General features: G+C 72.9%; 39 protein-coding genes (2 of these 39 cut by a window edge). 20 read left to right on the top strand and 19 right to left on the bottom strand.

Annotation, left to right across the window (positions count from 1 at the left end; genetic code table 11):
- The 3 genes from ACIQ6Y_RS05735 to ACIQ6Y_RS05725 form a co-directional block, all read right to left on the bottom strand.
- Nucleotides 1-1,477 carry the 5' portion of an FAD-binding and (Fe-S)-binding domain-containing protein gene (locus ACIQ6Y_RS05735; RefSeq protein ID WP_404033372.1) on the bottom strand. The gene continues 1,475 nt to the left of window position 1, outside the view, so only the first 1,477 of its 2,952 coding nucleotides appear in the window; its start codon is at nt 1,475-1,477; its stop codon lies beyond the left edge, outside the window.
- Nucleotides 1,478-1,540: 63 nt separating this feature from the next.
- Complete coding sequence (locus ACIQ6Y_RS05730; RefSeq protein WP_404033370.1) at nt 1,541-4,285, bottom strand: hypothetical protein; 2,745 nt, start codon at nt 4,283-4,285, stop codon at nt 1,541-1,543.
- A gap of 139 nt (nt 4,286-4,424) precedes the next feature.
- On the bottom strand, nt 4,425-5,924 hold the full coding sequence (locus ACIQ6Y_RS05725) for a hypothetical protein (protein ID WP_404033367.1): 1,500 nt from the start codon (nt 5,922-5,924) through the stop codon (nt 4,425-4,427).
- Nucleotides 5,925-6,121: 197 nt separating this feature from the next.
- On the opposite strand from ACIQ6Y_RS05725, the gene ACIQ6Y_RS05720 reads away from it, so the two are divergent.
- The 4 genes from ACIQ6Y_RS05720 (at nt 6,122) to ACIQ6Y_RS05705 (ending at nt 9,203) form a co-directional block, all read left to right on the top strand.
- Entirely contained in the window at nt 6,122-6,511 is a 390-nt protein-coding gene (locus ACIQ6Y_RS05720) for a cell division protein SepF (protein ID WP_404033364.1), read from the top strand.
- Nucleotides 6,512-6,955: 444 nt separating this feature from the next.
- The gene (locus ACIQ6Y_RS05715) at nt 6,956-8,224 is read left to right on the top strand and encodes an ATP-binding protein (RefSeq protein ID WP_404033361.1); all 1,269 of its coding nucleotides are present in this window, start codon (nt 6,956-6,958) and stop codon (nt 8,222-8,224) included.
- Nucleotides 8,221-8,556 (top strand): nucleotide pyrophosphohydrolase, encoded by a 336-nt coding sequence (locus tag ACIQ6Y_RS05710; protein WP_404033359.1) that lies wholly within the window; start codon nt 8,221-8,223, stop codon nt 8,554-8,556. Before ACIQ6Y_RS05715 ends, ACIQ6Y_RS05710 begins: the two co-directional genes overlap by 4 nt.
- A gap of 182 nt (nt 8,557-8,738) precedes the next feature.
- Nucleotides 8,739-9,203 (top strand): DUF6099 family protein, encoded by a 465-nt coding sequence (locus ACIQ6Y_RS05705; protein WP_404033357.1) that lies wholly within the window; start codon nt 8,739-8,741, stop codon nt 9,201-9,203.
- Here ACIQ6Y_RS05705 and ACIQ6Y_RS05700 read toward each other — a convergent pair.
- A complete protein-coding gene (locus tag ACIQ6Y_RS05700) occupies nt 9,186-9,347 on the bottom strand; it encodes a hypothetical protein (protein WP_404033355.1) in 162 nt (53 codons plus the stop codon). The two genes, ACIQ6Y_RS05705 and ACIQ6Y_RS05700, sit on opposite strands and share 18 nt — an antisense overlap.
- A gap of 86 nt (nt 9,348-9,433) precedes the next feature.
- Between ACIQ6Y_RS05700 and ACIQ6Y_RS05695 the strand changes: the two genes are divergently transcribed.
- Complete coding sequence (locus ACIQ6Y_RS05695; protein ID WP_404033353.1) at nt 9,434-10,357, top strand: LLM class F420-dependent oxidoreductase; 924 nt, start codon at nt 9,434-9,436, stop codon at nt 10,355-10,357.
- Between the two features lie 62 nt (nt 10,358-10,419).
- Here the strand turns inward: ACIQ6Y_RS05695 and ACIQ6Y_RS05690 are convergent, their stop codons facing one another.
- A complete protein-coding gene (locus ACIQ6Y_RS05690) occupies nt 10,420-11,160 on the bottom strand; it encodes an SDR family NAD(P)-dependent oxidoreductase (RefSeq protein ID WP_404033350.1) in 741 nt (246 codons plus the stop codon).
- Nucleotides 11,161-11,334: 174 nt separating this feature from the next.
- Here ACIQ6Y_RS05690 and ACIQ6Y_RS05685 point away from each other — a divergent pair, with 174 nt between their 5' ends.
- Nucleotides 11,335-12,807: a 3' terminal RNA ribose 2'-O-methyltransferase Hen1 gene (locus ACIQ6Y_RS05685; protein ID WP_404033348.1), complete on the top strand. Its 1,473-nt coding sequence runs from the start codon at nt 11,335-11,337 to the stop codon at nt 12,805-12,807.
- Entirely contained in the window at nt 12,804-15,347 is a 2,544-nt protein-coding gene (locus ACIQ6Y_RS05680; protein ID WP_404033345.1) for a polynucleotide kinase-phosphatase, read from the top strand. The genes ACIQ6Y_RS05685 and ACIQ6Y_RS05680 overlap by 4 nt, the downstream gene beginning before the upstream one ends.
- On the opposite strand, the gene ACIQ6Y_RS05675 is transcribed toward ACIQ6Y_RS05680, so the two are convergent.
- Nucleotides 15,344-16,237 carry a hypothetical protein gene (locus ACIQ6Y_RS05675; RefSeq protein ID WP_404033343.1) on the bottom strand — a complete coding sequence of 298 codons (894 nt, stop codon included), beginning with the start codon at nt 16,235-16,237 and terminating at the stop codon, nt 15,344-15,346. The two genes, ACIQ6Y_RS05680 and ACIQ6Y_RS05675, sit on opposite strands and share 4 nt — an antisense overlap.
- A complete protein-coding gene (locus ACIQ6Y_RS05670; RefSeq protein ID WP_404033340.1) occupies nt 16,234-17,379 on the bottom strand; it encodes an SPFH domain-containing protein in 1,146 nt (381 codons plus the stop codon). Before ACIQ6Y_RS05670 ends, ACIQ6Y_RS05675 begins: the two co-directional genes overlap by 4 nt.
- A 137-nt stretch (nt 17,380-17,516) precedes the next feature.
- Between ACIQ6Y_RS05670 and ACIQ6Y_RS05665 the strand changes: the two genes are divergently transcribed.
- The 3 genes from ACIQ6Y_RS05665 (at nt 17,517) to ACIQ6Y_RS05655 (ending at nt 21,377) form a co-directional block, all read left to right on the top strand.
- Entirely contained in the window at nt 17,517-18,740 is a 1,224-nt protein-coding gene (locus ACIQ6Y_RS05665; protein WP_404033338.1) for an arginine deiminase, read from the top strand.
- A gap of 61 nt (nt 18,741-18,801) precedes the next feature.
- Nucleotides 18,802-19,809: an ornithine carbamoyltransferase gene (gene argF, locus ACIQ6Y_RS05660; protein WP_404033336.1), complete on the top strand. Its 1,008-nt coding sequence runs from the start codon at nt 18,802-18,804 to the stop codon at nt 19,807-19,809.
- A gap of 128 nt (nt 19,810-19,937) precedes the next feature.
- A complete protein-coding gene (locus tag ACIQ6Y_RS05655) occupies nt 19,938-21,377 on the top strand; it encodes an amino acid permease (RefSeq protein ID WP_404033334.1) in 1,440 nt (479 codons plus the stop codon).
- Here ACIQ6Y_RS05655 and ACIQ6Y_RS05650 read toward each other — a convergent pair.
- Nucleotides 21,328-21,789, bottom strand: a complete 462-nt coding sequence (locus tag ACIQ6Y_RS05650; RefSeq protein WP_404033331.1) for an ATP-binding protein — start codon at nt 21,787-21,789, stop codon at nt 21,328-21,330. The two genes, ACIQ6Y_RS05655 and ACIQ6Y_RS05650, sit on opposite strands and share 50 nt — an antisense overlap.
- 323 nt (nt 21,790-22,112) lie before the next feature.
- Here ACIQ6Y_RS05650 and ACIQ6Y_RS05645 point away from each other — a divergent pair, with 323 nt between their 5' ends.
- Both ACIQ6Y_RS05645 and ACIQ6Y_RS05640 read left to right on the top strand, forming a co-directional pair.
- Entirely contained in the window at nt 22,113-22,940 is an 828-nt protein-coding gene (locus tag ACIQ6Y_RS05645; protein ID WP_404033328.1) for an enoyl-CoA hydratase family protein, read from the top strand.
- Nucleotide 22,941: 1 nt separating this feature from the next.
- Complete coding sequence (locus tag ACIQ6Y_RS05640) at nt 22,942-25,275, top strand: bifunctional salicylyl-CoA 5-hydroxylase/oxidoreductase (RefSeq protein WP_404033325.1); 2,334 nt, start codon at nt 22,942-22,944, stop codon at nt 25,273-25,275.
- Here ACIQ6Y_RS05640 and ACIQ6Y_RS05635 read toward each other — a convergent pair.
- Nucleotides 25,265-26,083 carry a PaaX family transcriptional regulator C-terminal domain-containing protein gene (locus ACIQ6Y_RS05635; protein WP_404033322.1) on the bottom strand — a complete coding sequence of 273 codons (819 nt, stop codon included), beginning with the start codon at nt 26,081-26,083 and terminating at the stop codon, nt 25,265-25,267. The genes ACIQ6Y_RS05640 and ACIQ6Y_RS05635 overlap by 11 nt on opposite strands.
- A gap of 15 nt (nt 26,084-26,098) precedes the next feature.
- Nucleotides 26,099-27,688, bottom strand: a complete 1,590-nt coding sequence (locus ACIQ6Y_RS05630) for an AMP-binding protein (protein ID WP_404033319.1) — start codon at nt 27,686-27,688, stop codon at nt 26,099-26,101.
- A gap of 106 nt (nt 27,689-27,794) precedes the next feature.
- Here ACIQ6Y_RS05630 and ACIQ6Y_RS05625 point away from each other — a divergent pair, with 106 nt between their 5' ends.
- The 3 genes from ACIQ6Y_RS05625 to ACIQ6Y_RS05615 all read left to right on the top strand — a co-directional run bounded on the left by ACIQ6Y_RS05625 (nt 27,795) and on the right by ACIQ6Y_RS05615 (nt 29,882).
- Nucleotides 27,795-28,925: an acyl-CoA dehydrogenase family protein gene (locus ACIQ6Y_RS05625; protein ID WP_404033316.1), complete on the top strand. Its 1,131-nt coding sequence runs from the start codon at nt 27,795-27,797 to the stop codon at nt 28,923-28,925.
- On the top strand, nt 28,922-29,320 hold the full coding sequence (locus tag ACIQ6Y_RS05620) for a RidA family protein (protein ID WP_404033314.1): 399 nt from the start codon (nt 28,922-28,924) through the stop codon (nt 29,318-29,320). Before ACIQ6Y_RS05625 ends, ACIQ6Y_RS05620 begins: the two co-directional genes overlap by 4 nt.
- Before the next feature lie 106 nt (nt 29,321-29,426).
- On the top strand, nt 29,427-29,882 hold the full coding sequence (locus tag ACIQ6Y_RS05615; RefSeq protein ID WP_404033311.1) for a DUF6299 family protein: 456 nt from the start codon (nt 29,427-29,429) through the stop codon (nt 29,880-29,882).
- Between the two features lie 23 nt (nt 29,883-29,905).
- Here ACIQ6Y_RS05615 and ACIQ6Y_RS05610 read toward each other — a convergent pair whose 3' ends face one another.
- The 5 genes from ACIQ6Y_RS05610 to ACIQ6Y_RS05590 are packed head-to-tail and all read right to left on the bottom strand — an operon-like array spanning nt 29,906 to nt 35,691.
- Nucleotides 29,906-31,294 (bottom strand): MATE family efflux transporter, encoded by a 1,389-nt coding sequence (locus ACIQ6Y_RS05610; protein WP_404033309.1) that lies wholly within the window; start codon nt 31,292-31,294, stop codon nt 29,906-29,908.
- Nucleotides 31,294-32,349 (bottom strand): cysteine synthase family protein, encoded by a 1,056-nt coding sequence (locus ACIQ6Y_RS05605; RefSeq protein ID WP_404033306.1) that lies wholly within the window; start codon nt 32,347-32,349, stop codon nt 31,294-31,296. The genes ACIQ6Y_RS05610 and ACIQ6Y_RS05605 overlap by 1 nt, the downstream gene beginning before the upstream one ends.
- A gap of 11 nt (nt 32,350-32,360) precedes the next feature.
- The gene (locus ACIQ6Y_RS05600) at nt 32,361-33,716 is read right to left on the bottom strand and encodes an alanine racemase (protein ID WP_404033304.1); all 1,356 of its coding nucleotides are present in this window, start codon (nt 33,714-33,716) and stop codon (nt 32,361-32,363) included.
- Complete coding sequence (locus ACIQ6Y_RS05595; RefSeq protein WP_404033301.1) at nt 33,707-34,705, bottom strand: ornithine cyclodeaminase family protein; 999 nt, start codon at nt 34,703-34,705, stop codon at nt 33,707-33,709. The genes ACIQ6Y_RS05600 and ACIQ6Y_RS05595 overlap by 10 nt, the downstream gene beginning before the upstream one ends.
- Entirely contained in the window at nt 34,702-35,691 is a 990-nt protein-coding gene (locus tag ACIQ6Y_RS05590) for a TauD/TfdA family dioxygenase (RefSeq protein ID WP_404033298.1), read from the bottom strand. The genes ACIQ6Y_RS05595 and ACIQ6Y_RS05590 overlap by 4 nt, the downstream gene beginning before the upstream one ends.
- A 220-nt stretch (nt 35,692-35,911) precedes the next feature.
- Between ACIQ6Y_RS05590 and ACIQ6Y_RS05585 the strand changes: the two genes are divergently transcribed.
- The 4 genes from ACIQ6Y_RS05585 to ACIQ6Y_RS05570 are packed head-to-tail and all read left to right on the top strand — an operon-like array spanning nt 35,912 to nt 40,870.
- Entirely contained in the window at nt 35,912-37,468 is a 1,557-nt protein-coding gene (locus tag ACIQ6Y_RS05585; RefSeq protein ID WP_404033295.1) for an ABC transporter substrate-binding protein, read from the top strand.
- Nucleotides 37,453-38,490, top strand: coding sequence for an ABC transporter permease (locus ACIQ6Y_RS05580; RefSeq protein WP_404033292.1), 1,038 nt, complete (start codon nt 37,453-37,455; stop codon nt 38,488-38,490). Before ACIQ6Y_RS05585 ends, ACIQ6Y_RS05580 begins: the two co-directional genes overlap by 16 nt.
- Nucleotides 38,487-39,350: an ABC transporter permease gene (locus ACIQ6Y_RS05575; RefSeq protein ID WP_404033289.1), complete on the top strand. Its 864-nt coding sequence runs from the start codon at nt 38,487-38,489 to the stop codon at nt 39,348-39,350. Before ACIQ6Y_RS05580 ends, ACIQ6Y_RS05575 begins: the two co-directional genes overlap by 4 nt.
- Entirely contained in the window at nt 39,347-40,870 is a 1,524-nt protein-coding gene (locus ACIQ6Y_RS05570; RefSeq protein ID WP_404033287.1) for an ABC transporter ATP-binding protein, read from the top strand. Before ACIQ6Y_RS05575 ends, ACIQ6Y_RS05570 begins: the two co-directional genes overlap by 4 nt.
- Nucleotides 40,871-40,917: 47 nt before the next feature.
- On the opposite strand, the gene ACIQ6Y_RS05565 is transcribed toward ACIQ6Y_RS05570, so the two are convergent.
- From ACIQ6Y_RS05565 to ACIQ6Y_RS05550, 4 genes are all read right to left on the bottom strand, one after another.
- A complete protein-coding gene (locus ACIQ6Y_RS05565) occupies nt 40,918-43,548 on the bottom strand; it encodes a LuxR C-terminal-related transcriptional regulator (RefSeq protein ID WP_404033285.1) in 2,631 nt (876 codons plus the stop codon).
- A gap of 327 nt (nt 43,549-43,875) precedes the next feature.
- On the bottom strand, nt 43,876-44,853 hold the full coding sequence (locus ACIQ6Y_RS05560) for an NAD-dependent epimerase/dehydratase family protein (RefSeq protein ID WP_404033282.1): 978 nt from the start codon (nt 44,851-44,853) through the stop codon (nt 43,876-43,878).
- A gap of 32 nt (nt 44,854-44,885) precedes the next feature.
- Complete coding sequence (locus ACIQ6Y_RS05555) at nt 44,886-46,184, bottom strand: nucleotide sugar dehydrogenase (RefSeq protein ID WP_404033280.1); 1,299 nt, start codon at nt 46,182-46,184, stop codon at nt 44,886-44,888.
- A 90-nt stretch (nt 46,185-46,274) separates the two neighbouring features.
- Nucleotides 46,275-46,946, bottom strand: coding sequence for a PIG-L deacetylase family protein (locus tag ACIQ6Y_RS05550; RefSeq protein ID WP_404033277.1), 672 nt, complete (start codon nt 46,944-46,946; stop codon nt 46,275-46,277).
- Between the two features lie 541 nt (nt 46,947-47,487).
- Between ACIQ6Y_RS05550 and ACIQ6Y_RS05545 the strand changes: the two genes are divergently transcribed.
- Nucleotides 47,488-57,671, top strand: partial view of an SDR family NAD(P)-dependent oxidoreductase gene (locus ACIQ6Y_RS05545; protein ID WP_404033274.1) — the 5' portion only. The gene runs 1,414 nt beyond the window's last position; 10,184 of the gene's 11,598 nt are visible here — the first part of the coding sequence; it begins with the start codon at nt 47,488-47,490; its stop codon lies beyond the right edge, outside the window.

Below are 57,671 nucleotides of genomic sequence, written 5' to 3'. Positions count from 1 at the left end.
CCCCGGAGAAGGACCCGCCGAACTCCACCACCAGGTCCGCCGCCCGCTCCATGAACCGCCGGTACTCTGCGACCCCTTCGGCGGAGTACAGGTCGAAGGGGATGCGGGTGTGCACACAGCCCTGCCCGAAGTGGCCGTACAGACTGGGACCGGTGTCGCTTTCGTAGCCGAACTCCTGGAACAATGCGCGCAGTCGGCGCAGATAGTCGCCGAGCCGCTCGGGCGCGACCGCGGAGTCCTCCCAACCCTCGAAGGTGTCGGGCCGGTGCGGCACATGCGCCGTGGCGCCGAGCCCCGCCTCACGGACCTGCCACAACTGCTCCTCGCCCGCCGGGTCGTCGAGGAACGCCACCTGGGGGTCGTGGTCCGTCTCCCCGAGCGCGTCCAGCATGCGGTGCGCCCGCTCGTCGGACTCCGCGACGCTCTCGCCGCCGAACTCCACCATCAAGAAGGCGTTGCCTTCAGGGAGTTGCTCCAGGGCCCGCCGGTTGAGGTGCTTGAGCCGCTCGTCGTGGACGAGGTGCGCGTCCACGCCCTCCAGCGCCATCGGCTCGTACGGCAGGATGTCCGGCACCGCGTCCGCCGCCCGGGCCACGTCGTCGAACCCCAGCACCACCAGGGTCCGTTCCGGCACGACCGGCACCAGCTCCAGCTCCGCGCGCAGTACGGTCACCAGGGTCGACTCGCTGCCCACCAGCAGGCCCGCGACGTCGAAGCCGTGCTCCGGGAGCAGGGAGTCGAGGTTGTAGCCGGAGACCCGGCGCGGGATGTCCGGGAAGCGGCGGCGGATCTCGTCGGCGTAGGTGTCCCGCAGGGCGCGCAGCGAGCGGTACACCGCCGCGCACGGGTCGCCGCGCCGCTCGATGCGGGCGTACTCCTCGTCGTCGGTCTCCCCGCACCAGAAGCGGGTGCCGTCGTGGAGCAGCACCTCCAGGCGGGCGATGTTGTCGACGACCTTGCCGGTGGCCTGGGCGGTCGCGCCGCAGGAGTTGTTGCCGATCATGCCGCCGATCGTGCAGTTCATATGGGTGGCGGGCTCCGGCCCGAACCGCAGCCCGTGGGGAGCCAGCCGCCGGTTCAGCTCGTCCGGGACGATGCCGGGCTGCACCACGCAGGTGCGCGCCTCGGTGTCGACGGACTCCAGCTGGTGGCAGTACTTGGACCAGTCCAGGACGACCGCGGTGTTGGTGCACTGCCCGGCCAGGCTGGTCCCGCCGCCCCGCGACAGCACGGGCGCGCCGTGCTCCCGGGCCACGGCCACCGCCTCTACGGCGGCTTCCGGGGTGTGCGGCACGACCACGCCGATCGGGGTCTGCCGGAAGTTCGAGGCGTCCGTGGAGTAGGCCGCCCTGCTCCCCGCGTCGAACCGCACCTCCCCGTCCACCCGGGCCCGCAGCGCGGCTTCCAGCGCGGCACGGTCCACCTGCGCGACGGCGGGCGGTCGGACGACGGGGTCGGGCAGCTCCGACGCGGGCATGGACGGCCTCCCTCCGGGACGGCTGCCGGGTACCCGGCTCGCCCCGCGGGCAACCCGCTGACGTCAGCCCGCGGGCGTGTGCCGCGGGCAGGAGGCGCTGCGCGGCGCGGGCAGGCCCGGCAGCGCACCCTCCGGCGGCGTGGCGCTCAGCCCCCAGGCCGACCTGACCGCGGTGATGAGGGGACGCGCGCTGTAGGGGGAGATCTCCAGCTCCTGACGCGCCTGGGCGAGCAGGTCGGGGTCACCGTCCGGACTGCCCCCGGCCGCCGCCCGGCGGCGGGTGAGGTCCGGTCTGCCGAAGATGTCCAGCAGCGTCAGCGAGAACAGCACGTACGCCGATGCCTCGTCGACCAGCAGCCGGGTCGGTTCGGGAAGGGTCGCCGCCGCGGCCCCCAGCTGGCCGTCCAGATCCTGGAAGGCGACCTGGTGCAGCGCCCGGTGCAGGTCCGCCGACGGGCAGGGGCACAGATGCCGCAGCTGAGCCATCAGCGCGCGGAAGGAGAGCAGGACCGCGCTCGTCTCAGGGGTCCACTGCTGCTTGGCCAGCAGCGTACGGAAACCCGCCAGGGTCTCGGCGAGTTCCTCAAGGACCATCTGCCGCGAGATGTCGGTCAGCTCGAAGAACCGCGTCTTGTCCTCGATCTCCATGATGCGCAGCCCGTAGCGGATCAGATCGCGCGGCAGCCCGCCCGACAGGGCGTGGGCGAGCAGGCTGTACGGCTCCGACAGACCGGGCGCCCGCCGCTGAAGGATGTCCTTGGACTCGGCGAGCGTGCAGGGCTGGACGTGCAGGATGTCGTCGAGGGAGCTGTCGGTCACGCCCCGGTGCGGCAGGCCGCGCCGGACGAACGAGGCGCCCACGTCCTCGGCCACCGAGATCAGACAGTGCACATGGGGCACGCCCAGGATCGCTTTGATCTCGCCGAGGAACTCCAGTGCCTGCGCGTCCGAGCCGAGCCGGTCCACCTCGTCGATGGCGATCACCACGCGGCCCCGGCGCAGGAACCGCTCCCGGGCGATGTCCGTCAGCAGCTCGCGGAAGTCCGACACCAGCTCCGGCATGGTGGGCGGCACGGTCGACAGCGAGGTCGTGTGTGCGGCCAGAAGCTGCGGCGGCCCGCTCGTCACGGCGGTGGCCGAGGTCTGCACGGTCTGCAGCCGGTAGAGCTGGTTGCGGCACCGGGTGACCAGGGGCGGTTCCGGAGTGGGCGGGCGCCACGCCCCCGCTCTGATCAGCAGCAGCCCGAGCAGCAGCCCGGCGGCGCGCAGCGGATTGCCGGTGTCGGTCGCGATGCTGCCCAGGGAGGGGGTCCGGCTGAGCAGATAGGCGACGCAGACGAGCACGACGCAGGCCAGGGCCCGGCGGAGCCGGTGATCGACCAGGGCGATCGCCCCGAGGCTCGCGTCGAGATCCCTCGGGTACAGCAGCGTCAGGCCCAGGCCCGCGCCCAGTACCAGCAGCACCACGGGCGAGTGCCCGGCCATGTCCCGGGCGTGGCGGCGGACGTCGTCGTCGAAGAGCAGCGAGACGGGCGCCGCGAGGACGAGCGCGTAGCCGGTCAGCAGGCAGAGCGCCTGCCGTGCGGTGCCCAGCAGCGGGCCCAGCCGGGGCCAGCGCCGCAGCCGCCACAGCAGGACCCCGGCCAGGGTCGCGGTCAGGGCCAGGCCCACCCGCTCTCCGCGCCACACAGCGACCGTGGTGTCGGTCAGCCCGTCCCACAGGTCCTGGACGGTGCCGAGCACCGGGTCGTCGTAGCGCACACCCGCCGAGCGCGTCGCCGCGCCCAGGCCGAGCACCACCAGCGCACCGGCGGGCAGCGCGAACAACAGGAACCGCGTCACCCGGCGCAGTGCGGGACCGGCCCGGCGGGCCGCCCGGCGGAACGCGGACAGCCGCGCGAACTCCGGGACGTCCTGGCCCTGTTCGGTGAGATACCGCTCGCACACCGTGATGTACAGCGACAGCAGGAACTCGTACGGCGAGTAGCTCGCCGGCGCCTGCACGACGACCGCGAAGTCCGCCTCCTCGGCGCAGCTCTCCAGCAGGGTCGTCTTGCCCGCGCCGCGCGGACCGCTGACCGCGATGGTGCCGCCCTCGCGCTGGGCGACCTTCCGCGCCAGCTGCCGGGCCGCCTCGTTGCCGATCACGTACTGCCGGTTGCGCGGGGAGCGCAGCCCGTCGTAACTGTCCGGCAGCAGCAGCGAGTCCACGTCGTCGCCGAGGAGGGCCTCGACCACGCGCTCCATCAGCGGGCCCACGCCGTGGAGTTGGAGGTCGCGCCGCCAGCGCCGCTCGGCGGAGCCCGCCCGTTCACCGCGTATCCACAGCACGGCCGCCAGGGCCGCTTCGCTCAGGTTGTGCCGTACCCGCATGCGCCACAGCGGGTTCCGGTGGACCACGAGCGCCGCCAGGGCGGGCGGCAGCGCGGCGAGGCCGACGACCGTCCAGGACGCCACGGCGAGGGCGCCGAGGAAGAACACGCCGAGCAGACACAGCACGACGGTCGCCGGGGCGACCGGGTCATGCACGTACTCGCCGCGCAGCCGCGTCGCCTCGAACCGCCCGAGCAGCCCCTGGAAGCGCCGCCGGCTCTCCTCGCACGGCTGGAGGGCCCGCCGGACGTTGGCCTCGGTCAGCATCGCCGCGCGGACGTTCTCCGCGGTCGCCTGGGGGCGTTTGCCCAGCCGCCGCGCGACGGCCGGTTCGGCCAGACAGATGTCGACGACGGCGGCGTAGGCGATCGCCTCCCGCTCGTGGGCGAAGAGATCGGCGATCTGCCACGGTGCGCTGCGGTGGGGGCGTGGCATGGGCGGGGCGGGCCTTTCGGGTGGCGTAGGTGGCGTGCGTGGCGTGGGTGGGTGGCGGTGGGGCTGTTGGGCGCCGTGCCGGTGGTGGCGGAGCAGGTGCGTCCGGGGCGCCGCGCCCTCATGGGCAGGTCGGCCGGGGTCAGGAGGTCCCTGCGCGGGCGCGTTCCAGTTCCGCCCTCGATATGCGGGTGCCCTTCTTGTGCTTGACCTGGAAGAGGGCCTCCAGGCCGGGCTCGAACGGCGGGCGCATGCCGTAGGTGACGGCGTGGGCGGAGGCGTCGTCCAGGAGACGGCCGACGCACTGGGCGAGGGTCGAGGGGCCGGAGCCGGAGTAGCCCCAGGAGAGGCCGGGGGCGTCCATGCTGGGGGCGGGGTAGAGCACGCCGTCGCGGGTGCGGACCCAGATCGGTTCGTCGAGGACGACCTCCTTCAGGACCGAGCCGGCGGGCAGCCGTTTGGGGGCGTGGCCCAGATAGCTGATCGCGCGCGCGTCGTTGAACATGAACCGGCCTTTGAACGCCACGACGGGGCTGCCGGTGACCGGGTCGACGAAGGTCCCGACCAGTTTGGCGTCGTCGTAGGCCAGCAGACGGTGGATGGCCGTCGGCCGCACCGGCCGCAGCCGGTTGATCCACTCCGCGCCCTGGCGTGTGACACCGTTGCGGTCGAGGCTGAAGGCACCGCCGAAGGGCAGGTCCTCCCCGCTCCACATGCTGATCTGCTCCAGGCACTCCACCGCGTGGTCGTCGGTGCGCGCGCACAGCTCGGCGAGCCCACGGGCGACGACGTCGGACGGGACGGTCTCCGTACGGCCGGGGTCGTCGGTGCCGGGCACGGCGGGCAGCACCATCGCCGCGCGTTCCTTGCGGGCCTTGGCGGAGCCGTCCTTGCCGCCTCTTGTGTCGAGGATCTCCTCCACCTCGTGCACCGCCGACTCGGCGGCGCGGGTGCGCATCTCGTGCCCGATGGTGAAGCACGCCCCGCGCACGGGGGAGTCGGGCGCCTCGGTCGCGGCCAGTTCGTACAGGGGCTCCCACGACGGCCAGGTGACCGGCTCGACGGGCACGGGCGCGTCCCCCGGCCGCCAGGCCGTCAGATGCTCGGGCCGCCGCAACTCGGAGGGCCACCAGGGCACTTGGGTACCGATGTGCGCCGCGATCTCCGACCACCAAGGCTCGTACGGCAGGTCGGGGCGGGCCCGGTCGACCGCCGTGAGGTCGGGGCCGTACAGGCCGTAGTCGTGCCGGACGACGACCACCGTCGTCGCCTTCTCGTGGAAGTCGAGCAGAGTGCGCGGGCCGCTGGGGCGGTGCCGCGGATAGACGATCAGCAGCAGCCCCGAGTCCGTCTGCCACGACCCGGCGAAGTGCTCGCCGACGTCTGCCTCGTCGGACGGGATGTACCGGCCGCCCAGGTAGCGGGGTTCCGCGGTGCCGGCCGGCCGCAGCAGCAGTGGGACGTGCTCGGCGAGGCCGGGACGGGAGCGGGCGAGCCAGCGGGCGAAGGCCTGGCCGTACCACTGGGTGACCCCGTCCGTGTACTTCGGATCGACCGGGGGGATCATGCCGGGGTCCGTGAGGAGATTCTCCCAGGCGCTCTCCGACAGGCCGAAGGCCTTCCGCAGCTCGGCAGCTGTCATGCTCTCCAACATGTCCCCCCGCAGGCGCTGTTCGTCCCGTCCGCCTCCCATGATGCGGGGTGCCACTGACAACGCCGCGGGACGCCGGTCGACGTCCGAGGCTGTCGCGCACCGTGTCGCTGTTGGGCTGAACGGGTGACTTGGCGTAAGAATTGGCTGGTGCAGGCGATGAGTGCGAGTCAGATCGGGGGGAGCCGGTGAACAGCCACGACGTCACCGATGAACAGTGGGAGGGGCTCGCCCAGGTCGTGCCGTTGCGGGGGCGCGACGCCTGGCCGTCGTCGGTGGGGCACCGCGCACTGCCGGAAGCGGCGACCGAGACGCGGCGCCGTTTCGTGGTGCTGCGGGTCAATGTGTTCGCCGACGCCCGCGAGGTCGCCGAGACGCTGATGGCCGGCATCCCCGTGCTGCTCGACCTCACCGGCGCGGAGTCCGAGGTCGCCAAGCGTGTCCTCGACTTCAGCACCGGCGTCGTCTTCGGCCTGGCCAGCGGGATGCACCGGGTGGACCGCAACGTCTTCCTGCTGACCCCGGCCGGCACGGAGGTCCAGGGCCTCATGGCGAGCGCGGGCGTGCCCGGCGTGTGAGGGCGGATCCGCAGGCCCGGCGCCCGCGGGGTGCCACGGTGGGCCGGGGCCGGTCGGCCGGGCGGTCGCGGGCCCTGGGCGGCCGATCGGCCGACGGCCCGCGGTCGCCGGTCCCTCGCGGGCCCGTAGGCGCCCGTCGGTCACGGACCCGGGCGCCGAGCGGCCCCGACCCGGGACGCGCCTCGGTGCTGCGGGCCGTCGGCCCGGTCGGTCGCGGGCCCGGTGTCGATCGGTCGGTCGCGGGCCCAGCATCGGCCGGTCGGTCGCGGGCCCGGCGTTGATCGGTCGCGGGCCCGCCGTCGGCCGGTCGGTCGCGGGCCCAGGAGTCGCCGTGCGGCCGTGACCCGGGGCGCGCGTCGTTGCTGCGGCCCGTGGGTCGCCCGATCGTAGGAAACGCGCCGAGGTGGAACGGTTCGCCTGGGAACGGAGCCCTACGGTCCGCATATGGCCGTACGCCCCGGGGCCTCCGCCCCGTCCTCCCGCAGTGCACGTCCCGAGTCCGTCCCGGCGCCGCGTGAGGCGTCGGGAGAGCCGGCCCTGTTGTCGCGGGAGCCGTCGGCCGAGGCCGGCCCGGAGGGGCCGCCGGGTCCGGAGCGGGGTATTGGGCGGCCCCGGATCACCGAGCTGCGGCTGTCCGCGTTCGCCGGGCATCGCGGGGTCGGCTTTCCGCTCGGGGCGGTCACGCTGCTGACCGGGCCCAGTGGCTGCGGGAAGAGCACGGCGCTGCGCGCGTACGAGGCGCTGGCGCGGCTCGGCGGCGGTGCCGGGCTGTACGACGTGTTCACCGAGCCGGAGGCCTACGTGCCCGAGTGGGCCAGGCCCGACGCCCAGCGGCGCCGCGGGTTCCGTATCGGGTGCACGGCCGACGGACCCGAGGGACCCGTCCGGCTCGACGTCGCCGTGCAGGCCGAGCCGGAGCTGCGGATCGTCGGGGAGCGGCTGTCCGCCGACGGGGTCGTCCTCCTCCAGACCGCCCTGCGCGACCCGAGCCGTCCTGTCGTGCAGGCCGCCTGGCACACCGCGGGCAGCGCACCCGTCACCCGCGCCCCGCTGCCCGACGACCGGCTGGGCACGGCCCTGCTGCCGCTGCGCGTGGCCGGCAAGACGGACGGACAGCGGCGGGTGCTCGCCGCCGCCGAGCAGATGGTCGTCGCGCTGCGCTCGGTCTTCGCCTGCGACCCCGACCCCGGCCGGATGCGCGGGCCCGTGCCCGTCGGCTCGGGTCGGCTGCTGCCCGGCTGCGACAACCTCGCCGGCGTGCTGTGGCGCACCCGCGCCGAGTGCGGCCAGCGGCACGCCCGGTACGTCGCGGCCGTCCGCGCCGCGTTCGCCGGCCCCGTCCTGGACGTCGTCGCCGAACCCGAGGGCCGCGGCATGGTCCGCGGGCTGCTCGAACGCGGCGACGGGCTGCGCACCGGCTTCGCCCGCCTCGGCGACGGCGAGCTGCGCCATCTCGCCCTCGCCCTGGTGCTGCTCACCGGCCCCGGGGTCCTCGACCTCGACACACCGGGCGAGGTGCCTTCGGCCCTGCAGGCGCTCACCGTGCTCGCCGACGGCTTCGACCGGGCGCTCGACCCCCGCCAGCGCGCGGAACTGGCCCGGCTGGCCGTACGGATGACCGAGCACGGCCACATCCGGTGCGTCGGCACGGTCAGCGACGCCTCGTGGGCCGCGGGGACCCCCGGCGTGACAGTGGTACACCTGGACAGGTGACAGAAGATCCGCGGCCGCTGGACGTGGCCGGACTCCAGCGCAGGCTCGCCGAGTTCGCCGCCGCGCGCAACTGGCAGCCGTACCACACCCCCAAGAACCTCGCCGCCGCCCTCAGTGTCGAGGCGTCCGAACTGGTCGAGATCTTCCAGTGGTTGACGCCCGAGGAGTCCGCGCGGGTGATGGACGACCCCGGCACCGCGCACCGCGTCACCGACGAGGTGGCCGACGTGCTGGCCTACCTCCTGCAGCTGTGCGAGGTGCTCGGCATCGACGCGCTGGCCGCGCTGGATGCGAAGATCGACCGCAACGAGCGCCGTTTCCCGGCGCCTTGAGGAGTAGAACCACATCGTCCGCTTTCACTCTCCGCAGTCGTAATCGAGTCCGAATCCGAATTGTTGTCCACAGATTTCCGTCTTCCTCTGGCTTTTCGCCGCATGGAGCTTCACTCTGGGTAGTGGACAAGGGAGTTCGGGCGGACGTGCGGAAAGCGCGTCGGGACAGACGGGGGCAGCGCATGGACGCGGTGCGGCTCATCCTGACGAGCAGGCGTGCCCTGGCGGGAAGCGGCGAGGTGCCGCAGATCATGGCGGAGGTGTGGCAGGCGCAGTCGCTCGCCCAGGCGATCGGCAGCAGACTCGCGGTCTTCGGCCCACCCCAGCTGCGCGGCGAGGCGTTGGGCCTCACCGAGCTGGCGGGCCGCGGCTGCGGCGTCCTCGACGAACCGGAACTGGGCCCCGGCGAACTGCGCGCGGCCCAGCTGACCGAACTGGGCGACGCCCGCCAGGCCCTCCTCAGCCTCGGCGGGCTCCTCGGAGAGGTCGGCATAGCCCTGGTCGGCGTGGCGAGCGCCGCCGCCGACGAGGGCACGTACTGGCAGTGCATGGAGGCCATCGACGCGGCCGACGAATCGCGGGACCGCGTGCTGGAGATGCTCAGACGCCTCGCGGACGGCGAGGAAGCCTTAGCCGCGGTTCCTTAGGGACGCCGACGCCGCTTCCTCTTCGGCGGGGCCCCGCCCGGAGGCCTGAAGGTCGGCATCCAGCGCGGAAAGGTCGGCATTCAGCGCCGCCATCAGCTCCTCCATCTGCTGGAGCAGCCCCTTCGGCGCGGTTTCCTCGGACATCCAACGGCCTCCTAGCCTTGAGCTTCCTAGCCCTGCGCACGAGCAACGATCATCGCCGGAGCGGGTCACGGTGCAGGATGGAAGGCATGGATCTCCGCATCTTCACCGAACCACAGCAAGGCGCCACCTACGACACCCTCCTCACCGTGGCCAAGGCCACGGAAGACCTCGGCTTCGACGCCTTCTTCCGCTCCGACCACTACCTCAAGATGGGGGACGTCGACGGCCTGCCCGGCCCCACCGACGCCTGGATCACCCTCGCGGGCCTCGCCCGCGAGACCAAGCGCATTCGGCTCGGCACCCTGATGACCGCGGCCACCTTCCGGCTGCCCGGCGTGCTCGCCATCCAGGTCGCCCAGGTCGACCAGATGTCCGGCGGCCGTGTCGAACTGGGCCTGGGCGCGGGCTGGTTCGCCGAGGAGCACGCGGCGTACGGCATCCCCTTCCCGAAGGAGAAGTTCGCGCGTCTGGAGGAGCAGCTGGAGATCGTCACCGGACTGTGGGCCACCCCGCCCGGCAAGACGTACGACTTCCGCGGCACGCACTACGAGCTCACCGACTCGCCGGCCCTGCCCAAGCCCGCGCAGGAGAAGATCCCGGTCCTCGTCGGCGGCCACGGCCCGGCCCGCACCCCGCGGCTGGCCGCCCGGTACGCGGACGAGTTCAACATGCCGTTCTCCTCGGTGGCGGACAGCGAGCGCCAGTTCGGCCGGGTGCGCGCCGCCGCGGAGGCCGCCGGCCGCGACGGCGACGACCTCGTCTACTCCAACGCCCTCGTCGTCTGCGTCGGCAGGGACGACCAGGAGGTGGCCCGCCGCGCCGCCGCGATCGGCCGTGAGGTCGAGGAGCTCAAGGTCAACGGCCTGGCCGGCTCCCCGGCCGAGGTCGTCGACAAGATCGGCCGCTACGCCGAGATCGGCGCCGGCCGCATCTACCTCCAACTGCTCGACCTGCACGACCTGGACCACCTGGAGCTGATCTCCTCCCAGGTGCAGTCCCAGCTGGGCTGAGGTGCCCTCACGGCGGACGGCGGTCGCTCAGGCGGTCCCCCAGAAGGTGCCGGCGTGCGGTCTCACACGATGTGCCGGCCGCCGTCCACCGTGAGCACATCGCCGGTCGTGTACCGCGCCCGGGTCAGATGCAGTACGGCCTCGGCCACGTCCTCGGGCGTGCCCACCCGGCGCAGCGGGGTGTGCTCGCTGACCCAGTCGCGCGAGCTCGTCCAGACCTCCTCGGCCTCGTCGTACCAGGAGGTGTCGATCAGCCCCGGCGCGACAGCGTTGACCCGGATCTGCGGGCCGAGCTGGGAGGCGAGCAGCCGCGTCATGTGGTCGAGGGCCGCCTTGCTCACCGCGTAGGGCACGGAGCTGCCCAGGGCGCGGGTGGCGGAGACGGACGAGACGTTGACCACCGAGGCCGAGTCGGACCGGCGCAGATGGGGCACCGCGGCGATGGTCACCTGCCAGGCGCCGATCACATTGACGTCGAAGATCTCCCGCCAGACCGAGGCGTCCACCGCGTCCAGGTCGCTGAGCGGGATGAAGCGGGTGATGCCCGCGTTGTTCACCAGGGTGTCGAGGCGCCCGTAGGCGTCGATCGCGGCCTGGACGATCCGCCGGGCGTCCGCGGGGTCGGCCACGTCGCCCCGGACGTAGACCGCGTCCGGCAGCTCCGCCGCGAGTTCCCGGCCCGCCTTCTCGCTCCGGGCGGAGTTGACCACGACGCGCATTCCCTCCGCGGCCAGCCGCCGCGCGACCGCGGCGCCGATCCCGGACGACGAGCCGGTGACGAGTGCGACACGACTCTCGCTCATGCATGCCCCCTGTTGTCGGTCTGCAGACAGATGCCGCGACCATAGAATACCGAGTTGTGGAATGTATATTCCGCATCTCGGAACAGTGGAGGTCGTGAAAACGGAAGGCGCAGGTCACAGGCCCTGTGCGACAGTGGGCGTCGACCATCACCGAACGGCCTGAGAGGCCCGCCCATGTTCCTGACGATCACGACCACCGGCACCGCCGAACGCCCCGCCACCGACCTCGGCTACCTGCTGCACAAGCATCCGGACAAGGCGCAGGCGTTCTCCACCTCCTACGGCACGGCGCACGTCCTCTACCCCGAGGCGCAGCCCGAGCGCTGCACGGCGGCGCTGCTCCTGGAGGTCGACGCGGTGGCCCTGGTCCGCAGGGGCAAGGGACGCGGCGGCGCACCCGACGCGGCACTCGCGCAGTACGTCAACGACCGCCCCTACGCGGCCTCCTCCCTGCTCGCGGTCGCGCTGAGCAGCGTCTTCTCCAGCGCCATGCGGGGCGTGTGCCACGCCCGGCCGGAACTGCCGGAGCAGCCGCGCCCGCTCAGGATCGAGGTGCCCGCACTGCCCGCCCGAGGCGGCGCCGAGCTCGTACGGCGGCTGTTCGAGCCGCTGGGCTGGGCCGTCACCGCCGAACCCATAGCCCTCGACAGCGAGTTCCCGGAGTGGGGTGACTCGCGGTACGTACGCCTCACCCTGGAAGCGGACACCCTCACCCTCGCCGAGGCCCTGCGGCATCTGTACGTCCTGCTGCCGGTCCTGGACGACGCCAAGCACTACTGGGTCGCGCCCGACGAGGTCGACAAGCTGCTGCGCGTCGGTGAGGGCTGGCTGCCCGGCCACCCCGAGCAGAAGCTGATCACCAGCCGCTACCTCTCCCGCCGCTGGTCGCTGACCCGGCAGGCGCTGGAGCGACTCGAACTGGTCCGGCTCGCGGAGGCCGACGACAGCGAGGTCGAGGACATCGACAACGCCGTCGAGGCGGAGACGGAGGACGAGGAGAAGCCGACCCCGCTGGCCGTGCAGCGGCGCGAGGCGATCCTCACCGCGCTGCGGGCCTCCGGTGCCGCCCGCGTGCTCGACCTCGGCTGCGGTCAGGGCCAGTTGGTGCAGGCCCTGCTGAAGGACGTGCGGTTCACCGAGATCGTCGGCCTGGACGTGTCCGTGCGGGCGCTGACCATCGCCGCGCGCCGGCTGAAGCTGGACCGCATGGGCGAGCGGCAGGCCTCGCGCGTCAGACTCCTGCAGGGCTCGCTCGCCTACACCGACAGCCGGCTCAAGGGCTACGACGCCGCCGTGCTCAGCGAGGTGATCGAGCACCTCGACCTGCCGCGGCTGCCCGCCCTGGAATACGCGGTGTTCGGTGCGGCCCGCCCCAGGACCGTGCTGGTGACCACCCCCAACGTCGAGTACAACGTCCGCTGGGAGTCCCTCCCGGCCGGACACGTCCGGCACGGCGACCACCGCTTCGAGTGGACCCGTGAGGAGTTCCGCACATGGGCGGACGCGGTGGCCGGACGGCACGGCTACGGCGTGGAGTTCGTGCCCGTGGGCCCGGACGACCCGGAGGTCGGCCCGCCGACCCAGATGGCCGTGTTCACCATGACAGACAAGACCGAGAAGACCGAGAAGGAGGCGAAGGCCGCATGACACAGGCAACAACGACCGGGCGTACGCTCCCCGTCACCGACCTCTCCCTCGTCGTCCTGGTCGGCGCCTCCGGCTCGGGCAAGTCGACGTTCGCCCGGCGGCACTTCAAGCCGACCGAGGTGATCTCCTCGGACTTCTGCCGCGGCCTGGTCTCCGACGACGAGAACGACCAGAGCGCCACCAAGGACGCCTTCGACGTCCTGCACTACATCGCGGGCAAGCGCCTCGCGGCCGGCCGCCGTACGGTCGTCGACGCCACCAGCGTGCAGTCCGACGCACGCAAGCAGCTGATAGCCCTGGCCAAGCAGTACGACGTGCTGCCCATCGCCATCGTGCTCGACGTGCCCGAGGACGTGTGCGCCGAGCGCAACGCGGCCCGCACCGACCGCGCCGACATGCCGCGCCGGGTCATCCAGCGGCACACCCGCGAACTCCGCCGCTCCCTGCGGCACCTGGAGCGCGAGGGCTTCCGCAAGGTGCACGTCCTGCGGGGCGTGGCGGAGATCGAGCGCGCCACCGTCGTCACCGAGAAGCGGTTCAACGACCTGACCCACCTCACCGGCCCCTTCGACATCGTCGGCGACATCCACGGCTGCTCCGCCGAACTGGAGTCGCTGCTCGCCAAGCTGGGCTACGTCGACGGCGCGCACCCCGAGGGCCGTACGGCCGTCTTCGTCGGCGACCTCGTCGACCGCGGCCCGGACAGCCCGGGTGTGCTGCGCCGGGTGATGGCGATGGTGAAGTCGGGCAACGCCCTGTGCGTGCCCGGCAACCACGAGAACAAGTACGGCCGTCACCTGGGGGGTCGCAAGGTCCAGCACACCCACGGCCTCGCCGAGACCATCGAGCAGATGGAGGGCGAGAGCGAGGAGTTCAGGGCCGAGGTACGGCAGTTCATCGACGGGCTCGTCAGCCACTACGTCCTGGACGGCGGACGCCTGGTCGTCTGCCACGCCGGCCTGCCGGAGAAGTACCACGGCCGCACCTCGGGCCGGGTGCGCTCGCACGCGCTGTACGGCGAGACCACCGGAGAGACCGACGAGTTCGGGCTGCCGGTGCGCTATCCGTGGGCGGAGGACTACCGGGGCCGCGCGGCCGTGGTCTACGGCCACACCCCGGTCCCGGAGGCCACCTGGCTGAACAACACCATCTGCCTGGACACCGGTGCCGTCTTCGGCGGCAAGCTGACCGCGCTGCGCTGGCCGGAGCGGCAGCTGGTCGACGTACCGGCCGAGAGGGTCTGGTACGAGCCGGCGAAGCCGCTGCGGTCGGACGCGCCCGGCGGGCACGACGGGCGGCCGCTGGACCTGGCGGACGTGCACGGGCGGCGGGTCGTCGAGACCCGGCACCAGGGGCGGATCACGATCCGCGAGGAGAACGCGGCCGCGGCCCTGGAGGTCATGAGCCGGTTCGCGGTCGACCCGCGGCTGCTGCCGTACCTGCCGCCGACGATGGCGCCGACGGCGACCTCGAAGGTGGACGGCTATCTGGAGCACCCGGCGGAGGCCTTCGCGAGTTACGCCGCCGACGGTGTCGAGCGGGTCGTGTGCGAGGAGAAGCACATGGGCTCGCGGGCGGTGGTGCTGGTGTGCCGGGACGCGGAGGCGGCCCGGAAGCGGTTCGGTGTCGACGGTCCCACGGGCTCGGTCCACACCCGTACCGGACGGCCGTTCTTCGACGACGCCGCGGTGACCGAGGAGATCCTCGGCCGGATTCGGACCGCGGTCGACGAGGCCGGGCTCTGGGCCGAACTCGACACCACCTGGCTGCTGTTGGACGCCGAGCTGATGCCGTGGTCGCTGAAGGCCTCCTCGCTGCTGCGCTCGCAGTACGCGGCCGTCGGCGCCGCGTCCGGGGCCGTGTTCCCGGACGCGCTGGCCGCGCTGGAGGGCGCGGCGGCCCGCGGGGTCGAGGTGGCCGGCCTGCTGGACCGGCAGCGCGAACGCGCCTCCGGCGCGGCCGCGTTCACCTCGGCGTACCGCCGCTACTGCTGGACCACGGACGGCCTGGACGGTGTCCGCCTGGCGCCGTTCCAGATCCTGGCCGTGCAGGGCCGCAGCCTCGCCGGGCTGCCGCACGACGAGCAGCTCGCCCTGCTGGACCGGCTGGTGGAGCACGACAACACCGGCCTGCTCCAGACGACTCGGCGGCTCCACGTCGACACCGGCGACCCCGAGTCGGTGCGGGCCGGCATCGACTGGTGGCTGGAGATGACCGGGCGCGGCGGCGAGGGGATGGTCGTCAAGCCGGTCGGCGCGATCGTCCGCGACGGACAGGGCCGGCTGGTGCAGCCCGGCATCAAGTGCCGGGGCCGTGAGTACCTGCGGATCATCTACGGCCCGGAGTACACGCGCCCCGACAACCTGGCCCGGCTGCGCCAGCGGTTCCTCAACCACAAGCGCTCCCTCGCGATCCGCGAGTACGCGCTCGGCCTGGAGGCCCTCGACCGCCTCGCCGAGGGTGAGCCGCTGTGGCGGGTGCACGAGGCGGTCTTCGGGGTACTGGCCCTGGAGTCGGAGCCGGTGGACCCGCGGCTCTAACCGACGAGCCGCAGCTTCTGGGCGCAGACCTGGAGGCTGACCGACTGGCCCCAGGTCAGCTCCAGGGCGTCGGACTCCATGCCGTCGCCGAAGGCGATGAGGCGCTCGGACTCGACCGTGACGTGGAGCCGGTGGGCCGCGGGGAGTTCCCCCGCCACCAGGGAGGTCCCGGTGGCGGGGGAGGGCCAGGCCTCGCGGACGAACCACACCAGGCGGTCCTCGCTGGGCGCGGGCAGGCGCATCCGCGCACCCCGCTCCTGCCAGACCGACCGCAGCCAGCCGGTCGCGCCCGTGCCCGTCCCGACGAGCACCCCGGACGATGCCTGGGCCTCGACGACACCCCCGTCGTCCCCCAGGCCCAGGCGGTAGCGGGCGGTCTGGTGACCGGCGGCTCCGAGGTAGATCTCGTTCAGGGCGACCAGCCGCTGGGTGTCGTCCGACACCGCCTCGACCATGGTCAGTTCCTCCACCGAAGCCGACGCGGTCGCGGTCAGCAGGGCCGCCGTGTGCTCGGGGCGGTGGCGGACCAGGACGCCCGGGTTGCGGCCGGGGTCGGTGTCGACGCCGATGACCGGCTGGCCGGTGAGGTACTTGGCGACGTTCGCCACCAGTCCGTCCTGGCCGACGACGACCACCGTGTCCTCCGGCGCGAACAGGAACCGGTCCAGGTCGGCCCGCTCCACCCGCGCCTGCCGCCAGGCGAGCGGGATCGCGGCGGTCACCTGCGCCAGGGCTTGTTGCGTACGGCGGTGACGTGCGGCGACCTCCTCGATGTCCCGGCCTCGGGAGGCGAGGAAGAAGGCGGCCTGGCCGTGGGTGCCGTGCCGGGCGACGAGTTCCTCGTACTCGGTGGTGCGGTGGACCAGGACGGCCCGGGGCGCGAGGCTCATGTCCGCTCCTGGACGCCCAGCCTGGCCAGCAGTCCGGTGAGCACGTCGGGGGTGATGGTGACGCTCTCGATGTGCGGCAGGTTCTCGGCGAGCCGGCTGCCGGTGAGGGCGTGCAGGGTCGTCGTGCCGTCCACTCCGGCGTCCGCGTGCACCCGCAGCCAGGCCGCCTGCGCCTGGGCCCGGGCCTCGCCGACCTCGCGGGCCGCCTCGGCCTCGGCGCGGGCGAGTCGTACCGCGCGCTCCGCCTCGGCCGCGGCCAGCTTCCCGGACCGGGCGGCCTCCGCCTCGGCGAGCTTCACCGACCGCGCCGCTTCCGCGTCGGCCAGCTTCAGCGAGCGTTCCGCCTCCGCCTCGGCGAGTTTCACGGTGCGGGCCGCCTCCGCCCGGGCGCGTACGGCGTCCGCGGCCGCGTTCTCCTCGGCCTCGCGGCGGGCGTTGGTGCCGCGCTGGTCGACCAGCTGCTCCTCGCGGCGGGCCAGCTCGATCTTGCTGGCCAGCTCGTTCTCGGCGATGGTGCGCTCGCGTTCGACGGCCACGGCCCGGCGTTCGTAGGTCGCGCGGTCGGCCTCCTGCTGGATCTGCTCGCGGGCCGGGGTGCGCAGCGCCCGCTCGACCTCCGGTTCCGGGCGGACGGCCATGACGCGGACGGCCACGATCTCGATGCCGGTGGCCGGCAGGCGGGGCTCGGCGGCGAGACCGGCCGCGACCCGTTCGCGGACCGCGGCCACTCCGTCGACCAGGGCCGACGACAGCGGTGTACGGGCCAGGACGTCCAGCGCGTGCTGCTGGGCCGTCTCCGTCAGCAGGGTGCCGAGCTGCTCCAGCGGGGTGCCCCGCCAGACCCCGGTCTCCGGGTCGATGGAGAAGTCCAGGCGCGCGGCGGCCAGCGCCGGGTCGGCGATCCGGAAGGTGACGGTCGCCTGGACGGCGACGTCCTGGAAGTCGGAGGTGCGGGCGTGGAAGGTCATCGCCAGTTCACGGTCGTCGACCGGCACCTCGGACAGGGCCGCGGTCAGCGGCCGGAACCAGAAGCTCAGCCCCGGCCCGTCGTGCACCAGGCGCCCCGAACGGTGGTGGCGGATGTGCGCAGTCGGCGCGCCCCGCAGATGGCGCATGCCGAGGCGCCGGGTGATGTCGGCCATGGAAGAGCCCCCTCGTTTGTTCTCGTCATCAAGACGATAAGCGGAGGGCCTCCTTATCGTCAAGAGGACGAAAACAAGCGTGAGCGGAAACGAGCGAGAAGGGGGTGAAGCCGGTCGCCGATGGTCAGGATGGAGGCATGGGATTCCAAGTCGACTCCGAGGCCGGGCGGCTGCGCCGCGTCATCCTGCACCGGCCGGATCTCGAGCTCAAAAGGCTCACCCCCAGCAACAAGGACGCCCTGCTCTTCGACGACGTGCTCTGGGTGCGCCGGGCGCGCGCCGAGCACGACGGGTTCGCCGACGTGCTGCGCGACCGCGGGGTCGCCGTGCACCTCTTCGGCGACCTGCTCACCGAGGCCCTGGAGATCCCGGCGGCCCGAGCGCTCGTCCTGGACCAGGTCTTCGACGAGAAGGAGTACGGGCCACTGGCCACCGGCCATCTGCGCGCCGCCTTCGAGGCCATGCCCGCCCGGGACCTGGCCGAGGCGCTGGTCGGCGGCATGACCAAGCGCGAGTTCCTGGAAGGGCACACCGAGCCCACCTCGGTCCGCTTCCATGTGATGGACCTCGACGACTTCCTGCTGCGCCCGCTGCCCAACCACCTCTTCACCCGCGACACCTCCGCCTGGATCTACGACGGCGTCTCCATCAACGCCATGCGCTGGCCCGCCCGGCAGCGCGAGACCGTGCACTTCGAGGCCATCTACCGGCACCACCCGCTCTTCCGTGACGAGCCGTTCCACATCTGGTCGGAGGGCCAGGCCGACTACCCGTCCACCATCGAGGGCGGTGACGTGCTGGTGATCGGCAACGGCGCCGTCCTGATCGGCATGAGCGAGCGCACCACCCCGCAGGCCGTCGAGATGCTCGCGCACAAGCTGTTCGCGGCCGGGTCCGCGCAGACGATCGTGGCGCTCGACATGCCCAAGCGGCGCGCCCTGATGCATCTCGACACCGTGATGACCATGGTCGACGGCGATGTCTTCACCCAGTACGCCGGCCTCGGCATGCTCCGCTCCTACACCATCGAACCGGGCGCCGGCGAGAAGGAGCTGAAGGTCACCGACCATCCGCCCGAGCACATGCACCGCGCGATCGCCGCCGCGCTCGGGCTGAGCGAGATCAGGGTCCTGACCGCCACCCAGGACGTGCACGCGGCCGAGCGTGAGCAGTGGGACGACGGCTGCAATGTCCTCGCCGTCGAGCCGGGCGTGGTCGTCGCCTACGAGCGCAACTCCACCACCAACACGCATCTGCGCAAGCAGGGCATCGAGGTCATCGAGATCCCGGGCAGCGAGCTGGGGCGGGGGAGGGGCGGACCGCGCTGTATGAGCTGTCCCGTGGAGCGAGACGCCGTATAGAAATTCTGAGCTTCGTATAGAGTTACATCGTCCTTGTTCTCGTCCCTACTGGAGCGCCCCCATGGCGACTGTCCCGACCGCCCTCGCCGGCCGCCACTTCCTCAAGGAGCTGGACCTCACCGCTCAGGAGTTCCGCGGTCTCGTCGAGCTGGCCGCGGAGCTGAAGGCGGCCAAGCGGGCCGGGACGGAACAGCGGCACCTCACCGGCAAGAACATCGCGCTGATCTTCGAGAAGACCTCGACGCGCACCCGCTGCGCGTTCGAGGTCGCCGCCGCCGACCAGGGCGCCTCCACCACCTACCTCGACCCGTCCGGCTCGCAGATCGGGCACAAGGAGTCGGTGAAGGACACCGCCCGGGTCCTCGGCCGGATGTTCGACGGCATCGAGTACCGCGGCGACAGCCAGGCCAAGGTCGAGGAACTGGCCGCCTACGCGGGCGTGCCCGTCTACAACGGCCTCACCGACGACTGGCACCCCACCCAGATGCTCGCCGACGTGCTCACCATGACCGAGCACAGCAGCAAGCCGCTCGACCGGATCGCCTTCGCCTACCTCGGCGACGCCCGCTTCAACATGGGCAACTCCTACCTGATCACCGGCGCCCTGCTCGGCATGGACGTACGGATCGTCGCGCCGAAGTCGTACTGGCCGGCCCAGGAGATCGTCGACCGGGCGCACGAGCTGGCCGCGTCCAGCGGCGCTCGGGTCACCCTCACCGAGTCCCTGGAGGAGGGCGTGCGCGGCGCGGACTTCGTCGCCACCGACGTCTGGGTGTCCATGGGCGAGCCCAAGGGTGTCTGGGAGGAGCGCATCGCCGCCCTCGCCCCGTACGCCGTGACGATGGACGTGCTGCGCGCCACCGGCAACCCCGACGTGAAGTTCCTGCACTGCCTGCCGGCCTTCCACGACCTGGGCACCAAGGTGGGCCAGGAGATCTTCGAGACCTACGGCCTGGAATCGCTGGAGGTCACCGACGAGGTCTTCGAGTCCGCCCACTCGATCGTCTTCGACGAGGCCGAGAACCGGCTGCACACCATCAAGGCCGTGCTCGTAGCCACGCTCGCCTGAGGCAACCTTCACGCGTCCAGGGCCTGATCAGGCCTTATGCTGTCCGGCGGCCCGGAGCCACCCCTTCCGCGGCCGTCGCGCGCCCCCACCCGGGCGCACCCCGTCCCCAGAAACGAGCACCACCCGCAATGCCCCGCATCAAATCCCCCGCCCTTCTGGTCGCCGAATCCGGTGCCGACCGCGAGGGCCACGGCCTGCGTCGCACGATGGGCCTGTTCCAGCTGATCTGCTTCGGCGTCGGCGCGATCGTCGGCACCGGCATCTTCGTCGGCCTGTCCGACTCGGTCGCCCAGGCCGGCCCCGCGGTCGTCGTCTCCTTCGTCCTGGCCGCGATCACCTGCGTGTTCACCGCGTTCGCGTTCGCCGAGCTGGCCGGCGCGATCCCGGTCTCCGGCTCCTCGTACTCCTTCGCCTACGCCAGCCTCGGCGAGACCACCGCCTTCCTCATCGGCTGGTGCCTGCTGCTGGAGTACGGCATCTCCATCTCGGCCGTCGCGGTCGGCTGGAGCCAGTACGTCAACGAACTGCTCGACAGCGTCCTCGGCGTCCAGCTCCCCGCCGCGCTGTCCGCCGGACCCGGCGAGGGCGGCATCGCGAACCTCCCCGCCGTGCTGGTCATCGCCATGGCCTGCGTGCTGCTGGTGCGCGGTGTGCGCGAGAGCGCCCGGGCGACGGCCGCCATGGCCGTGCTGAAGCTCGCCATCCTGCTCGCGTTCTGCGCGATCGGCTACAGCGCCTTCAAGGACGGCAACCTCAGCCCCTTCACCCCGGCCGGCCTCGGCGGCATCGGCGCGGGCACCACCGCCGCCTTCTTCTCCTACATCGGCTTCGACGCGATCACCACCACCGGCGAGGAGGCCAAGAACCCGCGCCGGGACGTGCCCATCGCGATCCTCGTCTGCATGGGCGTCGTCACCCTGCTCTACTGCGCCGTCGCGCTCGCCGCGATCGGGGCCGTCGGCGCCGACGAGGTCGGCGGCCGCCCCGCCGCGCTGTCGTACGTCGTCAACCAGGTCACCGGCTCCACGATCGGCGGCGCCATCGTCGCCTTCGGCGCGGTCGTCGCCATCGCCTCGGTGGTGCTCGCCGTGATGTACGGCCAGACCCGCATCCTGCTGTCCATGTCCCGCGACGGTCTCGTCCCGGCCGTCTTCGAGAAGGTCTCCCCGCGCACCGCCACGCCGGTCGCCGGCACGATGATCGTCGCGGTCGTCTTCGCGGTCCCGGCGGCCTTCGCCTCCCTGGACGCGGTGATGAACCTGTGCACCATCGGCACGCTCGCCATCATGGCCGTCGTCAACATCGCGGTGATCGCCCTGCGCCGCAACGAGCCGGAGCTGCCGCGCACCTTCCGTGTGCCGCTGTTCCCGGTCGTGCCGCTGCTCGGCGTCGGCTTCTGCCTGTACCTGATGTACGAGACCGGCTGGCAGACCTGGGTCCAGTTCGCCGTGTTCCTCGCGGTCGGCCTGCTGATCTACCTCGGCTACGGCCGCCGCAACTCGCGGCTTACGACGCCGGTCACTCAGCCGGCCCAGGACGCCGCTGAGGCGGTACCGCAGGCAGTCTGAACCACACCGCCTTGCCGGACTCGGTGGGGCGGTGCCCGCAGGACGAGCTGAGGGCGCGGATCAGCAGCAGCCCGCGCCCGCCCTCCTGCCAGACATCGGGCACCTCGTCCGCGGCGTGCGCGAGATCGCCGGGCGGCTCCGGGTCGGGGTCGTGCACCTCGACCTGGCAGCCGGCCGGCCCCAGCCGGACGACCAGCTCTATGGGAGCGGGTCCGGCGGTGTGCTCGACGGCGTTCGCCACCAGCTCCGCGGTCAGCAGCTCCGCGGTGTCGCAGTCCGCGCCGTGCTCCCCCTCCGTCAGCGCCGACCGGACCAGCGCACGCGCCACGGGCACGGCCGCGGTGGAGTGCGGCAGCGCGACGCGCCAGGAGGCGGGGGGTGCGGGGCGTTCGTGCAAGGTGAGTCCGTTCATGGCGCAGGGGGTCCCGACCGTGATCATCAGGCTGTCCTGCTTTCAACCTTAGGAATGGTACGGCGCCCCCGGCGCAGTCGCACGACGGGCGTCGCACGGGGCGTTCGGCCCCGCTGTCTGCGGCCTACCCCGGGCAACGCCCCGCCTCCCGCATCCACTCCCGCTGTTACGACGCTGTAGAGGACCCAGGGAGCGCCGGTGACGTCTGTGACATCCGGGCACGAGCCAGCCTGTCGCGCTCTCGTGACGGCAGTCACGGATCGGTGATAACTTCGAGGGACAGAGCTCTGTGAGGCAGTGCCCGCCCGAGGAGGCCGCACGTCATGAGTCCCTTCACCGGCTCCGCCACCCGCACCGCCGACTGGCGCCATCTGCGCCTCGACCTCACCGACGGCGTCGCCACCGTCACCCTCGCCCGCCCGGCCAAGCTCAACGCGCTCACCTTCGGCGCCTACGCCGACCTGCGCGACCTGCTCGCCGAGCTGTCCCGGGAACGGGCCGTACGGGCCCTCGTCCTGGCCGGTGAGGGCCGCGGCTTCTGCTCCGGCGGCGACGTGGACGAGATCATCGGCGCGACCCTGTCGATGGACACCGCTCAGCTCCTCGACTTCAACCGGATGACGGGCCAGGTGGTCCGGGCGATCCGCGAGGCGCCCTTCCCGGTGATCGCGGCCGTCCACGGCGTGGCCGCGGGCGCGGGAGCGGTCCTCGCCCTGGCAGCGGACTTCCGGGTCGCCGACCCCTCGGCCCGCTTCGCCTTCCTCTTCACCCGCGTCGGCCTCTCCGGCGGCGACATGGGCGCGGCGTACCTCCTCCCGAGGGTGATCGGCCTCGGCCACGCCACCCGCCTGCTGATGCTGGGCGACCAGGTGAGAGCCCCGGAAGCAGAACGCATCGGCCTCATCAGCGAACTCACGGAGGAGGGCCGCGCCGACGAGCGGGCCCAGGAACTCGCCCGCCGCCTCGCCGAGGGCCCCGCCCTGGCCCACGCCCAGACGAAGGCCCTGCTGACAGCGGAGCTGGACATGCCGCTGGCAGCGGCGGTGGAGATGGACGCCTCGACCCAGGCCCTCCTGATGAACGGCGAGGACTACGCCGAGTTCCACGCCGCATTCGCAGAAAAGCGCCCCCCGAAATGGAAGGGACGCTGACATGGGTGCCTCAGGGGCGCGGGGAACTGCGCGAGCAACCACAGACAACCCGCAGCCGCCAACGACGACAAGCCACCCCCACCGGATCGCGATCATCGGCGGCGGCCCAGGCGGCCTCTACGCCGCAGCCCTGCTCAAACGCCTCGACCCCACCCGCGAGATCACCCTCTGGGAACGCAACGCCCCCGACGACACCTTCGGCTTCGGAGTCGTCCTCTCCGACGAAACCCTCGGCGGCATCGAACACGCGGACCCGACCGTCTACGAGTCCCTCCAGCGGCACTTCGTACGCTGGGACGACATCGACATGATCCACCGAGGCACCCGCCACACCTCCGGAGGCCACGGCTTCGCGGCCCTCGGCAGGAAACGCCTCCTGCAGATCCTCCACAAGAGGTGCAACGACCTCGGCGTCGACCTCCGCTTCCGCACCGAGGCCCCGCCCGGCCTCAAGGACACCCACGACCTCGTCATCGCCGCCGACGGAGTCAACAGCACCACCCGCCAGACCTACGCCGACACCTTCCGGCCCACCATCGACACCCACCACTGCCGCTACATCTGGCTCGCCGCCGACTTCCCGTTCGAAGCCTTCCGCTTCGAGATCGCCGAGACCGAACACGGCGTGATGCAACTCCACGGCTACCCGTACGCGGTCGACGCCTCCACGGTCATCGTCGAAATGCGCGAAGAGGTCTGGCGCGCGGCCGGTTTCGACGAACAGGACACCGGCGAGTCGATCGACCGGTGCGCCAAGATCTTCGCGGAGGCGCTGCGCGGCAGGCCGCTGCACTCCAACAACTCCACCTGGACGACCTTCCGTACGATCGTCAACAGGAAGTGGTCCCACGAGAACCTCGTCCTGCTCGGGGACGCCGCCCACACGGCCCACTTCTCCATCGGCTCGGGCACCAAGCTCGCGGTCGAGGACGCCCTCGCCCTGGCGGCCTGCCTTCAGGAGCAGCCCGGTCTGCCGGAGGCCCTCGCGGCGTACGAGGAGGAGCGCAGGCCCGTCGTGGCCTCCACGCAGCGGGCCGCCAGGGCCAGCCTGGGGTGGTTCGAGAACCTCGCCTCCTACCTCGACCAGCCGCCGCGCCAGTTCGCGTTCAACCTGCTCACCCGCAGCCGCCGCGTCACCCACGACAACCTCCGGCTGCGCGACGCCCACTTCACCGAGGCCGTGGAGCGGGAGTTCGGCTGCCCGCCGGGCACGCCCCCGATGTTCACCCCGTTCCGGCTGCGCGGGCTGACCCTGCGCAACCGGGTCGTCGTCTCGCCGATGGACATGTACTCGGCCGAGGACGGCGTACCCGGCGACTTCCACCTCGTGCACCTCGGCGCGCGGGCGCTCGGCGGGGCCGGGCTGGTGATGACCGAGATGGTGTGCGTGAGCGAGGAGGGCCGGATCACGCCGGGCTGTGCCGGTCTGTACAACGGCAGACAGGGGGAGGCGTGGAAGCGGATCGTCGACTTCGTGCACACGCAGGCGCCCGGCACGGCGATCGGCATCCAGCTCGGCCACTCCGGCCGCAAGGGCTCGACGCAGCGGATGTGGGAGGGCCTGGACGAGCCGCTGCCCGAGGGCAACTGGCCGCTGGTGGCCGCGTCCCCGCTGCCGTACAAGCCGGGCAGCCAGACCCCGCGCCAGCTCTCCCGGGCCCAACTGACGGATCTGCGCGAGCAGTTCACGGCCGCGGCCGGGCGGGCCGCCCGCGCCGGGTTCGATCTGCTCGAACTGCACTGCGCGCACGGCTATCTGCTCTCCGGGTTCCTCTCCCCGCTGACCAACCTGCGCACCGACGCCTACGGCGGCTCGCTGGAGCGGCGTCTGCGGTTCCCGCTGGAGGTCTTCGACGCCGTACGCCGGGTGTGGCCGGAGGAGAAGCCGCTGACCGTGCGGATCTCGGCCACCGACTGGGCGCAGGGCGGCAACACCGCCGAGGACGCCGTGCGGATCGCGCGGGCCTTCGTGGCGCACGGCGCCGACGCGATCGACGTGTCGACCGGGCAGGTGGTGGCCGAGGAGCGGCCGGAGTTCGGGCGGTCGTACCAGACGCCGTTCGCCGACCGCATCCGGCACGAGGCGCGCGTCCCGGTGATCGCGGTCGGCGCGATCTCCTCCTGGGACGACGTCAACTCCCTGATCCTGGCGGGCCGCACGGACCTGTGCGCGCTGGCCCGGCCGCATCTGTACGACCCGCACTGGACGCTGCACGCGGCCGCCGAGCAGGGCTACGACGGACCGGGCGTGGTCTGGCCCGACCCCTACAAGGCGGGCAGCAGACGGCCCAACACCGGCCGCACGGACGCCCCGAAACCGCGCCTCAGCCTCTGACGCCGGCGAACTCGGCGCCCGCGTCCCGCAGTCGCTCGTGCAGGCCGCGGAACACGGCTGCGGAGCGGGCGCCCGGCCAGCCGGCGGGCAGCAGGTGCGCGGGCAGGCCGGGGTCGGTGTACGGCAGATGGCGCCAGGAATCCAGTGCGAGGAGGTAGTCGCGGTACGCCTCCTCGGGCGGGGTGTCCGCGCGCCCCTCCCAGGCGTCGAGCACGCGCGCGTGCCGGTCGAGGAACGCCTCGTGCTCCTTGGCGATCGCCGCCAGGTCCCACCAGCGGGCGACGGCCTCGGCGGTCGCCGCGAAGCCGAGGTGCTCACCGCGGAAGAAGTCGACGTACGGGTCCAGGCGCAGCCGCTGAAGGGTGTGCCGGGCCTCCTCGTACAGCCGGGCCGGGGCGATCCACACGCCGGGCGTGGCCGTGCCGAAGCCGAGCCCGGCCAGCCGGGAGCGCAGCACATGCCGTTTCTGCCGCTCCGACTCCGGCACCGAGAACACGGCCAGGACCCAGCCCTCGTCCTCGGGCGGCGCGGTGGAGTACACCCGGCGGTCGCCGTCCCGCATCAACTGGTGGGCGTCGGGGGAGAGTTCGTAGCCCGCCGCGCCCTCGGCCGTGCGGGCCGGCACCAGCAGGCCGCGGCGTTTGAGGCGGGACACCGACGACCGCACGGAGGGCGCGTCCACGCCCACCGCGGCGAGCAGCCGGATCAGCTCGGCGACGGGCACGGGGCCGGGGAAGAGGCGGCCGTACGCGCCGTAGAACGTGACGATCAAAGACCGCGGAGCATGCTGGTCGGACACGTTGATCATCTTAGGTCGTCGGCATCACTGCTGGTCACCCTCGGTGCGCAGCCGGAAGCGCTGGAGTTTGCCGGTGGCCGTGCGCGGCAGGGCGTCCAGGAACACGATCTCGCGCGGACACTTGTACGGTGCCAGCTCCTGCTTGACGAAGGCGCGCAGGGCGTCCGGGTCCCGCCTCGCGCCCTCGCGCAGGACGGCGAAGGCGACGACGACCTGGCCGCGGGCCTCGTCGGGCCGGCCGACCACGGCTGCCTCGACCACGTCCGGGTGACGCAGCAGCGCGTCCTCGACCTCGGGGCCCGCGATGTTGTACCCGGCCGAGATGATCATGTCGTCGGCGCGGGCGACATAGCGGAACCAGCCGTCGGGTTCGCGGACGTAGGTGTCCCCGGTGACGTTCCAGCCGCCCCGGACGTAGACGCTCTGGCGCGGGTCGGCGAGATAGCGGCAGCCGACCGGGCCGCGTACGGCGAGCAGTCCGGGTTCGCCGTCGGGCACGGGGTCGCCGTTCTCGTCCTGCACGCGCGCCTGCCAGCCGGGGACGGGGACGCCGGTGCGGCCGGGGCGGGCGGCGTCGTCGGCGGCGGAGATGAAGATGTGCAGCAGCTCGGTGGCGCCGATGCCGTTGATGATCCGCAGGCCGGTGCGCTCGTGCCAGGCGTGCCAGGTGGCCTCGGGGAGGTTCTCGCCGGCCGACACGCAGCGGCGCAGGGAGCCCAGGTCGTGCCCGTCCGCCTCGGCGAGCATGGCCCGGTAGGCGGTCGGCGCCGTGAACAGCACCGAGACGCGGTGCTCGGCGATCGCGGGCAGCAGTTGGCGGGGGCCGGACTGCTCGAGGAGCAGGGCGGAGGCGCCGGCGCGCAGCGGGAAGACGACGAGACCGCCGAGGCCGAAGGTGAAGCCGAGCGGGGGACTGCCCGCGAAGACATCGTCCTGATGTGGCTGCACCACATGCTGGGAGAAGGTGTCGGCGATCGCCAGCACATCCCGGTGGAAGTGGATACACCCCTTCGGGCGACCTGTGGTGCCCGAGGTGAACGCGATCAGTGCCACGTCGTCGGCCGCGGTGTCCACGGCCCGGTACGGCGTGTCCGGAGCGGGCCTGCGCAGCAGGTCGTCCGGGCCGTCACCGCCGTACGTCGTGATGCGCAGCCCCGGAATCTCCGCCTTGACGAGGTCGTCGACCGAGCGGATGTCGCACAGGGCGTGCTCCACCCGGGCGATCTCGCCCATGGTGCGCAGCTCGTGCGGGCGCTGCTGGGCGAGGACCGTGACGGCGACCGCGCCGGCCTTCAGCACCGCCAGCCAGCACGCCGCCAGCCATGGCGTGGTGGGGCCGCGCAGCAGCACCCGGTTGCCGGGCACCACCCCCAGCTCGCCGGTGAGGACGTGCGCGATCCGGTCGACCCGGGCGCGCAGCTCGCCGTACGTCCAGGTCGCGTCCTGGGTGTGGAACGCCGGGCGGTCGCCGGGCGGGCCGTGGAGCAGTTCGGCCGCGCAGTTCAGCCGGTCGGGGTAGTGCAGCTCCGGCAGGTCGAAGCGGAGTTCGGGCCACTGCTCGCGCGGCGGGAGGTGGTCGCGCGCGAAGGTGTCGACGTGGGCCGTCTGATGCATGGCGCCCCCTCGGTGTGGTGGGCTCGCGCTAGGAGCGTATCGCCTTGGTGACGGCAGTCAAGGGAGCGCGATATGGTCGGGGCAGGCCTGGCAGAGGGGACCGGCGATGACGGCATTCTCGCTCGAACCGGCACAAACCGCCTGGTGTGCGGAGCTGCGCGCCCTGGCGGAGGAACGGCTGCGCCCGCTCGTCGACAAGGGTGAGGAGGGGCACGTCAACCGCCCGCTCGTCGCCGAGCTCGGCCGGCTCGGGCTGCTGGAGCGCCTGTTCACCTCCGGCGCCCTGGACCTGTGCCTGATGCGCGAGTCCCTCGCCTACGCCTGCACCGAGGCGGAGACCGCGCTCGCCCTCCAGGGTCTGGGCGCCCACCCGGTGCACGCCCATGGCGCACCCGCCCAGCGCGAGCGCTGGCTGCCGAAGGTCGCCGACGGCTCCGCGGTGGCCGCCTTCGCGCTGACCGAGCCCGGCGCCGGCTCGGACGCGGCCGCGCTGTCTCTGGCGGCCGACCCGGACGGCCCCGGCCGATGGCGGCTCACCGGTGACAAACGCTGGATCTCCAACGCCCCCGAGGCCGACTTCTACACCGTCTTCGCCCGCACCGCGCCCGGCCCGCACGGCGTCACCGCCTTCCTGGTCCCCGCCGACCGACCCGGCCTGACCGGCACCGGCCTGGAGATGCTCTCCCCGCACCCGATCGGGGCCCTGGCCTTCGACGCCGTACCGGTCACCGCCGACGACGTCCTCGGCGAGGAGGGCCACGGACTGCGCGTCGCCCTCGGCACCCTCACCCTCTTCCGGCCCAGCGTCGGCGCCTTCGCCGTCGGGATGGCCCAGGCCGCGCTCGACGCGAGCCTCGCCCACACCGCCGAACGGGAGGCCTTCGGCGGGCCGTTGAGCGACCTGCAGGCCGTCGCCCACCAGGTCGCCGAGATGGCGCTGCGCACCGAGGCGGCCCGGCTGATGGTGTACGCGGCGGCCTCGGCGTACGACCGCGGCGACCCGGACGTACCGCGGCGCGCGGCGATGGCGAAGCTGCTCGCCACCGAGACCGCGCAGTACGTCGTCGACGCCGCGGTCCAGCTGCACGGGGCCCGCGCCCTGCGCCGCGGCCATCTGCTGGAGCACCTCTACCGCGAGGTGCGCGCCCCGCGGATCTACGAGGGGGCCAGCGAGGTGCAGCGCGGGATCATCGCCAAGGAGACGTACCGGACGAGCACGAGGGGGCCCGTCGTATGACTGCCGAGCGCGTCAACCCGCCCGAGCTGTCCCCGCCCGCCGGCTTCTCGCACGCCGTCGTCGCCGCCGGGTCCCGGGTGGTGTTCCTCGCCGGGCAGACGGCCCTGGACGGCGACGGCAAGGTGACCGGGCGGACGCTGCCCGAGCAGTTCGAGAAGGCGCTGGGCAACCTGCTCACCGCCCTCGCAGCGGCCGGTGGCACCCCGGCCGACCTGGCCCGGGTGACCGTCTACGCCACGGACGTCACCGAGTACCGGGAGTGCGCGGCCGAACTGGGCCGCGTATGGCGGCGGTTGGCCGGGCGGGAGTACCCGGCGATGGCCGTGGTGCAGGTCGTACGGCTGTGGGACGAGGCGGCGCGGGTGGAGCTGGACGGGTTCGCCGTACTGCCGTAGCGGCCGAGAGGCCTGATCAACACGCCGTCGAAGGGGTGAAGGTCACCGCTCGCGGCCCGGCGGCCCGGTACCTGTGGAATCCCCCCATACCAGGAGGTTTCCCCCCATGACGTACCGTTCCTTCCTCGGTGCCGCCGCCGGTGCCGCGCTGCTGCTGCTCGGCGTGCCCGCCGGGTCCGCCACCGCCGACCCCTACGATTCCGCCACCGCCGACCCCTACGAGTCGGTCACCGTCGACACGACCGGCCGGATCGCGCCCGACGGCACGATCACCCTCGCCGGCACCTACCGCTGCGCCGGCGGCAGCGGGCCGGTGTTCGTGAGCTCCTCGGTCAGCCAGAGCCAGCCGTCGGTCCGGTACGGCATCGGCGGCACCCAGGCCGTGTGCGACGGGATCGAACACCGCTGGTCGAACTCCGGCCGCCCGCAGCCCGGCACCCTGAAGCCCGGCGCCGCCCGGGTCGAGGCCACGCTGATGGAGCTGAGCCCCCACAGCGGCCTGCTGCTGATGCCCCGTTTCCACGCGGCTCAGCAGCAGGAGATCGTCCTCGTCGAGGGCTGAACGGTACGCGGCGCGGCCGTCGTTCAGGCGGCCGCCGCCTCGGCCGCGGGCAGCCGCTCCAGGCCCCGCGCGAACCTGCGCAGCAGCAGCACGGCCGTCGTCGCCAGGCCCGTCAGCAGGCCCAGCCACACCCCGAGGGTGTCCAGGCCCGCGGCGAAGCCCAGCAGGGCCGCCGCCGGAAGGCCGACGAGCCAGTAGCCGACCAGGGTGACGCGGAAGCCGCCCTTGGTGTCGTCCAGGCCGCGCAGCAGACCCACACCGATGTTCTGCGCGCAGTCGAAGAACTGCAGCACCGCGGCCACCAGCAGCAACTGCACCGCGATGTCGGTCGCCTTGTCGTTCCCGGTGTCGAAGAACGGGGCCAGCACCAGCTCCGGCACGGTTCCGTAGACCAGCGCGACCACCGCCATCACCGCCGCCGCGCAGGCCAGCGCGGTCTGCTGAAGGCGCCGGGCGGCCGCCGTGTTGCCGAGCGCGAGCTCCCGGCTGACGCCCAGGGACGCGGCGTGGGACAGCCCGACCGCGATCTGGAACACGATGTAGACGAGCTGGTTGACGGCCGTGTGCGCGGCCAGCGCCGCCGTGCCGAAGCTGCCGATCAGCAGGGCCACGACCGAGAAGAACCCGGCCTCCGAGCCATAGGTCGCGGCGATCGGCGTGCCGAGGCCGGTCAGCCGGCGCAGGGTGGCCGGACGCGTCTTCCACACGCTCAAGGACAGCAGCGGCGCGAGCCGCTCGTCACGGCGGGCGGAGACGTACAGCGCGAGGAACGACAGCGCGTACACCGACGACGTGGCCAGCCCGATGCCCGGCAGGCCGAGGTCCGGGAAGAACCAGGTGCCGTGGATGAACACCCAGTTCAGGCCCGCGTTGACGGCGATCGAGGCGAGGGTGATGCGCAGCAGGGCCTGCGGGCGGCGCATGCCGACGGTGAACTGCCGTATCGCCTGGAACCACAGACACGGCAGCAGACCCGGCGCCATCGCGTACAGCACCGGCTGGGCCGCGTCGACCACGTCCGGGTCCTGGCCGAGCCAGCGCACGGCGTGCCCGACGAGCACCATCAGCACCGCACCGGCCGCGCCCGCGAGGGTGGCCAGCAGCAGGCTCGCGCGCACGAGGTCGCGCAGTTCCGCCACCGCCTGAGCCGAGCCGTCCTTCTCGCGCCGCGCGTCGGCGGCGGCGACCTGGTTGCCGACCGCGGTCACCAGGCCGACGCCCATCGTGCGCAGCTGGTTGAAGATCACCATCGCCAGACCGCCCGCCGCGAGGGCCTCGGTGCCGATGAGGCCCATCATGACGGTGTCGGTGGTGGTGAGCGCGACCTGCGCGAGCTGGGTGAGGGCCAGCGGCACGGCGAGCGTGGCCAGGGCGCGGCTGTCGGTGAGCAGACGGGTAAGAGCGGGCGGCATCAGTTCATTTCCTGCGGGTGGTCCTGCGGGCTGCGCCGGTGCTTGACGAGGAGCGCCTCGACCTCGCGCTCGACGTCGGGATCGAGCAGATCGCGCGCCGACATCCAGTCGTCGTCGAACACCGTGTCCATGTACTTCTCTCCGCCGTCGTTGACCAGCGCGACCATAGTCGTTCCCGGTGGCAGGGCCGACAGCCGGGTAAGGGCCTCGTAGACGACGCCGCCCGCCGAGCCGCCGATCAGCAGCCCGGTGCGCCGGGCGACGGCCCGGGCGGTCGCGAACGCCTCGACGTCGCCGACCTTCACGCCCTCGTCGAGCAGGTCGTAGTCGACCATCGTGCCGATGGTGGCGCCCTCGGGGGTGCCGGTGCCGGACTGGTAGTAGTCGTGGGCGGGCGGGCCGAAGGCGATGGACCCCTTCGGCTCCACACCGACGATCCGCACGTCCGGCACGGTCCGGCGCAGCGGGCCCGCGGTCCCGAACAGCCCGCCGCCGGTTCCGACGGCCCCGATCAGGAGGTCGACGCGACCGTCCAGCGCGGCGTACAGCTCGTCGGCCACGGGGTGGTAACCGACGCCGTTCGCCGGGTTGTTGTGCTGCTCGGTGAAGTACGCGCCGGGCGTCTCGGCCGCCAGCTTCTCGGCGAACTCCTCGCGGGCGGCGGTGTTCAGCTCCTCGTCACCGTCGTCGGCGACGTAGATCAGTTCGGCGCCGAGCGCCTTCATCGCGCGCAGCTTGTCGGCGGCGGCGTGATGGTCGACGACGGCCGTGAAGGTGTACCCGCGCTCGGCGGCGACGACCGCGAGGCCGAGGCCGGTGTTCCCGGAGGTCGACTCCACGATCCGGCCGCCCGGCTTCAGCAGACCGCGCTCCTCGGCGTCGATCACCATCTGCCGGGCCATCCGGATCTTCGCGGTGCCGGTCGGGTTGAACTGCTCCAGCTTCAGCAGCAGCCGTACGTCGTCCTCGGTGCGGCACAGCTCGAACAGCGGCGTGGCGCCGATCAGTTCGGAGACCCGGCGCACGACGGCGGGGCGGTGCAGGGGGTGGTTCATCGGGTTTCTCCCTACGGGTGGCGGTCGAGGCGCCAGCGGGGACGGGGGGAACCGGGAGCCGCCTCGACGACCACCTTCGGCGGCAGGGGCAGCTCGTGGAACGGGGACTCGTTGGAGTCCATCTGGTAGCCGGAGGTGTTGAGGTACACCAGCAGGTCACCGACCTGCGGCCGGTGCGGGAAGGGCACCGTGCGCCAGGTGAGCATGTCGGACTCCAGGCAGGTGGCGGCCCCCACACAGGCCGGGTGGGTGCGCCTCTCCCGCGGCCCGTTCGGGACCAGCACCGGGTCCGGCAGAAACTCGCTGTCGAACCACTGCTCCGACAGGCTCAGACTGCTCCCGTCGACGGTGAGGATCCCGTGCCCGTCCCGCTCCTTGACGCCCTGCACGCGGAACACGGTGCATCCGGCCTGGTCCAGCAGGGCCCGGCCGGGCTCGACGAGGAGGGCCACGCCGGCGTCCCGCAGGAGCGCGGACAGCGGGGCCCGTTCGCCCTTCGGGGTGGCCGCCAGGACCGCCCGCAGGGCCTCGGCCCCGGCGACGGGGGAGTGGTAGGGGTAGAAGCCGCCGTGGAAGGACTTGCCGGCGTGGAAGTGCTCGGGGAGCTGCTCCCGCTGGAACCGCCGCCAGTCGTCCCCGCCGACGTAGTCGACGGCGAACCCGCCGCCGATGCTGATCCGGTCGGCCCGCAGGCCGAGGCCTCGTGCCTCACGGCACAGACCGACGAGCTCGCCGGCGAGATCGGCGCGGGCCTGAGGGTCGTAGCCGGAGAGATGGAAGCTGAACCCCTCGACGTGCAGGCCGTCGGTCCTGCCGAGCGCTGTGCGCAGCTCCTCGGGGCTCATGCCGAACCGGCTGTGGGGCTGTCCGCCCGGCAGCACACGCAGCAACACCCGGGAAACACGCCCCAGTTCGGCGGCGATCGCGGTGAGCCGCTCCAGCTCGTCCAAGGCGTCCACCGCGACCAGCGCCCCCTGGAGCACGGCCACCCGCAGCAGGACGTCGCTCTTCGCGGGCCCGGTCACCACCAGGTCCGCGCCGGCCACGCCCGCGGCCAGTGCCTCGCGCAGCTCCCCGTGGCTCGCCACGTCCACCCCGAGGCCCAGCACGGCGGCCCGTTCGGCGAACACGGCTGCCTTGTTGGCCTTCTTGGCGAAGTACACCCTGCCCGCGACCCCGGCCTCCTCCAGCACCGCGGTGAAGGCACGGGCGTTGGTGTCGAACCGCTCCGGGAACAGCGCGTGGTACGGGCCGCCGAGCCCATGGCTCAGCTCCTGAAGCAGTGCCGGCGCGTCGAGGAACGCCTGTGTCTCCGCGGCGATGTGAGCGGGCAGCGAGGGCGGCGCCGCGACCGTCGTCACCGCCACAGCGGCACCACCGTACCCAGCCCCTGGGCGATCGCCAGCTCGGCGAACCGGTGGCCGAGCGCGATGTCGGTGACGACGAGCCCGCTGTTGTACGCGAAGATCCGCTGACCGGCGTCGGTCCGCCCGGCCGCCCGCCCCGCGAGCACCTCGGGGAACTCGGCGTCCACCTCCCGCAGCCGCCCCTCCGCGTCGGCCATGTCCGTGCCCGTGACGGCCATCTGCGCGGCGCTCGTGGCGACGACCCGGTCGGCCCGGTGCAGCGTGGACGCGGCGATGCCGTATCCCACCAGCACCGACAGCGCGGCGGGCTTCAGCCACTCGGCCTCCACGGACGCGGGCGTGTTCGGCCCGGCGGTGGCCAGCACGACGTCGGCCTCCTGCGCGGCCGCCCGCAGATCGGTGACGACCTCCAGCTCCCGGTCGGGGAAGTGCGCGTGCAACTGCTCCCGTACGGCACGTATCCCGTCCGGATGCGTCCCGAACAGCATCAGCCGCTCCAGCTGCGGCATCGTGGTGAGCAGGAACGGCAGCGCGAGCCGCCCCTGGGTGCCCGTGCCGACGACCAGTGCGCCCCGGCTGCCGGGCGCGGCCAGTTCACGGGCGAGCAGGGCCGAGACCGCGGGCGTGCGCAGGGCACCGATCCGGCCGCAGTCCATCATCGCCACGGGCAGCCCGGTGGCGTCGTCGTAGATGGTCAGCGTCGTGTAGTAGTGCTGTTTGTCGCGGTCCTCGTGGAGCCCGTACTTGTAGGACGTCTTGACGGCGACGACGCCGCGTTCTCCGTCCCTGCCGAGCATCGCGTACGCCACCGAGTGCCCGTCCTCGGGCTTGACGGTCAGCTTGCGCGGGTTGTCGGAGCGGCCGTCGGCGAGGGTGCCGTACGCCTGCTCCACGGTGGAGACGGCATCGGCGAGGGAGATCTCGATCCCGGCGACGTCGCTGGTGCTCAGGACGCGCAGGGCGGTGTCCGGGGCGTGGGTGTCGGTCATGCGTGGGCCTCCAGAACCTTCTGTCCGTAGCCGTGTTCGAAGCGCTCCGCCTCGGGCCGGGTCCTGCGGCCCGGCACGCGCACGGAGGAACGTTTCAGCCAGCGGTCCGTGCCGTCGTAGCGGGCCTTGAAGGGGACGCGGCCGTGGACCACGAGGTCGTTGTCCACGACCAGCACCTCACCGGGGGCGAGGCTCACCGCGACGGAGACGCGCTCCAGCTCTCTCTCCAGGCGGCCGTAGGCGGCCCGGTGGTCCTCGGGGGCGCGGTCCAGGGGCGTGTAGGCGGGGTCGAAGCGCAGGGTGGGGCCGTCCTCGGACTCCCACAGCGTGGGCACGGGCGGCGCTTCACCGCCGTAGGCCTGTGCCTCGGCGTAGGCGTCGTCGGGCAGGATCGGCAGCACCCGGCGGCCGAGCAATTCCCGGTCCTCGTCGGAGAGTTGTACCTGGCGGACGCTCGCCGCAGTGGTGGCGACCGCGTCGTGGTTGCGCATGCAGGAGAGCAGCAGGAGATGGGCGCGTCCCGGGTGGAAGGCGTCCTCGGTGTGCGGGCTGAGCAGCACGCTGCTGCTCGCCCCGGTCTGCTCCTCCTCGTGTCCGGGGGAGGGCACGATGTTGTGCACGAACCGCCCCTCCTGCTGGCCGGCCCAGGCGATGGGCGTGCCCATCGCGGCCGAGAGCAGCAGCAGGGCGACGTCGTGCAGGGCGCCCGCGTCACCGACGCGGGACCAGTGGGCGGGCGTGGGCCCGACGGCGGAGTCGTCGACCTCCAGGCCGCGCAGGACGTACAGGCCTTCGGGGGTGTCGACGGGGCGGCAGGCGTGCCGGACCTCGTCGCTCAACTCACCGACGACGGAAGGCAGTTGGCGGAGCAGGGTCGGGTCGGTCGTCGAACCGGCGGACTCGATGAGGAGTTTCTCGGCCGCCGCGGTCAATTCGGCGGTGGCGTGGGGGGAAAGCGTGCGTACGGGTGCGGATCCCGTCGGCATGGGGCTGGTCCGTCCGTTCCGTGCGGGATGGATGCGGGCGTCGCCGGTCGCGGTCCGTGACCGCCTGGTGGCTGTGCAGAAACATAGCCACCTCACAGGATGCAGGCAAGGCTTACCTAACCTTGGCGAAGATCACAGTCCGTGCGGTCTTGTGTCCCAGCTGTGAGTCAGGGTAGGCAAACCTCAGCAAGAAGTTCCGCGCAGCGAAAACGAGGACGACGTGGACCTGTCGAGACGTCAACTGCTGTGGGCCACCGGTGCCTTCGGCGCCGCAGCCCTGATCACCGCCTGCTCGGGCGGCAGTTCCGACGACCCCGCCGGGTCCGCCAAGGGCGACTCGGGCAAGCCCCGCCGCGGCGGAACCCTGCGCGTCGGCGCCCTCGGCCGGGCCGGCGCCGTCACCCGCGACCCGCACGGCACCCAGTCCAACGAGAGCGACTACCTCGTCATCAGCCTCGTCTACGACACCCTGACCGTGCCCGGCTCCAAGCCCAACACCGAGCCCCGGCTCGCCGCGAGCTGGCAGCCCTCGGCCGACCTGAAGACCTGGCGCTTCACCCTGGCCAAGGGCGCCACCTTCCACGACGGCACGCCCGTCACCGCCGACGACGTCGTCTTCTCGCTGCGCCGGCTGCGCGCCACCCCCGCCGGCGCCTCCCGGCTGCCGGGCATCCAGGAGAAGAACATCACCGCCGACGGCGACTCCACCGTCGTCCTCGTCTCCGACTACCCCAACGCCGAACTCCCGCAGCTCACCCGCCTGACCACGTTCGTCGTGCCCAAGGGCACCACCGACAAGGACATCGCCAAGGCGCCCGGCACCGGACCCTTCAAGCTGGACTGGTACCGCGGCGGCAACGCCCGGCTGGTGCGCAACGACCAGTGGTACGGCGGTGACGTGCACCTCGACGCCATCGAGGTGAAGATCTTCGAGAGCCCGCAGGCCATGGCGAACGCCCTGCTGTCCGGGCAGATCGACCTCGCCTCCAACGTCGGCGCGGTCGCGGCCCGCACGGCCGAGGGACGGGGCGACATCCAGACCGTCCGCCGGCCCAACGACATGGCGATGCCGATCGTGATGCGCACCGCCGACGGCCCCTTCGCCGACCCCAAGGTCCGTGAGGCCCTGCGCCTCGCCGTCGACCGCGAGGCCATGGTGAAGCAGGTGCTCTCCGGCTACGGCACCGTCGCCAACGACATCCTCGGCACCGGCGACCCCGCCTACGCCAAGGACATCCCGCAGCGCGCCCGCGACCTCGACCGGGCCAAGCAGCTGCTGAAGGAGGCGAAGTTCGACACCTCCAGGACGTACGAACTGCTCACCACCGAGGACATCTCCGGCCTCGCCGAGTCCGCCACCCTCTTCGCCTCCCAGGTCCGCGAGGCCGGGGTGAAGATCAAGGTCGTCAAGCAGGAGTCCGCCGTCTTCTGGGACAAGACCTGGCTCAAGGGCGACCTGTACACCACCTACTGGGGCACCAACGACTCGGTGGTGTTCTTCGCCAGCAAGGTCCTGCTCTCCGGCAGCGGCCAGAACGAGTCCGGCTTCGACGACAAGGCCTTCGACCGCGCCTACGAGAAGGCCATCGGCACCGCCGACCCCGCCGAACGCGCCACGCGGCTCAAGGAACTCCAGCAGATCCAGTACGACCGCTCCGGCTATCTGCTGTGGGGCATGGCCGACGGCATCGACCTGGCCGGGTCCAAGGTGAACGGGCTGCCCACGCTGCCCGGTTACGGCCGGGTCCAGCTCGAGCGGGCATGGCTGGGCCGTTGACCCCGGACGTGGCCGCGCCGACCGGAAAGGCTCCGGAGGTGAACCCGCCGGCCGGCAAGGCCCGGCCGGCGCGGCCCGTCGTCCTGTCCGTGCTCGCCCGCACCGGCCTGGTGCTGGTCAAGCGCGCCGCTCTGCTGGCCGTGCTGCTCGCCCTGGTCTTCGGCACCGTCGAACTCCTGCCGGGCGACGCGGCGAACGCCACCTCCGAGCGCGGCGAGAGCGCCGCCGACATCCAGGAACGCCGGGAGCTGCTCGGCCTCGACCGGCCGGTCCCGGAACGCTTCTGGGACTGGATGTCCGGCCTGCCCACCGGCGACCTCGGCACCTCCGCGCGCGGCGAACCCGTCACCGGCCTGCTCTCCAGCGCCTTCCCCAACACCCTGCTCCTCGGCGGCATCGCGCTGCTGCTGACCGCCGTCCTGTCGCCGGCGCTCGGCTGCTGGGCCGCCCTGCGGCCGGGCGGCCGCGTGGACCGGGCCGTGTCGGGCTCGGCCACCGCCGTGCTGGCGCTGCCCGAGTTCGTGGTCGCGGTCGCGCTGGTGCTCGTGCTGTCCCTGTGGACCGGCTGGCTGCCCGCCGTCACCCTCACCGACGCCGACGGCAACCCCGACTCCTGGACCATGCTCGTGCTGCCCGCCCTCGCCCTGACGATCCCGCAGACCGGCTGGAACACCCGGATCGTGCGCGCCGCCCTCGCCGACGAGGCCCGTGCCCCGCACGTGGAGACCGCGGTCCTCGACGGCCTGCCGCCGCACCGCGTCCTCACCCGCCATGTGCTGCCCGGCGCCCTGCCCACCGTCGCCGCCGGCCTCGCCACCTCCACCGGCATGCTGCTCGGCGGCGCCGTCGTCGTGGAGACCGTCTTCAACTACCCCGGCATCGGCTCCGTCCTGGCCTCCGCCGTCACCGACCGCGACAGCCCCGTCATCGCCGGGGTCACCGCGCTCGCCGGCGCGGTCGTCACGGGGGTCCTGCTGGTGGCCGACCTGATCCGGGACGCGATGACGGGAGTACGACGATGACGGACGCTGCTTCCCCACAGGCGCCGGCGCGGCCCGCGAAGCCCGCCCGGCGGCGCACCCGGGCCACCGTGCTGCGTGTGCTGCCCGCCCTGCTGCTCGTCGCCCTCGCCCTCGCGGGCCCCTGGCTCGCCCCGCACGCCGTCGACGCCCCGGTGGCCGCCCCGTACGCCGAACCCGGCGCGGACGCCGTCCTCGGCGGGGACCAGCTCGGCCGGGACGTGCTGAGCCGACTCCTGGCCGGCGGCCGCGACCTCGTGCTGTCCTCGCTCCTGGTGGCCGTGCTGGTCACCGCGACCGCGGCCGTGCTCGGCGCGATCGGTGCCGTCCGGCCGCTGATCGGGCGGGTCGTCGAGCGGATCGCGGACGTGCTGATGCTGCTCCCCGCGGTCCTCGGCATCCTGCTGGTCACGCTGTCCTGGCCGGACGGCGGCCGGCTCGCCGTGGTCGCCGCCGCCGTCGCCCTCGGTGTCCCCTACGCGGTACGGCTCGCCGCGGGTGCCGCCGTACCGCTCGCCGCCACGGGATACGTCGAGGCCGCGCAGGCCGGCGGGGAGCGTCTGGGGCATCTCGTGCTGCGCGAGATCCTGCCCAATCTGCGGGCGACCCTGCTGGCCCTGTTCGGGCTGCGTTTCGTCGCCGCCGTCTACCTGGTCGCCACCGCCGGGTTCCTCCAGGTCGGGCCGCAACCTCCCGCCGCCGACTGGGCGTTGATGATCCGCGAGAACTCGGCCGGCATCCTGCTCAACCCCTGGGCCGTGGTCGCCCCCAGCGCCGCCATCGGCCTGCTCGCGCTGAGCGTCAACCTCGCGGCGGCCGCCCTCGCCCCGCAGACCGGCCGGAAGGCGGTGCCCGTCCTGTGAGCCACGATCCCCGCTACCGGTCCGAGAAGCCGGCCCCCGACACGCCCGTGTCCGCCCGGGTCACCGGGCTCACCGTCACGGCGCCCGACGGACGCCTGCTGCTGTCGGACGCGGACCTCACGCTGCGCCCCGGCCGGGTCACCGCCCTCACCGGCCCCTCCGGGTCCGGCAAGACGACCCTGCTGCGCGCCCTGACCGGCCTGCTGCCGCCCGGCACGACCCGCAGGGCCGGCACCGTGGAGGTCTTCGGCGCGGACGTCCTGGCCCTGGGGGAGCGGGAGTTGCGCGCCCTGCGGGCGAACCGCCTCGCCTACGTCGGCCAGGACCCCGGCTCCGGCCTCAACCCCCGAATGCGGGTGCGCGCCCTCGTCCGTGAGCTCGCCGCCGACCGTACGCGGGACACCGTCGCCGCCCTCCTCGCCGAGGTGCGCCTGCCCGACGAGGACGGCCGCCTCGCCGCCCGCCGCCCGGCCGCGCTCTCCGGCGGCCAGCAGCGCCGCGTGGCCCTCGCTCGCGCGCTGGCCCGCCGCCCCGACATCCTCCTCCTCGACGAGCCCACGGCCGGGCTCCATCCGGCACTGCGCGAGGAGATCGGCGACCTGCTGTGCCACCTGGCCCGCGAACACCACCTGGCCGTCGCCCTGTCCTGCCACGACCCGGCCCTGGTGGAACGCATCGCCGACGACGTGGTCGCGCTGGGCTCCCCCCTGCCGGGGCCACGGGGCGTGACGGGAGCAAGGGCCGCCGAACAGGGCGTCGGCGCCCCTGCCGGAGAAGCCTCGGCTGACGGCCTGGCCCCGCCCCTCCTCCAAGTCCGCGACCTGCGTGTCTCGTTCGACCGCGGGCACCTCGCCCTGGACGGCGTCGACCTCGCCGTCGCACCGGGCGCGGCGGTGGGCATCGTAGGGGCGTCGGGGTCGGGGAAGACCACACTGGTGCGGGCGGTCGTGGGTCTGCAGAGGATCACCGGGGGGAGCATCGTCCTCGACGGCCGCGCCCTGCCCGGCGGGCTGCGCGGACGGTCGCGGGAGCAGCGGCGCAGGGTGCAGCTGGTGACGCAGAATCCGCTGGGCGCCCTCAACCCCAGCCGTACGGTCGGGGCGGCCGTGGGCCGGCCCTTGCGGCTGCACCGCCGGTGCGTGCGCGCCGACGTCCCGGAACGGGTCGCCGGTCTCCTCGAACAGGTCGGTCTGCCGCCCGCGTTCGCGGACCGCTACCCGCACGAGCTGTCCGGCGGGCAGCGCCAGCGCATCGCCATCGCCCGCGCGCTCGCGGCCGACCCCGAGGTGCTGATCTGCGACGAGGTCACCTCCGCGCTGGACTCCGCGACGGCCGAGGCGATCATGGACCTGCTGGCCGGTCTGCGCGAACGCCGGGGCACCGCGCTCGTGCTGATCAGCCACGACCTCCCGCTGATCGCCGACCGCACCGACACCGTCACCGTCCTCGACGGCGGCCGGGTGCTGGCCTGCGGCCCCACCCCGCAGGTACTGGCGACCGCGGGGGTGCTCGCCCCGTGACGGCGGCGGGGGTGGCGAAGCCGGTGCTCCGCCACGGCCCGCTCCCGTCAGCTCGGGTGCCGCTGGCGCAGCTCGTCGGCGAGGGCCTGCCGGCCGCGGATGCCGAGCTTGCGGTAGGCACGGGTCAGATGCTGCTCGACCGTGCTGACCGTGACGAACAGCCGGCTGCTGATCTCCCGGTTGGTGTAGCCCCGTACCGCGAGCTGGGCGACGCGCAGTTCGGCCTCGCTGAGCACCGAGGGGTCCGTGGAGGCCGCGCGCGGCTTGTCCGGGCGGGCCGCCTCGCGCACCTTGTCCTCGGGCGGCTGGTACGGGATGCCGATCCGCTTCAGCGGCGAGGTGACCCGGGCGGGCAGCGCGGTCGCCTGCCGCGGCACCCGTGCCGGTGTCTCGCGGACGGTGGCCGTGCCGCCCTGGCGCTGGGCCTGGAGGCGGGCGATGGTCCGCAGGGTCCGGCTGACCTCCATGCGGTTCCCGGCGTCCTCGAAGACCTTCGCCGCCCGGCCCAGCAGCCGGTGGTCGTCGCTGGGGGAGCTGGTGAAGGCGAGCACGCGCAGCGCGAGACCGCAGGCGTACGGGTCCGACTCCATGGACAGCTTCATCTGCTGCTTGGCCAGCTCGCGCGCGGTCTTGAGGTTGCCGAGCTGCAGATGCGCCTCCGCCAGGTCGCTGCGCCACGGCACGGGCGTCGGCGCGCTCTCGTCCCAGCCGCGCAGCAGATGCTCACAGCGCTGGAAGTCGCTCACCGCGGCCAGCGGGCGATGGGTCGCCAGATGGAAGTGGCCGCGGGCGCGCAGATAGCGCAGTCCGACCATGGTGTCGAACATCGCGTCCGGCACCGGGATGCGCAGCGTGCGGGCCGCGTCGTGGAAGTTCCCCGCGGATATATCCGCGTAGACCATGATGGCGAGCGGGTCCCCCACCGAGATGCCCCACCCCTGGACGTCGAGCAGGTCCAGGGCCGAGCGGGCGCGTTCGGCCGCCTCGGGGATCTCGTCGCGCTGCAGCTGGATGCCGGCGCGCAGGGTCTCCAGGACGGCCTGCCAGGTCACCGCGCCCCGGCGGCGGGCCTCCTTGTCCAGCCGGGCGCACCACTGCTCGGCGGCGCTGCTGCGGCCGCCCAGGGTGAGCGCGGTGATGGCCGTGGCGAGGGCCTCCAGGGAGGTGTTGCCCAGGCCGCAGTTCTGCAGGATGCGCTCGGCGCTGGCCAGGCTCGCGTCGCTGCCGGCCCGGCCCCAGGCGTGTCTGAGCGCTTCCGTGGTCTGCACCCAGGGCGTCGAGCGCGGCCGGGTGGCGGGCTCGTCCTCGGCCGACTGCCCGGTCGGCGGGCCGAAGTACCAGGAGTAGGCGAGGCTCAACTCGGCCTCGGTGCGCGGGTCGAGGGGTTCCGGTGACTCGGACAGGATGCGGTACGTCTCGTTGAACAGGACCCGGTCGCCCTGCCACAGCGCGTGCCGCATCAGCGCGAAGCAGCCGTCCTGGTCGAGGGTGCCGAACCGGGCGGCCGTCCGCAGGGACGGTATGTGCGCGGCGGCGCAGGAAGGATTCACCCGCCAGCTGCTCCAGACCAGGGACTGGCGGATGGAGCGTTCCACGTCCGCGTCCTCGGCCGAGGGCAGGGCCAGTTCGAGGGCCTGCCGGGCGAAGGCGACGTCGTTGCCGCTCATCGCCTGCTCGGCGGCCTGCCGCAGCACCGGGACCGACCAGGTGGCCGGCCGGCCGTCGGCGGCCACCAGATGCCGGGCCACGTCGGCGGCGGGCGCGCCCGTCTCGTGCCCCATCCGTGCCGCCGACTCGTGCAGCCGCGACCGCAGGGCCGGGGGCAGCGAGTCGAGCACGGCGGTCCTGGCCCGCGGGTGCCGGAAGGCCCCGCCGGCGAGCAGCCCGCAGCGCTCCAGGGCGTCGAGCAGCCGGCCGACCCCCTGCGGGTGGACGTCGGTGAGACCGGCGATCTGCTCGGGCTCACCGGGGCCGTCGAGGATCGCCAGAGCGGAGGCGACCTCCAGCAGCTCCGTGTCGGGACGGTCCAGCAGGGCCCGGACGGCGCGGGCGTAGGCGCCGCCCACGACGGGCTCACCGGTGCGCTCGCCGGCCTGGTAGTCCTGGACCAGCGCGCTCGCCAGCATCGGGTTCCCCGCGCTGAGTTCATGGATCGCGGTCGTCAGTGCCGCGTCCACGTCGCCGTCCAGTGTCTCCTTCAGCAGGGATTCCACACCGCATTCGGAGAACGGCGTCAGTTGTACCGAGTAGTAACGTGGTTGTCGTGCGAACGTGGCGCTCAGCCGGGTGAAGGGACTTTGTCGCCAGTCCGGTTGATTGAGCACTATGAGCAGTTTCGTCGAGCGAATTCTGCGGTGCAGCTGGAGAAGCAGTTTGAGGGACGTCTCGTCGATGAAGTGAAGATCATCGATACCGATCACGAGCGACTTTTCCCTGGCCAGGTTGAGCAGGGCGTCGCAGACATCGCGTAAGAAGTGCGGATCGGCGCGGTCGTCGCCTGTGCGAACGTCGATCGGGAACGGCGAGTTGGCCAGCAGCTGGTCGATCGCGGAGGCCCCGATGCCCTGCTCATCAGGGGCTCCCGTGGCGCTCAGCGTGAGGGAGCCCTGATCCTCGGCGTGGTCGAACAGCTCGTTCTGCAGAGAGGTCTTTCCGCTTGCGATTCCCCCGCTCAGCATGATCAGGCGGCCATTTCCCCGCCTGCTCCGGTCCAGTTGATCGAGCAGGAAACTCCGAGCGGCATCCGGACTCATCTGGAACTGGTTGCCGACAGTCGTCATAGACAGTCTATCCCCCGTAAATAGACTTACCTGTGAGCACAGTTGTTCCTTGTTGAAGGTATCAGACCATATGGAGATCGCGGGTGTGCTGTGAATGAATCGGGGGTGTTCACCGCAGCCCCTGCGATCAGGGATGGTCCAACTTTTGATCACCTGCTGGTGGCAGATGAACGACAGGCGACAGCCTGCCCGTTGAGGGAAGATCGTTTCTACCCCTCCCCACCCCTACTCGCGTGTCGCACCCTCGGCGCGCTGCTGTGCGACGACCGCCGCGACGATGTCGTCCAGCGTGCGCGTGGGCCGGAATCCGACCTGGGCGCGTGCCTTGTCACAGTTCGGCACCCGGCGCTGCATGTCCTCGAAACCGGGACCGTAGGCCTGCTCGTAGGGAATCTTCACCACGCTGCTCGTGGAGCCGGTGACCGCGATGACCCGGGCCGCCAGGTCCGCCATGCTGATCTGCTCGGAGCTGCCGAGGTTGTAGACCGTGCCGTGCGCGCTCTCGTCCTCCAGCAGCGCGACGAGCGCCGGCACCACGTCCAGGACGTGACAGAAGCAGCGGATCTGCTGCCCGTCGCCGAACAGCGTCAGCGGCTCACCGGCCAGCGCCTGCGCCACGAACCGCGGGATCACCATGCCGTAGCGGCCGCTCTGCCGCGGGCCCACCGTGTTGAACAGCCGCACGATCACGGTCCGTACGCCGTACTCGACGCCGTACAGATACGCCATCGTCTCGTCCAGCGCCTTCGCCTCGGCGTAGGACCAGCGGTTCTTCAGCGGCGAGCCGACGATCCGGTCGGCCTCCTCGGTGAGCCCCTCGGTGGTGTTCTTGCCGTACACCTCGCTGGTCGAGGCCACCAGCACCGGCACATCGTGCCGGCGGGCCGCCTCCAGGACGTTCTCGGTGCCGTTCAGATTGGTGCGCAGGCTCTCCAGCGTCTTGCCCATGATGGTGAACACGCCCACCGCGGCGGCCAGATGGTAGATCCGGTCGACGCCGTCCATGCAGCTCTCCAGCGCCGCGGCGTCGCACACCGAGCCCCGCACGAACCGCACCCGCGGGTCGTCCAGCAGCGCGCCCAGATTGCCGGTGCTGCCGGTGCTGACGTCGTCGAGAACGACGACCTCGTGCCCGAGGCCCAGCAGATGCTCGGTCAGATGCGAGCCGATGAAGCCCGCCCCTCCCGTGATCAGACAACGCACGATCGATCCCTTTCGCAAGCGGACGTGAGGGGCTACGCCGAGTGGCCGGCGGCGGTGGGGGCGAAGCGGTAGGTCGCGTCCAGCACCAGCGGGGCGTCGGCGATCCAGGAGTAGTCGTGGTCCGGCTGCACCGTGTGGATCAGGACCAGGTCCCAGTCCTGCTCGGCCGGCTCCATCGTGGAGTCCATGCTGACCCCGCTCGGCAGGGTCAGCCGTGTCACCAGCGGGTCGTAGTACTCGACCTTCGCGCCGCGCCGGGCCAGCTCGTCGATGATCTCCAGCGCCGACGACGACCGTACGTCGAGCACGCCCGGCTTGTAGGAGACGCCGACCACCAGCACACTGCTGCCGGCGAACCCCTTGCCCGAGTCGGACAGCACGCTCAGCATCCGGTCCACCACACCCCGCGGCCGCTCGGCGATCGCCGTCATGGCCTCGCTGACCAGCGGCGCGGCCGTGCGGGTCTCCCGCAACTGCCACAGCAGATAGTGCGGATCGCACGGGATGCAGTGCCCGCCGACCCCCGGACCGGGGTGGAAGGCCATGAAGCCGTACGGCTTGGTCGCCGCCGCCGCGATGACCTCCATCGGGTCCATCGCGAAGCCCGCGCAGATGTCCGCGAACTCGTTGGCCAGCGCGATGTTGACCGCCCGGAAGGTGTTCTCGTACAGCTTGGTCATCTCGGCGACCTCCGGCGAGCCCACCTGGTGGGTCGCCGACAGCAGGTCGATCACCCGGGCCGCCATCGCGGCGCACTCCGGAGTGACCCCGCCGACCACGCGGGGCGTGTCCCGCTGGGTGTGGGTGGTGTTGCCCGGGTCGATGCGCTCCGGGCTGGACGCCACGAAGATGTCGCCGCCGAGAGTGAACCCCCGGTCCATCAGCGGCTCGACCAGCATCCGCGTAGTGGTCCCGACGAAGCTCGTCGAGGTCAGGATGAGCGTCTGGCCGGCCCGCGCCTGCCGCACGACCTCGTCACAGGCACCCTGCAACGCCCGCAGATCGGGCAGCAGATGGCGGTCGACGGGCGTCGGCACGCACACGATCACCACGTCGGCGTCCGCCATCCGGGCCGCGTCGGCGGTCAGTTCGAAACCGTCCTGCCCGAGCGAGCGCGCGAGCCGGCGGTGGTCGGAGTCGATCAGATCGACGGACCGTTCCTCGATGGCCCGCAGCCGGTCGGCGTCGCGGTCGATGCCCACGACATGCACTCCGGCCGCGTGCAGCCCCAGGGCGGTCGGCAGTCCTACGTACCCCATGCCGACGATCGCGACGGAGCCGAGTTCGCTCGGGACGGGCAGAGCCTTCTCGATGGTGCGGGAATGCGGCATAGTCCACTCGACCTCGTGTGATGTGGCCTTGGCTGTTCCGGCCGGAAGGAATTCGGGAAATTCGGAAGAAAGCAGTTCTTCTGCGGCCGGCTAGAGCACGGCCCTGAGCACTTCGAAGGCCTCGGCATACTCGGTGCAGACCTGCGAACCGCGGTACTCGGCGAGAGCGCGGACCCCGCGCTCACTGCGGGAGTTGGGCCAGTTCTCCACCTCGGCGCCGTACGCTCGCAGCGCCTCCAGCTTGCGCTCCAGGTGCTCGGCCTCCAGCGGCTGCCAGCAGTTGGGGCGGAACGTCGGCATGCCCGACGCCTCACCGCAGTCGGTCGCCGAGCGCACCTCGAAACAGCGCACCTCGCGGACGCTGCCCCGGCCCGGCCGACCGGCCACCCGGGCCGCCCGGCTGACGATCTGGTGGTCCAGACTCAGATCGCTCGTGCTCGTGGTGAACACGGCGTCCGGCTCGAACTCCCGCACCTCCTGCTCGAAGGCCCGGTTGAGCTCCAACTGGCCCACCGTGTCCAGCCGGTTGTCCCCGTACTGGTGGACGGTGACACGCTCGATCCCGAGGATCTTCGCGGCCGCCTCGATCGCGGAGGAGCGGGGCGTCGCATTCAGCCCGTCCCTGGACCGGGATCCGTCGTCGTTGGTGAGGACGCACAGGCTGATCCGCACCCCCTCGTCGGCGAGCTTCGCGATCGTGCCGCCGGCGCCGAGGGTCTCGTCGTCGCCATGGGCGACGGCGATCAGCAACCTCCGCATCATTCTCCGCATCGGTTTCCTTCTCGTGTGTGGCAGCCGGTGGGCCGCCCAGGACCACGAAGGACCTGAATCGAATGATTCATTCATGGCCGCGATCGGTGATTGAAGCTCTCAGTGAGCGCAGCGCGTAGTCAACCCCTAGCGATTCACCGCTATTGCCGCCCGCGGGCGCCTCGCACAAAAAGGTGCGAACTACAGGGCGAGCGGCGGTGGCGTCGTTTTCAGGGGATAGCAGCGTGTCACCGCCCCGGGCTCCCCGGTAACCCCTAAAGTGCCGGACCGCCCATCCAGCCCCGCCGACCGGCTCTTGCGCGGTCGATACGGGAATCGGCCGGGGCGGCCGCACTGAGGGGTGCCACAAGCCCGGCTAGGGGTACGGACCGCGCGGCGCCGCTCGTAAAGTGTCGCCATTGGAGCCGCCCCGGGGTTCGCCGGAATTCACGCAATCGGGCCCGGGTGACGGGAGTTATGAGTTCCGTCCGGGAAATACGGCGGGCGCTGTGAGCCGGCCCGCTACGGTCGAAGACGTAGGGGTTACCTGAGCATGTCTGAATCGCGACTGGTCGACGCATTGCGCGCGTCGTTGAAAGAGGCCGATCGGCTCCGTGAGCAGAACAAACGCCTCACTGAGGCGAACAGCGAGCCGATAGCGATCATCGCCATGTCCTGCCGATTCCCCGGCGGGGTGCGCACACCCGAGGACCTGTGGCGAGTCCTGACCGAGGGCCGGGACGTCATCGGCCCGTTCCCCACCGACCGCGGCTGGGATCTGGAGCGGCTCTACGACCCGACCGGAGAGCGGCCGGGCTCCACGTATGTCCGCGAGGGCGGATTCCTGCACGACGCCGCAGACTTCGATGCCGACTTCTTCGGCATCGCCCCCCGCGACGCCCTCCTCATGGACCCCCAGCAGCGCCTCCTCCTGGAGACCTCCTGGGAGGCCTTCGAGCGCGCCGGCATCCCGCCGCGCTCCGCCAAGGGCACACCCGTCGGGGTGTTCACCGGCGTCATGTACCACAACTACCCGGGCAGCTACGGCTCGTCCGCCCCGATGTCGGGCCGGCTCTCCTACACCCTCGGCCTCGAAGGCCCGTCGGTGACCGTGGACACCGCCTGCTCGTCCTCCCTGGTCACCGTGCACCTCGCGGCGCAGGCCCTGCGCAACGGCGAGTGCACCCTGGCCCTGGCCGGCGGCGTCACCGTGATGTCCAGCCCGCGCACCTTCGTCGAGTTCAGCCTCGACGGCAACCTCTCCCGCGACGGCCGCTGCCGGCCCTTCGCCGAGTCCGCCGACGGCACCTCCTGGTCCGAGGGCGTCGGCGTGCTGCTCCTGGAGCGGCTCTCCGACGCCCGCCGCAACGGCCACCAGGTGCTGGCCGTCGTGCGCGGCTCGGCCGTCAACCAGGACGGCGCCACCAACGGCATCGCCGCACCCAGCGGCCCCGCCCAGCAGCGCGTCATCCGCCGCGCCCTGGCCGCCGCCCGCCTCACCCCCGACCAGATCGACGTGGTCGAGGCGCACGGCTCCTCCACCGAGCTCGGCGACCCCATCGAGGCGGACGCGCTGCTCGCCACGTACGGCAAGGAGCGCCCCGCCGACCGCCCCCAGTGGCTCGGCTCGGTCAAGTCCAACCTGGGCCACACCCAGGGCGCCGCGGGCGTCGCCGGCATCCTCAAGATGGTGCTGTCGATGCGGAACGGCGTGCTGCCCAAGAGCCTGCACGTCGACAGCCCCAGCAAGCACGTCGACTGGTCGCAGGGCGCGATCTCCCTGCTCACCGAGAACGTCGACTGGACCACCCTCGACGGCGCACCCCGCCGCGCGGGCGTCTCCTCCTTCGGCCTCAGCGGCACCAACGCGCACGTCATCCTCGAAGAGGCCCCCCAGGAGGCAGAGCCCGAGCAGGCGCCCGCCCGCCCCGGCCTGGTCCCCTGGGTGCTGTCCGGCCGCGACGAGGACTCCCTGCGCCGCCAGGCCGCCCACCTGCTGGAGCACGTACAGCGGCACCCCGAGGCGGACCCGCTCGCCCTCGGCCGGGCGCTGGCCACCACCCGCTCCCACCTGGAGCACCGGGCCGCGTTCGCCGGAGCCGACCGCGACGAACTGCTCACCGCGCTCGCCGGGCTGGCCGAGGGCAAACCCGCCGGCATCGAGCAGGGCGTGGTGCGCGGCGAGAGCCGCTCGACCGCCTTCCTGTTCCCCGGCGGCGGCGCCCAGCGCGTCGGCATGGGACGCGAACTGTCCGCCGCCGAGCCGGTGTTCGCGGCCGCGCTGGACGAGGTGTGCGCCGAGCTGGACAAGCACCTCGACCGGCCGCTGCGCCCGCTGATCGACGGCGACGCCGAGGCCCTGGACCGCGTCGGCCACGCCCAGGTGGCCCTGTTCGCCGTCGAGGTGGCGCTGTTCCGGCTGATGGAGTCCTACGGCATCCGCCCCGACCTGCTCGCCGGACACTCCACCGGCGAACTCGCCGTCGCCCACCTCAGCGGCATCCTCTCCCTCGCCGACGCCGCCGAACTCGTCGCCGCACGCGGCCGGTTGATGCAGGCGCTGCCCGACGGCGGCGCCATGGTCGCCGTCAACGCCACCGAGGACACGGTCCGCCCGCTGCTCACCGAAGGCGTGGGCATCGCTGCGATCAACAGCCCCGACTCCGTGGTGATCTCCGGCAACGCCGACGAAGTCGCTGCCCTGGAGCGGGTGTTCGCCGAGCAGGGCCGCCGCACCAAGCGACTGCGGGTCAGCCACGCCGCCCACTCGCCGCTGATGCGGCCCATGGTGGAGGAGTTCCGGGCCGTCGCCGAGCGGATGGACTTCCGGCCCGCCCGTATCGCCGTCATGTCCACCGTCACCGGCCGCCTCGCCGGCGAGGACGACCTGCGCACCCCCGACTACTGGGTGCGCCACCTGCTGGGAACCGTCCGCTTCCGCGACGCGGTCGACGGGCTGCGCGCCGAGGGCGTCAACCGGTTCGTCGAGATCGGCCCCGACAACGTCCTGGCGGGCATGGCCCAGAACTGCCTCGCCGACGCCAAGGACAACCCGGCCGTCGTCCCCCTGCTGCGCCGCGGCCGGCCCGAGGAGGCGTCCTTCGCCACCGCCCTCGCCCAGCTGCACGTGCGCGGCGTCGAGCCCGACTGGAGCGCGTACTTCGACGCCCGCGGCGCCCGCACCGCCGAGCTGCCCACCTACGCCTTCCAGGGCACCCGCTACTGGCTCCAGGCCCGCGCCGACGGTGACGCCGCCTCCCTCGGCGTGGACGCCGCGACCCACCCGCTGCTGGGCGCCGCCACCGTCCTCGCCGGCAGCGACGGCCTGGTCCTGACCGGCCGGCTGTCCACCGCCACCCACCCGTGGCTCGCCGACCACGCCGTCGGCGACACGGTCCTGCTGCCCGGCACCGCCTTCGTCGACCTGGCGATGCACGCCGGCGAACAGACCGGCACCCCGCTCGTGCGGGAACTGTCCCTGCACGCCCCGCTGGTGCTGCCGCCCGAGGGCGCGATCCGCATCCAGCTGACCGTCGGCGCCGCCGACGACCGGGGCGTGCGCACCATCGACGTCCACTCCCGCCCCGAGGACGACTCCGGGCAGCTGCCCTGGACCCACCACGCCACCGGCCTGCTCGCCCCCACCGGGGCCGCGGCCGCCGTGGCCCCCCTCACCGCCTGGCCGCCCGTCGGCGCCGAAGCCGTCGACCTGGACGGCATGTACGACGAACTCGCCGAGCACGGCTCGCACTACGGGCCGCTGTTCCGCGGGCTGCGCGCCGGCTGGCGCCTGTCCGGCGAGGTGTACGCCGACGTGGCCCTGCCCGACAACGCGCAGGCCACCGCGGAGGACTTCGGGCTGCACCCGGCGGTGTTCGACGCGGCCCTGCACGCCATCGGCCTCCTCGACGCGGACACCGGCTCCGACGACGGCACCGTCACCCTGCCCTACGCCTTCACCGACGTGGAGCTGCACGCCTCCGGAGCCGCGGCCGTCCGGGTCCGGGTACGGCAGACCGGCGAGCCCGCCGGCACCGGGCGGACCGTCGCCCTGGACCTGTTCGACGTCACCGGGCAGCCCGTCGCCACGGTCGGCGCGCTGATGCTGCGCCCGGTCTCCGAGGAGCAACTGGCCGCCGCGGGCCGCCCCGCGACCGGCATCGCGAGCAACGCCCTGTTCGGCGTCGAGTGGGTGCCCGCCGCCCTTCCGGCCGCCCCGGCCGAGCTGCGCGTGGCCGCCTTCGACGACCTGGCGTCCCTCGACTCCGCCCCGGACGCCGTCCTGCTCCGGCTGACCGGCGGCCCCGACGCCGACGCGGCCCGCGCCGCGACCCACCGCGCGCTGGACGCCGTCCACACCTGGCTCGCCGAGTCCCGCTTCCCCGACGCCCGCCTGGTCGTACTCACCCAGGGCGCGGTGGGCCTGCCCGGCGAGGACGTCACCGACCTCGGCGCCGCCGCCGTGCACGGCCTGGTCCGCACCGCGCAGACCGAGGAGCCCGGCCGGTTCCTGCTGGTCGACACCGACGCGCCCGAGGACGTGCCCGCACTGCTGCCCGCCCTGCTGGCGCTGGGCGAGCCGTCCGTCGCCGTACGCGCCGGCAGCGCCCGCGTCCCGCGCCTGACCCGCGCCACGGTCGAGGCCGTCGACACGCACGTGTGGGACACCGACGCCCCGGTGCTGGTCACCGGCGGCACCGGAGCGCTGGGCCGGCTCGTCGCCCGCCACCTCGCCGAGACCCATGGCGTACGACGGCTGCTGCTGGTCAGCCGCAGCGGACCCGGCGCACCGGGCGCCCACGAGCTGGTCACCGAGCTGGCCGCGCTGGGCGCCGACGCCGAGATCGTCGCCTGCGACCTCGGCGACCGCCGTACCGCCGAGGCACTGCTCGACGGCCGCCCGCTCGGCGCCGTGGTGCACTCCGCGGGCGTCCTCGACGACGGCATGCTCGCCTCCCTCACCCCCGAGCGCCTCGACACCGTGCTGCGGCCCAAGGCGGACGCCGCCTGGAACCTGCACGAGCTCACCCGGGACAAGGACCTGACGGCGTTCGTGCTGTTCTCCTCCGCCGCGGGCGTCCTCGGCGCCCCCGGCCAGGCCAACTACGCCGCCGCCAACGCCTTCCTCGACGCCCTCGCCGGCCACCGGCGCGCCCAGGGCCTGCCCGCCCAGTCGCTGGCCTGGGGCCAGTGGGCGCAGGACACCGGCATGGCGGGCGTCCTCGCCGACCCCGGCCACCAGGGCCCCGCCCGCACCGGCCTGCCCGCCCTCACCGAGGCCGAGGGCCTCGCCCTGCTGGACGCCGCCACCACCTCGGCCGACCCGTTCCTGGTCCCGCTCAAGCTGGACCTGCCCGCACTGCGCCGCTCGCCCGCGGGCAGCGCCGAGCTGCTGCGCGGCCTCGTCGGCACCCCCCGCCGCGCCGCCGCGAGCGCGCCCCGCACCTCCAGTGCGGCCGACCCGCGGCTCGCCACCTGGCTGCGGATGCCCGAGCCCGAGCGCCGGGCCGCGCTGCTCGACCTGGTCCTCGGCCATGTCGTCGACGTCCTCGGCCACGGCTCGCGCGAACTCATCGACCCGGAGCGGGCGTTCAAGGACCTCGGCTTCGACTCGCTGACCGCGGTGGAGCTGCGCAACCGGCTCAGCGCCGACACCGGTGCCCAGCTCGCGAGCACCCTGGTCTTCGACCACCCCACCGCCAACGCCCTGACCGCCCACCTCTACGACACGATGTTCACGGGCGTCGCGGACCCGGCGTCCACGGCACCGTCGTACGACTCCCTCCTGGAGACCGTGATCGGGCACGTCGCCGATGTCCTCGGCCACGGCTCGCGTGAACTCATCGATCCGGAGCGGGCGTTCAAGGACCTGGGCTTCGACTCGCTGACGGCGGTGGAGCTGCGCAACCGGATCGGCGCCGACACCGGCGCCCAGCTCGCGAGCACGTTGGTCTTCGACCACCCCACCGCGAGCGCGCTCACCACGCACCTGTACGAGACGCTGTACGGCTCGCTCACGGCGGCCGGGCCCGCCGCGCCCGCGGTGTCCGCGGCATCGGTCGCGGACGACCCGATCGTCATCGTCGGCATGGCCTGCCGCTTCCCCGGCGAGGTCACCACGCCCGAGCAGCTGTGGGAGCTGGTCTGGGAGGGCCGGGACGCGTTCACCGAGTTCCCGTCCGACCGGTCCTGGGACATGGACTACTGGCTGGGGCTGCTCGACGAGTCCAAGACCACGCCGCTCGGCGGGTTCGTGTCCTCCACGCCCGACTTCGACGCCGCCTTCTTCGGGATCGGTCCCAACGAGGCGATCATGATGGACCCGCAGCAGCGCCTGCTGATGGAGACCACCTGGGAGGCGCTGGAGCGGGCCGGCATCGACCCGCTGTCCCTCAAGGGCAGCACCACCGGCGTGTTCGCCGGGGCGATGCAGACCACGTACGACACCGGACCGCTCAGCGCGCTGGAGTCGCACAGCCAGTACATCGGCACCGGCGGCCTCAGCTCGATGGTGTCCGGCCGGATCGCCTACAGCTACGGCTTCGAGGGACCTGCCGTCACCGTCGACACCGCCTGCTCCTCCTCGCTGGTCGCCCTGCACCTGGCCGCGCAGGCCCTGCGCAACGGCGACTGCGAGCTGGCCCTGGCCGGCGGTGTCACCGCGCTGGTGAACGCCGAGCCGTTCGCCCAGTACATGGACGGCACCGCGGGCGACGGCCGCTGCAAGGCCTACTCCGACTCCGCCGACGGCGTCGGCTGGGGCGAGGGCGTCGGCCTGGTCGTCCTGGAGCGGCTCTCCGCCGCACGCCGAAACGGCCACCAGGTGCTGGCCGTCGTGCGCGGCTCCGCCGTCAACTCCGACGGCGCCTCCAACGGCCCCACCGCCCCCAACGGCCCCTCGCAGGAACGCGTCATCCGCAAGGCGCTCGCCGCCGCCGGACTGGACACCACCGACATCGACGCCGTCGAGGGCCACGGCACCGGCACCACCCTCGGCGACCCGATCGAGGCGAACGCCCTGCTCGCCACCTACGGCCAGGACCGGCCCGCCGACCGGCCGCTGTGGCTGGGCTCCGTGAAGTCCAACTTCGGGCACACCCAGGCCGCCGCCGGTGTCGCCGGGGTCATCAAGATGGTCGAGGCGATCCGCCACGGCGGGCTCCCGCTGACCCGGTACGCCGACGAGCCGACCACCCAGGTCGACTGGACGACCGGAAACGTCAGGCTGCTCGCCGAGTCCATGCAGTGGCCCGACCACGGCCGGCCGCGCCGCGCCGGTGTCTCCTCCTTCGGGCTGAGCGGCACCAACGCCCACGTCATCCTGGAGCAGGCCCCGGAGCAGCCCACCGAGCAGCTTCAGGTGCCCGACCGCGCCCCCGACGGCCACGCCGTGCCGTGGGTGCTGACCGCCCGCACCGCCGAGGCGCTGCCCGACCAGGCCGCGCGGCTGCGCGCCCACCTCGCCGAGCACCCGGACACCGACCCGCGCGACATCGCGCTGTCGCTGGCCCTGCGCGAGCCGCGCTTCGCCCAGCGGGCGGCCGTCGTCGGCGCCACCACCGAGGAACTCGACACCGCGCTCGCCGCGCTCGCGGCCGGCGAGGAGTCGCCCGCGGTGGTGACCGGCACCGCCGAACGCGGCGGGCCCGTCGCCTTCGTCTTCCCCGGCAACGGCAGCCAGCGCCCCGGCATGGGACGCGAACTGTACGAGGCGTTCCCGGTGTTCGCCGCCGCCTTCGACGAGGTGTGCGCCGAGTTCGACGAGTACCTGGACCGGCCGCTGCGCGAGGTGATGTTCGCCGAACCCGGCTCCGTGACCGGGCAGCTCCTCGGCCAGGTCGCCTTCGGACAGGCCGCCCAGTTCACCATGGGCGTGGCCCTGGCCCGGCTGCTGGAGTCCTGGCGGATACGCCCCGACCACCTGATGGGCCACTCCGGCGGCGAGGTCATCGCCGCGCACGTCTCCGGGGTGTTCACCCTCGCCGACGCCGTCCGCTTCACCTGCGAGCGCAGCCAGCTGCTCCAGGAGATCCCGGCCGAGGGCGCGATGGTCGTCGTGGAGGCCGACGAGGAGGAGGTGCTGCCGCTGCTCACCGAGCGCATCGGCATCGCCGCCCTCAACGGCCCCCGCACGGTCGTGGTGTCCGGCGACGCCGACGAGGTGGAGCAGGTCGCCGAGCACTTCCGCGCCGAGGGCCGGCGCACCAAGCGGCTGCCGATCCCGCGCGCCGGACACTCCCCGCTCCTCGAACCCCTGGTCGACGACCTGCGCGAGGCCGCCGCCGACCTCGCCCACGACACCCCGAGGGTGCCGATCGTCTCCACCGTCACCGGCACGCCCGTCACCGGCGAACAGCTCGCCGACCCCGAGCACTGGGTCGCCAACTGCCGCCGCACCGTGCGCTTCCTGGACGCCGTACGCGCCCTGGAGGCCGCGGGCGTGGCCCGCTACATCGACCTCAGCGCCGACGGCGCCCTCAGCGGCATGATCTCCACCTGCCTGGGCGGCGACGCCCAGGAGTCCGCGGTCGTGCCCGTGCTCCGCAAGGACGTGCCCGAGGACATCGCGGCCTGCCTGGCGGCCGGGCGCCTGTTCACCGACGGCTATCCCGTCGAGCCGGACCGGCTGCTGACCGGCCGGGGCGCGGCGCGCACCGAGCTGCCGCCGTACGCCTTCCACCGCAGGCGCTACTGGCCCGACGTCGACATGGCGGCGGTCCGGCAGAGCGGCGGGATGGCGTCGACCGGCGTCGAGGCCACCGAGCACCCGCTGCTCGGCTCGGCCGTCGAACTGGCCGGCACCGGCGAGATCGTCCTCAGCGGACGCCTGTCCCTGGGCACCCACCGCTGGCTCGCCGACCACGCCTTCGGCGAGACCGTCCTCTTCCCCGGCGCCGGGTTCGTCGAACTCGCCGTCCGGGCGGGCGACGAGGCCGGCTGCCACCACCTGGAGGACCTCACCCTGGAGGCCCCGCTGCTGCTGCCCCGGCACGGCAAGGTCCTCGTCCAGGCCGTCGTGGGCGGCGCCGACGACTCCGGCGCCCGCCCGGTCAGCGTCCACTCCCGCCCCGACACCGGCCCCGGCAACGACACCCCGTGGACCCGGCACGCCACCGGCCTGCTCACCACCGACGGCGCCCCCGAGCCCGACGGCCTCACCCAGTGGCCGCCGCCCGGCGCCGACAGCGTCGACATCACCGACCTGTACGACGGGTTCGCCGAGGCCGGCTTCCGCTACGGCCCCTCCTTCCGCGGACTGCGCGCGGTGTGGCGGCACGCGGACGAGGTGTACGCCGAGGTCGTCCTGGACGCCGACACCGCCCGCGCCGCCGACAAGTTCGGGCTGCACCCCGCCGCCCTGGACGCGGCGATCCAGGCGGTCGGCCTCGCCGAGGCCGTCGACGTCGAGTCGGGCATGCCGTTCGCCTGGTCGGGCGTCGACCTGTACGCCACCGGCGCGACCCGGCTGCGGGTGAGGGTCACCCCGACCCGCGGTGACGCCGTGAGCGTGCTGATCGCCGACCAGGCCGGTGACCCGGTGGCCTCCGTGGAGTCCCTGGTGATCCGCCCGGCCGGCCTCCTCGAGAGCGGCCCGGCACCCCGGCACGACCTGCTGTTCGGCTGGAGCTGGCCGCAGGTGCGCACCACCGCCACGGCCGCGCCCGGCACCTGGGCGCTGCTCACCGGCGCCTCCGACGGACTCGCCCGCGAACTGGCGTCCGCCGGACTGCCGTTGGCCGCCGAGGGCGACCTCGCCCGGCTCGCCGCCGGGACGCCCGGCGCGGACGTGGTCGTCCTGGACGCCACCGCCCTCGCGGCGGACACCCCGGCCGGACCGGACGCCGTGCACAGCGCGGTCCAGCAGGCGCTGACCGTCGTACAGCAGTGGCTGCACTCCCGTGAGTTCGCCGATGCCCGGCTGCTCGTGCTGACCCGGGGCGCGGTCGCCGTCGGCGACGAGGACGTCACCGACCTCGCCGGGGCCGCCGTACGGGGCCTGGTGCGTTCCGCGCAGTCCGAGAACCCCGACCGGTTCGTGCTGGTCGACACCGACGGCAGCGCCGCCTCGCTGCGGGCGCTGGCCGCGGCGGTGGCCGGCGGGGAGCCGCAGACCGTCCTGCGCGACGGGGCCGTGCACGCGGGCCGGCTGGTGCGCACCGGCGCCGGACACGCCGCCGACCGGATCGCCTTCGACCCGGCCGGCACCACTCTGGTCACCGGCGCCTCCGGCTCGGTGGGCCGGCTGCTCACCCGGCATCTGGTCACCGAGCTCGGCGCCCGCAGGCTGCTGCTGCTCGGCCGCCGCGGCGCGGGCGCCGAGCAGGTGGCCGAGCTGACCGACCTGGGCGCCGAGGTCACTGCCGTCGCCTGCGACGCCGCCGACCGGGAGGCGCTGGCCGCCGCGCTCGACGCGATCGGCGAGGAGCACCCGCTGACCGCGGTCGTGCACCTGGCCGCCGTCGTCGACGACGCGACCGTCACCTCCCTCGACGCGGACAAGGTCACCGCCGTGCTGCGGCCCAAGGCGGACGCTGCCTGGAACCTGCACGAGCTGACCCGGGACAAGGAGCTGAGCGCGTTCGTGCTGTTCTCCTCGGTCGCCGGCGTCCTCGGCAACCCCGGGCAGGGCAACTACGCCGCCGCCAACAGCTACCTGGACGCCCTCGCCGCCCACCGGCGCGCCCACGGGCTGCCCGCGCAGTCGCTGGCCTGGGGCCTGTGGGAGACCACCGCGAC

This window comes from Streptomyces sp. NPDC096205 (assembly GCF_044763135.1).
GTDB lineage: Bacteria > Actinomycetota > Actinomycetes > Streptomycetales > Streptomycetaceae > Streptomyces.
Note: the sequence above shows the minus strand (reverse complement) of the source record. Positions and strands in the feature narration are given on the sequence as shown.

Bases quoted from the DNA above. Each gene is read 5' to 3' on its own strand.
- ACIQ6Y_RS05730 (WP_404033370.1), bottom strand. From the start codon at position 4,285: ATGCCACGCCCCCACCGCAGCGCACCGTGGCAGATCGCCGATCTCTTC.
- ACIQ6Y_RS05725 (WP_404033367.1), bottom strand. From the start codon at position 5,924: ATGACAGCTGCCGAGCTGCGGAAGGCCTTCGGCCTGTCGGAGAGCGCC.
- ACIQ6Y_RS05715 (WP_404033361.1), top strand. From the start codon at position 6,956: ATGGCCGTACGCCCCGGGGCCTCCGCCCCGTCCTCCCGCAGTGCACGT.
- ACIQ6Y_RS05705 (WP_404033357.1), top strand. From the start codon at position 8,739: ATGGACGCGGTGCGGCTCATCCTGACGAGCAGGCGTGCCCTGGCGGGA.
- ACIQ6Y_RS05700 (WP_404033355.1), bottom strand. From the start codon at position 9,347: ATGTCCGAGGAAACCGCGCCGAAGGGGCTGCTCCAGCAGATGGAGGAG.
- ACIQ6Y_RS05695 (WP_404033353.1), top strand. From the start codon at position 9,434: ATGGATCTCCGCATCTTCACCGAACCACAGCAAGGCGCCACCTACGAC.
- ACIQ6Y_RS05690 (WP_404033350.1), bottom strand. From the start codon at position 11,160: ATGAGCGAGAGTCGTGTCGCACTCGTCACCGGCTCGTCGTCCGGGATC.
- ACIQ6Y_RS05685 (WP_404033348.1), top strand. From the start codon at position 11,335: ATGTTCCTGACGATCACGACCACCGGCACCGCCGAACGCCCCGCCACC.
- ACIQ6Y_RS05680 (WP_404033345.1), top strand. From the start codon at position 12,804: ATGACACAGGCAACAACGACCGGGCGTACGCTCCCCGTCACCGACCTC.
- ACIQ6Y_RS05675 (WP_404033343.1), bottom strand. From the start codon at position 16,237: ATGAGCCTCGCGCCCCGGGCCGTCCTGGTCCACCGCACCACCGAGTAC.
- ACIQ6Y_RS05670 (WP_404033340.1), bottom strand. From the start codon at position 17,379: ATGGCCGACATCACCCGGCGCCTCGGCATGCGCCATCTGCGGGGCGCG.
- ACIQ6Y_RS05665 (WP_404033338.1), top strand. From the start codon at position 17,517: ATGGGATTCCAAGTCGACTCCGAGGCCGGGCGGCTGCGCCGCGTCATC.
- argF (WP_404033336.1), top strand. From the start codon at position 18,802: ATGGCGACTGTCCCGACCGCCCTCGCCGGCCGCCACTTCCTCAAGGAG.
- ACIQ6Y_RS05655 (WP_404033334.1), top strand. From the start codon at position 19,938: ATGCCCCGCATCAAATCCCCCGCCCTTCTGGTCGCCGAATCCGGTGCC.
- ACIQ6Y_RS05650 (WP_404033331.1), bottom strand. From the start codon at position 21,789: ATGAACGGACTCACCTTGCACGAACGCCCCGCACCCCCCGCCTCCTGG.
- ACIQ6Y_RS05645 (WP_404033328.1), top strand. From the start codon at position 22,113: ATGAGTCCCTTCACCGGCTCCGCCACCCGCACCGCCGACTGGCGCCAT.
- ACIQ6Y_RS05640 (WP_404033325.1), top strand. From the start codon at position 22,942: ATGGGTGCCTCAGGGGCGCGGGGAACTGCGCGAGCAACCACAGACAAC.
- ACIQ6Y_RS05635 (WP_404033322.1), bottom strand. From the start codon at position 26,083: ATGATCAACGTGTCCGACCAGCATGCTCCGCGGTCTTTGATCGTCACG.
- ACIQ6Y_RS05630 (WP_404033319.1), bottom strand. From the start codon at position 27,688: ATGCATCAGACGGCCCACGTCGACACCTTCGCGCGCGACCACCTCCCG.
- ACIQ6Y_RS05625 (WP_404033316.1), top strand. From the start codon at position 27,795: ATGACGGCATTCTCGCTCGAACCGGCACAAACCGCCTGGTGTGCGGAG.
- ACIQ6Y_RS05620 (WP_404033314.1), top strand. From the start codon at position 28,922: ATGACTGCCGAGCGCGTCAACCCGCCCGAGCTGTCCCCGCCCGCCGGC.
- ACIQ6Y_RS05615 (WP_404033311.1), top strand. From the start codon at position 29,427: ATGACGTACCGTTCCTTCCTCGGTGCCGCCGCCGGTGCCGCGCTGCTG.
- ACIQ6Y_RS05610 (WP_404033309.1), bottom strand. From the start codon at position 31,294: ATGCCGCCCGCTCTTACCCGTCTGCTCACCGACAGCCGCGCCCTGGCC.
- ACIQ6Y_RS05605 (WP_404033306.1), bottom strand. From the start codon at position 32,349: ATGAACCACCCCCTGCACCGCCCCGCCGTCGTGCGCCGGGTCTCCGAA.
- ACIQ6Y_RS05595 (WP_404033301.1), bottom strand. From the start codon at position 34,705: ATGACCGACACCCACGCCCCGGACACCGCCCTGCGCGTCCTGAGCACC.
- ACIQ6Y_RS05590 (WP_404033298.1), bottom strand. From the start codon at position 35,691: ATGCCGACGGGATCCGCACCCGTACGCACGCTTTCCCCCCACGCCACC.
- ACIQ6Y_RS05580 (WP_404033292.1), top strand. From the start codon at position 37,453: ATGGCTGGGCCGTTGACCCCGGACGTGGCCGCGCCGACCGGAAAGGCT.
- ACIQ6Y_RS05575 (WP_404033289.1), top strand. From the start codon at position 38,487: ATGACGGACGCTGCTTCCCCACAGGCGCCGGCGCGGCCCGCGAAGCCC.
- ACIQ6Y_RS05565 (WP_404033285.1), bottom strand. From the start codon at position 43,548: ATGCTGAGCGGGGGAATCGCAAGCGGAAAGACCTCTCTGCAGAACGAG.
- ACIQ6Y_RS05555 (WP_404033280.1), bottom strand. From the start codon at position 46,184: ATGCCGCATTCCCGCACCATCGAGAAGGCTCTGCCCGTCCCGAGCGAA.
- ACIQ6Y_RS05550 (WP_404033277.1), bottom strand. From the start codon at position 46,946: ATGATGCGGAGGTTGCTGATCGCCGTCGCCCATGGCGACGACGAGACC.